The 56,418-nt window shown below is 72.0% G+C and carries 52 protein-coding genes (2 of these 52 only partly in view); 26 read left to right on the top strand and 26 right to left on the bottom strand.

The features are described 5' to 3' along the window. Positions 1 to 1,801, bottom strand: partial view of an AMP-dependent synthetase/ligase gene (locus tag ACFQVC_RS09935; protein ID WP_381829034.1) — the 5' portion only. The gene continues 98 nt to the left of window position 1, outside the view; the window shows 1,801 of its 1,899 coding nt (coding positions 1-1,801); the start codon lies at positions 1,799 to 1,801; the stop codon falls past the left edge of the window. A 253-nt stretch (positions 1,802 to 2,054) separates the two neighbouring features. On the opposite strand from ACFQVC_RS09935, the gene ACFQVC_RS09930 reads away from it, so the two are divergent. Beyond that, entirely contained in the window at positions 2,055 to 3,146 is a 1,092-nt protein-coding gene (locus tag ACFQVC_RS09930; RefSeq protein ID WP_381829032.1) for an acyltransferase family protein, read from the top strand. 51 nt (positions 3,147 to 3,197) lie between these two features. Here the strand turns inward: ACFQVC_RS09930 and ACFQVC_RS09925 are convergent, their stop codons facing one another. Continuing rightward, the gene (locus tag ACFQVC_RS09925; protein WP_381829030.1) at positions 3,198 to 6,476 is read right to left on the bottom strand and encodes an acetyl-CoA carboxylase family protein; all 3,279 of its coding nucleotides are present in this window, start codon (positions 6,474 to 6,476) and stop codon (positions 3,198 to 3,200) included. 94 nt (positions 6,477 to 6,570) lie between these two features. Here ACFQVC_RS09925 and ACFQVC_RS09920 point away from each other — a divergent pair, with 94 nt between their 5' ends. Together ACFQVC_RS09920 and ACFQVC_RS09915 are read left to right on the top strand one after the other, a co-directional pair. After that, positions 6,571 to 7,197, top strand: coding sequence for a TetR/AcrR family transcriptional regulator (locus tag ACFQVC_RS09920; RefSeq protein WP_381829028.1), 627 nt, complete (start codon positions 6,571 to 6,573; stop codon positions 7,195 to 7,197). An 89-nt stretch (positions 7,198 to 7,286) separates the two neighbouring features. Beyond that, positions 7,287 to 9,104 (top strand): AMP-binding protein, encoded by a 1,818-nt coding sequence (locus tag ACFQVC_RS09915; RefSeq protein ID WP_381829026.1) that lies wholly within the window; start codon positions 7,287 to 7,289, stop codon positions 9,102 to 9,104. On the opposite strand, the gene ACFQVC_RS09910 is transcribed toward ACFQVC_RS09915, so the two are convergent. The 3 genes from ACFQVC_RS09910 to ACFQVC_RS09900 form a co-directional block, all read right to left on the bottom strand. After that, positions 9,052 to 9,780, bottom strand: coding sequence for an HAD family hydrolase (locus tag ACFQVC_RS09910; RefSeq protein WP_381829536.1), 729 nt, complete (start codon positions 9,778 to 9,780; stop codon positions 9,052 to 9,054). The genes ACFQVC_RS09915 and ACFQVC_RS09910 overlap by 53 nt on opposite strands. A gap of 73 nt (positions 9,781 to 9,853) precedes the next feature. Further along, complete coding sequence (locus tag ACFQVC_RS09905; RefSeq protein ID WP_381829024.1) at positions 9,854 to 10,171, bottom strand: DUF6191 domain-containing protein; 318 nt, start codon at positions 10,169 to 10,171, stop codon at positions 9,854 to 9,856. Between the two features lie 40 nt (positions 10,172 to 10,211). After that, positions 10,212 to 10,700, bottom strand: a complete 489-nt coding sequence (locus ACFQVC_RS09900; protein WP_381829022.1) for an Lrp/AsnC family transcriptional regulator — start codon at positions 10,698 to 10,700, stop codon at positions 10,212 to 10,214. A gap of 222 nt (positions 10,701 to 10,922) precedes the next feature. Between ACFQVC_RS09900 and ACFQVC_RS09895 the strand changes: the two genes are divergently transcribed. The 3 genes from ACFQVC_RS09895 to ACFQVC_RS09885 all read left to right on the top strand — a co-directional run bounded on the left by ACFQVC_RS09895 (position 10,923) and on the right by ACFQVC_RS09885 (position 14,265). Further along, on the top strand, positions 10,923 to 12,416 hold the full coding sequence (locus ACFQVC_RS09895; protein WP_381829020.1) for an FUSC family protein: 1,494 nt from the start codon (positions 10,923 to 10,925) through the stop codon (positions 12,414 to 12,416). Between the two features lie 209 nt (positions 12,417 to 12,625). Beyond that, a complete protein-coding gene (locus tag ACFQVC_RS09890; RefSeq protein ID WP_381829018.1) occupies positions 12,626 to 13,147 on the top strand; it encodes a nitric oxide synthase oxygenase in 522 nt (173 codons plus the stop codon). Positions 13,148 to 13,200: 53 nt separating this feature from the next. Continuing rightward, positions 13,201 to 14,265 (top strand): lactonase family protein, encoded by a 1,065-nt coding sequence (locus ACFQVC_RS09885; RefSeq protein WP_381829016.1) that lies wholly within the window; start codon positions 13,201 to 13,203, stop codon positions 14,263 to 14,265. Between the two features lie 176 nt (positions 14,266 to 14,441). Here ACFQVC_RS09885 and ACFQVC_RS09880 read toward each other — a convergent pair whose 3' ends face one another. The 5 genes from ACFQVC_RS09880 to mmuM form a co-directional block, all read right to left on the bottom strand. Further along, positions 14,442 to 15,365 carry a sirohydrochlorin chelatase gene (locus ACFQVC_RS09880; protein WP_381829014.1) on the bottom strand — a complete coding sequence of 308 codons (924 nt, stop codon included), beginning with the start codon at positions 15,363 to 15,365 and terminating at the stop codon, positions 14,442 to 14,444. Positions 15,366 to 15,533: 168 nt separating this feature from the next. Then, positions 15,534 to 16,667, bottom strand: coding sequence for an N-acetylglucosamine kinase (locus ACFQVC_RS09875; RefSeq protein ID WP_381829534.1), 1,134 nt, complete (start codon positions 16,665 to 16,667; stop codon positions 15,534 to 15,536). Continuing rightward, positions 16,652 to 17,329: a uracil-DNA glycosylase gene (locus ACFQVC_RS09870; protein ID WP_381829012.1), complete on the bottom strand. Its 678-nt coding sequence runs from the start codon at positions 17,327 to 17,329 to the stop codon at positions 16,652 to 16,654. The genes ACFQVC_RS09875 and ACFQVC_RS09870 overlap by 16 nt, the downstream gene beginning before the upstream one ends. 70 nt (positions 17,330 to 17,399) lie before the next feature. Further along, positions 17,400 to 18,557, bottom strand: a complete 1,158-nt coding sequence (locus ACFQVC_RS09865) for a WD40/YVTN/BNR-like repeat-containing protein (protein WP_381829010.1) — start codon at positions 18,555 to 18,557, stop codon at positions 17,400 to 17,402. 63 nt (positions 18,558 to 18,620) lie between these two features. Beyond that, a complete protein-coding gene (gene mmuM / locus ACFQVC_RS09860) occupies positions 18,621 to 19,514 on the bottom strand; it encodes a homocysteine S-methyltransferase (RefSeq protein ID WP_381829532.1) in 894 nt (297 codons plus the stop codon). Positions 19,515 to 19,705: 191 nt separating this feature from the next. Here mmuM and aroQ point away from each other — a divergent pair, with 191 nt between their 5' ends. Then, positions 19,706 to 20,164: a type II 3-dehydroquinate dehydratase gene (aroQ, locus tag ACFQVC_RS09855; RefSeq protein ID WP_381829008.1), complete on the top strand. Its 459-nt coding sequence runs from the start codon at positions 19,706 to 19,708 to the stop codon at positions 20,162 to 20,164. Positions 20,165 to 20,178: 14 nt separating this feature from the next. On the opposite strand, the gene ACFQVC_RS09850 is transcribed toward aroQ, so the two are convergent. After that, positions 20,179 to 20,610: a nuclear transport factor 2 family protein gene (locus ACFQVC_RS09850; protein WP_381829006.1), complete on the bottom strand. Its 432-nt coding sequence runs from the start codon at positions 20,608 to 20,610 to the stop codon at positions 20,179 to 20,181. A gap of 795 nt (positions 20,611 to 21,405) precedes the next feature. Continuing rightward, positions 21,406 to 22,488 (bottom strand): NADH:flavin oxidoreductase/NADH oxidase, encoded by a 1,083-nt coding sequence (locus tag ACFQVC_RS09845; protein ID WP_381829004.1) that lies wholly within the window; start codon positions 22,486 to 22,488, stop codon positions 21,406 to 21,408. A 183-nt stretch (positions 22,489 to 22,671) separates the two neighbouring features. Here ACFQVC_RS09845 and ACFQVC_RS09840 point away from each other — a divergent pair, with 183 nt between their 5' ends. Next, the gene (locus tag ACFQVC_RS09840; RefSeq protein WP_381829002.1) at positions 22,672 to 23,061 is read left to right on the top strand and encodes an ArsR/SmtB family transcription factor; all 390 of its coding nucleotides are present in this window, start codon (positions 22,672 to 22,674) and stop codon (positions 23,059 to 23,061) included. On the opposite strand, the gene ACFQVC_RS09835 is transcribed toward ACFQVC_RS09840, so the two are convergent. The 3 genes from ACFQVC_RS09835 to ACFQVC_RS09825 form a co-directional block, all read right to left on the bottom strand. Beyond that, positions 22,981 to 24,459, bottom strand: coding sequence for a nucleobase:cation symporter-2 family protein (locus ACFQVC_RS09835; protein WP_381829000.1), 1,479 nt, complete (start codon positions 24,457 to 24,459; stop codon positions 22,981 to 22,983). The two genes, ACFQVC_RS09840 and ACFQVC_RS09835, sit on opposite strands and share 81 nt — an antisense overlap. 114 nt (positions 24,460 to 24,573) lie before the next feature. Next, on the bottom strand, positions 24,574 to 25,620 hold the full coding sequence (locus ACFQVC_RS09830; RefSeq protein WP_381828998.1) for an alpha/beta fold hydrolase: 1,047 nt from the start codon (positions 25,618 to 25,620) through the stop codon (positions 24,574 to 24,576). 202 nt (positions 25,621 to 25,822) lie between these two features. After that, positions 25,823 to 27,184 (bottom strand): FAD-dependent oxidoreductase, encoded by a 1,362-nt coding sequence (locus tag ACFQVC_RS09825; protein WP_381828996.1) that lies wholly within the window; start codon positions 27,182 to 27,184, stop codon positions 25,823 to 25,825. Positions 27,185 to 27,468: 284 nt separating this feature from the next. Between ACFQVC_RS09825 and ACFQVC_RS09820 the strand changes: the two genes are divergently transcribed. Continuing rightward, positions 27,469 to 28,044, top strand: coding sequence for a DUF6214 family protein (locus ACFQVC_RS09820; protein WP_381828995.1), 576 nt, complete (start codon positions 27,469 to 27,471; stop codon positions 28,042 to 28,044). 153 nt (positions 28,045 to 28,197) lie between these two features. On the opposite strand, the gene ACFQVC_RS09815 is transcribed toward ACFQVC_RS09820, so the two are convergent. Continuing rightward, positions 28,198 to 28,890: a DUF305 domain-containing protein gene (locus ACFQVC_RS09815; protein ID WP_381828993.1), complete on the bottom strand. Its 693-nt coding sequence runs from the start codon at positions 28,888 to 28,890 to the stop codon at positions 28,198 to 28,200. A gap of 177 nt (positions 28,891 to 29,067) precedes the next feature. Between ACFQVC_RS09815 and ACFQVC_RS09810 the strand changes: the two genes are divergently transcribed. Further along, positions 29,068 to 30,567 carry an LVIVD repeat-containing protein gene (locus tag ACFQVC_RS09810; RefSeq protein ID WP_381828991.1) on the top strand — a complete coding sequence of 500 codons (1,500 nt, stop codon included), beginning with the start codon at positions 29,068 to 29,070 and terminating at the stop codon, positions 30,565 to 30,567. A gap of 22 nt (positions 30,568 to 30,589) precedes the next feature. Here ACFQVC_RS09810 and ACFQVC_RS09805 read toward each other — a convergent pair whose 3' ends face one another. Then, positions 30,590 to 31,228: a TetR/AcrR family transcriptional regulator gene (locus tag ACFQVC_RS09805; RefSeq protein WP_381828989.1), complete on the bottom strand. Its 639-nt coding sequence runs from the start codon at positions 31,226 to 31,228 to the stop codon at positions 30,590 to 30,592. Between the two features lie 379 nt (positions 31,229 to 31,607). Between ACFQVC_RS09805 and ACFQVC_RS09800 the strand changes: the two genes are divergently transcribed. Continuing rightward, the gene (locus ACFQVC_RS09800; protein ID WP_381828987.1) at positions 31,608 to 32,087 is read left to right on the top strand and encodes a hypothetical protein; all 480 of its coding nucleotides are present in this window, start codon (positions 31,608 to 31,610) and stop codon (positions 32,085 to 32,087) included. Positions 32,088 to 32,194: 107 nt separating this feature from the next. Here the strand turns inward: ACFQVC_RS09800 and ACFQVC_RS09795 are convergent, their stop codons facing one another. After that, positions 32,195 to 32,665 (bottom strand): VOC family protein, encoded by a 471-nt coding sequence (locus ACFQVC_RS09795; RefSeq protein WP_381828985.1) that lies wholly within the window; start codon positions 32,663 to 32,665, stop codon positions 32,195 to 32,197. A gap of 31 nt (positions 32,666 to 32,696) precedes the next feature. Then, positions 32,697 to 33,287, bottom strand: a complete 591-nt coding sequence (locus tag ACFQVC_RS09790) for a Type-2Aa cytolytic delta-endotoxin (protein WP_381828983.1) — start codon at positions 33,285 to 33,287, stop codon at positions 32,697 to 32,699. Positions 33,288 to 33,424: 137 nt separating this feature from the next. On the opposite strand from ACFQVC_RS09790, the gene cpt reads away from it, so the two are divergent. Next, positions 33,425 to 33,958: a chloramphenicol phosphotransferase CPT gene (cpt, locus tag ACFQVC_RS09785; RefSeq protein ID WP_381828981.1), complete on the top strand. Its 534-nt coding sequence runs from the start codon at positions 33,425 to 33,427 to the stop codon at positions 33,956 to 33,958. A 31-nt stretch (positions 33,959 to 33,989) separates the two neighbouring features. Here cpt and ACFQVC_RS09780 read toward each other — a convergent pair whose 3' ends face one another. Continuing rightward, positions 33,990 to 34,538, bottom strand: coding sequence for a hypothetical protein (locus ACFQVC_RS09780; RefSeq protein WP_381828979.1), 549 nt, complete (start codon positions 34,536 to 34,538; stop codon positions 33,990 to 33,992). A gap of 163 nt (positions 34,539 to 34,701) precedes the next feature. Beyond that, complete coding sequence (locus ACFQVC_RS09775; RefSeq protein ID WP_381828977.1) at positions 34,702 to 34,962, bottom strand: phosphopantetheine-binding protein; 261 nt, start codon at positions 34,960 to 34,962, stop codon at positions 34,702 to 34,704. Positions 34,963 to 35,206: 244 nt separating this feature from the next. On the opposite strand from ACFQVC_RS09775, the gene ACFQVC_RS09770 reads away from it, so the two are divergent. The 12 genes from ACFQVC_RS09770 to ACFQVC_RS09715 all read left to right on the top strand — a co-directional run bounded on the left by ACFQVC_RS09770 (position 35,207) and on the right by ACFQVC_RS09715 (position 48,052). Beyond that, positions 35,207 to 35,446, top strand: a complete 240-nt coding sequence (locus ACFQVC_RS09770) for a hypothetical protein (protein WP_381828975.1) — start codon at positions 35,207 to 35,209, stop codon at positions 35,444 to 35,446. A gap of 50 nt (positions 35,447 to 35,496) precedes the next feature. Beyond that, a complete protein-coding gene (locus ACFQVC_RS09765; RefSeq protein WP_381828973.1) occupies positions 35,497 to 36,258 on the top strand; it encodes a tyrosine-protein phosphatase in 762 nt (253 codons plus the stop codon). After that, positions 36,255 to 37,616 carry a B12-binding domain-containing radical SAM protein gene (locus ACFQVC_RS09760; RefSeq protein ID WP_381828971.1) on the top strand — a complete coding sequence of 454 codons (1,362 nt, stop codon included), beginning with the start codon at positions 36,255 to 36,257 and terminating at the stop codon, positions 37,614 to 37,616. Before ACFQVC_RS09765 ends, ACFQVC_RS09760 begins: the two co-directional genes overlap by 4 nt. After that, on the top strand, positions 37,613 to 38,707 hold the full coding sequence (locus ACFQVC_RS09755; protein ID WP_381828969.1) for an aminotransferase class I/II-fold pyridoxal phosphate-dependent enzyme: 1,095 nt from the start codon (positions 37,613 to 37,615) through the stop codon (positions 38,705 to 38,707). Before ACFQVC_RS09760 ends, ACFQVC_RS09755 begins: the two co-directional genes overlap by 4 nt. A 17-nt stretch (positions 38,708 to 38,724) precedes the next feature. Beyond that, positions 38,725 to 40,605: a hypothetical protein gene (locus ACFQVC_RS09750; RefSeq protein WP_381828967.1), complete on the top strand. Its 1,881-nt coding sequence runs from the start codon at positions 38,725 to 38,727 to the stop codon at positions 40,603 to 40,605. Then, positions 40,602 to 41,273, top strand: a complete 672-nt coding sequence (locus ACFQVC_RS09745) for a 2OG-Fe(II) oxygenase (protein ID WP_381828965.1) — start codon at positions 40,602 to 40,604, stop codon at positions 41,271 to 41,273. Before ACFQVC_RS09750 ends, ACFQVC_RS09745 begins: the two co-directional genes overlap by 4 nt. After that, positions 41,270 to 41,860, top strand: a complete 591-nt coding sequence (locus ACFQVC_RS09740; protein ID WP_381828963.1) for a P-loop NTPase family protein — start codon at positions 41,270 to 41,272, stop codon at positions 41,858 to 41,860. Before ACFQVC_RS09745 ends, ACFQVC_RS09740 begins: the two co-directional genes overlap by 4 nt. Further along, entirely contained in the window at positions 41,853 to 42,650 is a 798-nt protein-coding gene (locus ACFQVC_RS09735) for an HAD family hydrolase (protein ID WP_381828961.1), read from the top strand. Before ACFQVC_RS09740 ends, ACFQVC_RS09735 begins: the two co-directional genes overlap by 8 nt. After that, positions 42,647 to 44,041, top strand: a complete 1,395-nt coding sequence (locus ACFQVC_RS09730; RefSeq protein ID WP_381828959.1) for a hypothetical protein — start codon at positions 42,647 to 42,649, stop codon at positions 44,039 to 44,041. The genes ACFQVC_RS09735 and ACFQVC_RS09730 overlap by 4 nt, the downstream gene beginning before the upstream one ends. Before the next feature lie 15 nt (positions 44,042 to 44,056). Continuing rightward, positions 44,057 to 44,788 (top strand): 2OG-Fe(II) oxygenase, encoded by a 732-nt coding sequence (locus tag ACFQVC_RS09725; RefSeq protein WP_381828957.1) that lies wholly within the window; start codon positions 44,057 to 44,059, stop codon positions 44,786 to 44,788. Between the two features lie 5 nt (positions 44,789 to 44,793). Then, a complete protein-coding gene (locus ACFQVC_RS09720) occupies positions 44,794 to 46,056 on the top strand; it encodes an MFS transporter (protein WP_381828955.1) in 1,263 nt (420 codons plus the stop codon). A 136-nt stretch (positions 46,057 to 46,192) separates the two neighbouring features. Beyond that, complete coding sequence (locus ACFQVC_RS09715) at positions 46,193 to 48,052, top strand: alpha-L-fucosidase (protein WP_381828953.1); 1,860 nt, start codon at positions 46,193 to 46,195, stop codon at positions 48,050 to 48,052. A gap of 60 nt (positions 48,053 to 48,112) precedes the next feature. Here the strand turns inward: ACFQVC_RS09715 and ACFQVC_RS09710 are convergent, their stop codons facing one another. Further along, a complete protein-coding gene (locus tag ACFQVC_RS09710) occupies positions 48,113 to 48,685 on the bottom strand; it encodes a TetR/AcrR family transcriptional regulator (protein ID WP_381828951.1) in 573 nt (190 codons plus the stop codon). A 194-nt stretch (positions 48,686 to 48,879) separates the two neighbouring features. Between ACFQVC_RS09710 and ACFQVC_RS09705 the strand changes: the two genes are divergently transcribed. Further along, the gene (locus ACFQVC_RS09705) at positions 48,880 to 50,316 is read left to right on the top strand and encodes an amidase (RefSeq protein WP_381829530.1); all 1,437 of its coding nucleotides are present in this window, start codon (positions 48,880 to 48,882) and stop codon (positions 50,314 to 50,316) included. A 9-nt stretch (positions 50,317 to 50,325) separates the two neighbouring features. On the opposite strand, the gene ACFQVC_RS09700 is transcribed toward ACFQVC_RS09705, so the two are convergent. After that, entirely contained in the window at positions 50,326 to 51,468 is a 1,143-nt protein-coding gene (locus tag ACFQVC_RS09700) for an MFS transporter (protein WP_381829528.1), read from the bottom strand. Between the two features lie 150 nt (positions 51,469 to 51,618). On the opposite strand from ACFQVC_RS09700, the gene ACFQVC_RS09695 reads away from it, so the two are divergent. Next, positions 51,619 to 52,365: an AraC family transcriptional regulator gene (locus tag ACFQVC_RS09695; RefSeq protein WP_381828949.1), complete on the top strand. Its 747-nt coding sequence runs from the start codon at positions 51,619 to 51,621 to the stop codon at positions 52,363 to 52,365. A gap of 25 nt (positions 52,366 to 52,390) precedes the next feature. On the opposite strand, the gene ACFQVC_RS09690 is transcribed toward ACFQVC_RS09695, so the two are convergent. The 3 genes in view from ACFQVC_RS09690 to ACFQVC_RS09680 are tightly spaced (at most 9 nt apart) and all read right to left on the bottom strand, a layout consistent with a single transcriptional unit that may run on beyond the window. Further along, positions 52,391 to 53,029 (bottom strand): LysE family translocator, encoded by a 639-nt coding sequence (locus ACFQVC_RS09690; RefSeq protein ID WP_381828947.1) that lies wholly within the window; start codon positions 53,027 to 53,029, stop codon positions 52,391 to 52,393. 9 nt (positions 53,030 to 53,038) lie between these two features. Next, positions 53,039 to 54,391: a hypothetical protein gene (locus tag ACFQVC_RS09685; RefSeq protein WP_381828945.1), complete on the bottom strand. Its 1,353-nt coding sequence runs from the start codon at positions 54,389 to 54,391 to the stop codon at positions 53,039 to 53,041. Next, positions 54,381 to 56,418: the 3' portion of a hypothetical protein gene (locus ACFQVC_RS09680; RefSeq protein WP_381828943.1), read on the bottom strand. The gene runs 335 nt beyond the window's last position; the window shows 2,038 of its 2,373 coding nt (coding positions 336-2,373); its start codon lies beyond the right edge, outside the window; its stop codon occupies positions 54,381 to 54,383. The genes ACFQVC_RS09685 and ACFQVC_RS09680 overlap by 11 nt, the downstream gene beginning before the upstream one ends.

The raw sequence follows: 56,418 nt of genomic DNA, 5'->3' as shown, positions 1-56,418 counted from the left end.
TGAAGTCCTGCGCCAGAACGGTGAATTCACGGATCGACTCGGCGCGTGAGACCAGGCGGTTGGCGTCGTCAACGGCGCGCCGCAGCGTCTCGCGCAGCTCCGGGTCGTGGACCAGCTGTTCGAGCGGCAGGTCTTCCTTGTGCTTCATCCTCCGCCAGTGCGCGATGCCGTCCGGATCGAGGGTGAGCAGCGCCGTGATGTAGGGGCGGCTCTCGCCGACGACCAGGCACTGCCCGATCAGCGGGTGCGCGCGCAGCCAGTCCTCCAGCGGGCCGGGCGCCATGTTCTTGCCCGAGGAGGTGACGATGATGTCCTTCTTGCGCCCGGTGATGGTCAAGTGGCCCTCGTCGTCGAGCGATCCGATGTCGCCGGTGGCGAACCACTCGTCGGGGGATGCGGGGATCACCGTGCAGTTCGGCCCGTCCCAGTAGCCGTAGAACACCTGGCCGCCGCTGAGCAGCACCTCGCCGTCGTCGGCGATCCGGATCCGGGTGCCGGGCAGCGGCCAGCCGACCGTGCCGAAGCGGGGGCGCAGCGGCGGGGTGACCGTGGCCGCCGCGGTGGTCTCCGTCAGGCCGTACCCCTCGAAGACGGCGATGCCCGCGCCCGCGTAGAAGGCCGCGAGGCGTCGCCCGAGCCGGGAGCCGCCGCAGATCGCGTACCGCACCCTGCCGCCGAGCGCGGCCCGGATCCGGCGGTAGACGAGCAGGTCGTACAGCTGCCTGGCGGCCCGCAGCCAAAGGGCGGGGCCGCGGCCGCCGTTGAGGGCGCGCTCCAGGGCGAGGCCGTAGCGCTCGGCGATCCGCGCGGCCCGGTCGAAGGATGAGGCGCGCCCCATCTGCTCGGCGGTGGCCCGGCCGGTGTGGAAGACCTTCTCCAGGACATACGGGATGACGAGCAGGAACGTGGGCCTGAACCCGTCGAGATCCGCGAGGAGTTCCTCGGTCTTGATGCTCGTGCCGTGCCCGAGCCGTACCCGCGCCCGCAGACAGCCCACCGCCACCATCCGTCCGAACACATGCGACAGCGGCAGGAACAGCAGGGTCGACGCGGGTTCCTTGGAGACCGACTTGAACACCGGGTAGAGCAGTTCGATGGCGTTGTCGACCTCGGCCAGGAAGTTGCCGTGCGTCAGCACACAGCCCTTGGGGCGGCCCGTGGTGCCCGAGGTGTACATGAGCGTGGCGATGTGCTTGGGGGCGAGCTCGGTGCGGCGCTCGTGCACCTGGTGCGCGGGGATGTCCCGGCCCTCGTCCATGAGTTCGTCGATGAAGCCGCGCTCCAGGGTCCACACCCGCCCCAGGTCGGGAAGCCGGTCCCGCTCCAGATCGACGGAGGCCGCCTGCGCCTCCGTCTCCACGAGCAGCGCGACGGCCGCCGAGTCCTGCAGGATCCAGCGGGTCTGGTACGCCGAAGAGGTCGGGTACACGGGCACGGTGACCAGGCCCACGGCCCACGCGGCGAAGTCGAAGAGCGTCCACTCGTAGCGCGTGCTCATCATGATCGCGACCCGGTCGCCGGTCTTCAGGCCCTTGGCGATCAACCCCCGTGCCACGGCGAGCACTTCGGCGGCGAAGGCCTCCGCGCTGACGTCCCGCCAGGTGCCGTCGGGCCGCTTGCGGCTGAGCACGAACTCGTGCGGCGCGTCGCGCGCGTTGTCGAAGGGGATGTCCGCGAGCGAGCCCCACGCGGCGGGCGGCACGAGATGAGGGACGCCGGCCTCGCGCACGGTGCCGTCGACGGTGGCCTTCTCCGGCTCGACGGGCGGCGGCGTGTCGGCGGTGGGCCGGAGATGGCGCATGCTCACAGGCGTCCTCCGATGGTGACGGCGGCCGCACGGCCGCGATCAAGCTGCGGCCCGGAGCATCCCGCTCGGCAGGGGAGTTGGCAAGAGGGACGGCAGCGTTCACCAGGGCGGCATCGACCAAAATGGGCATGGGCAAGCCCCAGCCGATGTGGCCGTACGCAGACCGGCCGGATCCGGGCAGGGACTGAGGCGGCCCCGTCTCGTTCACAGAGGGAAAGGATCAAGAACCACAGGAAGCAGCCGTACGGTGACCCTCTCCGCGCCCCTTGCCCCACTGCGCCGCCATCTCACCCAGACCCGGCCGCATCCGCCGTCAGGAAGCGCCTCCTCAGGACGCGACCCCTTCTTCGACAACGCCAAGTTCCTGCTCGTCGTGCTGGTGGTCATCGGCCACAACTGGGCCGCTCTCGTACGGGACATGGAGACCGTCAAGGCCGCCTACGCCGTCGTCTACCTCTTCCACATGCCGGCGTTCATCCTCCTCTGTGGGCTCTTCTCGCGCGGCTTCACCGGCAGCGCCGAACAGATCAGGACACTGATCGCCCGCGTCCTCGTGCCCTATCTGGTCTTCACCGTCGCCTACAAGGCCTGCTACGCCCTGGTCTCCGGCGCGTCCTTCACCCTCACGCCCACCGAACCGACGTATCTGCTCTGGTTCCTGATCGCGCTGTTCCTGTGGCGGCTCACCGTGCCCGTGTGGCAGGCGGTGCGCTTTCCCGTCGCCGTCTCCGTGGCCCTCTCGCTCGCCGCGGGCCTGACCGGCATGGGCTACGACCTGGCGCTGCCGCGCGTGCTGATGTTCCTGCCGTGGTTCGTCCTCGGCCTGCAGCTGCGGCCCGAGCACTTTCTGCGGATCCGCACCCGCGCGATGCGCCGCTGGGCGCCGTGCGTGCTGCTCGGGACCGTCGCCGTGGCCTATGTCCTCGCGCCGCACATCAACGCCAACTGGCTGTACATGCGCGCCAACCACGCCGAACTGCACACCGGTTCCCTCGCCTACGTCGCGATGCGGCTCGCGCTCTTCGGGGTCTCCGCCGCCCTGATCGTGGCGTTCTTCGCGCTCGTGCCCGGCCGCCGCACCGCCTTCACCGCGCTCGGCGCGGCCACCATGTTCCCGTTTCTGGTGCACGGACTGCTGGTACAGGCGGGCAAGGCGTACGGCGTATACGAGCTGCTCGCCCGTCTCGGTGCCACCGCGGCCGTGCTCCTGGCGCTGCTCAGCGTCGCGGTGACGCTGGTCCTTTCCAGTGCGCCGGTTCGCCGTGTCCTGCGCCCCGTCGTCGAGCCCCGCTTCCCGCGCAGCCTCACACCCACGACGCGCGCCGCCGGCGACAGCTGAGCCAGGCGAGCCCCGAGTTCCGCGCCCCCAGGCTCCAGGCCGGGGTCGCTCTCACCACGTATCGACGAAACCCCGGCGCGGACCCTCGCCGCGAGGCTCGGCCCGCCATCCGTCCAGGGCGGCGAGGATCCAGCGCCGGGAGTCCGCCGGGTCGATCACCGCGTCGATCTCCAGGGCCGCCGCGGCGTTGACCGCCTTGCCGTGCTCGTACAGCTCGGCGACCCGCTCCTGGAAGGCGCGTTCCCGCTCCTCGGGATCGGTGAGGGCCGCGAGCTCCTTGCGGTAGCCGAGCCGTACCGCGCCCTCCAGGCCCATACCTCCCAGCTCGCCGCTCGGCCAGGCGGCCGTGGCCAGGGGCGCCCGGGTGGAGCCGCCGAGCATCGCCATCGCGCCCAGGCCGTACGCCTTGCGCAGGATCAGGCCGATCACGGGCACGTTCAGATTCGCGCCGGCGACGAAGAGCCGGGCGAAGTGGCGTACCGTCGCGGTGCGTTCGGCGTCAGGGCCGACCATGAACCCCGGGGTGTCGCACAGCGAGAGCACCGGCAGGCCGAACGCGTCGCACAGCTGCAGAAAGCGCGCCGCCTTGTCCGCCGCGTCCCGGTCGAGCGCGCCGCCCAAGTGGGCCGGGTTGTTGGCGAGCAGCCCGAGCGGCCGGCCCTCGACCCGCACCAGCGCCGTGACCACACCGGTGCCGAAGCCGCGGCGCAGCTCCAGGACCGAGTCATGGTCGGCAAGGCCCGTGACCGCGGCGCGGATGTCGTACACACGCCGCCGGTTCTCCGGCACCACATGCCGCAGGAGCCGCTCGTCCGGCGCCTCCCAACTGCCCTGCTCCCCTTGGAAGTACGACAGATAGCGCCGGGCCAGGCGCACCGCGTCGGCCTCGTCGGCCGCCGCGATGTCCACCACGCCGTTGGGCACCTGCACCGCCATCGGGCCCACGTCCTGCGGCCGGTGCACACCGAGCCCGCCGCCCTCGATCATCGCGGGGCCGCCCATACCGATCGATGCCTCCGGCGTGGCGATGACCACGTCACAGCAGCCGAGCAGCGCCGCGTTACCGGCGAAGCAGCGGCCGCTCGCGATGCCGACCAGGGGCACCAGACCGCTGAGCCGACCCATCTGATGGAACGTCATCACATTGAGCCCCGCGATGGAGGTGGTGTCCGTGTCGCCAGGACGGCCGCCACCGCCCTCCGCGAACAGCACCACGGGCAGCCGTCGTTCCTCGGCCAGATGCAGCATCCGGTCCGTCTTGCGGTGGTTCTGCAGCCCCTGGGTGCCCGCGAGCACGGTGTAGTCGTACGACATGGCCACGCACGGGGCGCCGTCGATCCGCCCGGTGCCGGTGACCATGCCGTCCGCGGGCGTGGAGACGATCAGGTCCTCCAGGGAGCGGCGACGGCGCTGCGCGGCGATCGCCAGGGCGCCGAACTCCGTGAAACTGCCCTCGTCGCACAGATCCTGGATGTTCTCGCGGGCCGTACGGCGGCCGATGGCGTGCCGCTTGGCGACGGCGTCGGGGCGCTGCTCGTCCAGGCCGACGGCGTGCCGCCGCAACGCCTCCGCCAGGTCGGGGCGGATGATGCCGGGATCGGTGTCCGGCTCGCCGCCCTCGTCCGTGGCGGAGTCCGCGATCACGTCGAGTACGGCCAGAGGTTCCGCCTCGGTGACGGTCTCGCCCACGCGCGCGTGCAGGGCGATGACGGTGCCGGCCGCGTCGGCGCGCACGACATGCTCCATCTTCATCGCCTCCAGGACCAGGAGCTGCTGTCCGGCGCGCACCTCTTCGCCCGGGGCGACGTCGACCGTGACGACGGTGCCGGTCATGGGTGCGGTGACCGTGCCGTTCCCGTGCGGGGTGACTGTCCCGTTCCCGTGCGGGGTGACCGCGCCGTTCTCGTGCGAGGCGACCGCACCCGACCCGCCGCCCGGGGGCACGGTGTCGTCGGCGGCCGCGAGGAGCTCGCCCAGATGCGCCCCGACAAAACCTGTGCCGACCCCGCCCGCGATGAACGCGGGATGGTCAAGAACCGCACGCAGCAAGGGAATCGAGGTCCGCACCCCCTCCACGGTGAACTCGCCGAGCGCCCGTCGCGCCCGTGCGCAGGCCGCCGCGAAGCCGCCGCCCGGTACCTGCGCGACGACCTTGGCGAGCAGCGAGTCGTAGCGCACCCCCACCACATCGCCCGTACGGGCCGCCGTGTCCACCCGCACGCCGGGCCCCGTGGGGACTTCGAACCGCGACAGGGTGCCCGACGAAGGGGTGACGGTGCCGTCTGGCAGCGCGGACTCGGCGTTGACCCGCGCCTGGACCGCGAAGCCGCGAGGACGCGGCGGGGGAGCGGACAGACCTACGTCGCCGAGGGATTCCCCGGCCGCCAGGCGCAGTTGGACCTGCACCAGGTCCACGCCGGTGACCTCCTCGGTCACCGTGTGCTCGACCTGGAGCCGCGGATTGGCCTCGATGAAGTGGAACTCCTCGCCCCTGACGAGGAATTCGAAGGTGCCGAGCCCGCCGTAGCGGGTGGCGCGGGCCATCCGCAGGGCGCACTCCAGGAGCCGGTCCAGGGCCGCGGCCGGGAGATCGGGAGCCGGGGCGATCTCGATGAGCTTCTGGTGGCGGCGCTGCACACTGCAGTCCCGCTCCCACAGATGCGTGACGGCGCCGGTGCCGTCCCCGGCGATCTGCACCTCGATGTGCCGGGCACCGTCGAGCAGCCGCTCGACGTACAACTCGCCGCGCCCGAAGCCCTGCAGCGCCTCCGAGCGGCAGCGCTCCCACGCCCCGGCCAGCTCGTCCGCACCGCGTACGGCCCGCATGCCGCGGCCGCCGCCACCCGCGACCGCCTTCACCATCACCGCGGCGTCCGGGCCGAGCCCGGCGAGGAACTGAGCGGCTTCGGCCAGGGTCGTGGGCCCGTCGGTGCCCGCCACGACCGGCACGCCGAGGTCCACGGCGAGAGCGCGGGCACGCGCCTTGTCGCCGAACAGAGCGAGGACCTCCGGCGCGGGCCCCACGAACCGCACCCCGGCGTCCTCGCACCGCGCGGCGAAGCCGGCGTCCTCGCTGAGGAAGCCGTAGCCGGGGTGCAGCAGGGAGCACCCGGTGCGGCGCGCGGCGGCAAGGACGGCTTCGCCGTCGAGATGGGCCGCAGGGCCCGTACCCGCCAACGCCACTGCGTCATCCGCCAGTTGGGCATGGCGCGCGGCCGCCTCGTCCTCGGCGTGGACCGCGACCGTGCGAAGACCCGCCTCGGCGGCGGCGCGTACGATCCGGACGGCGATCTCGCCCCGGTTGGCGACGAGTACGGCGGCAGACCCCATGAACCCAACCCCTCCAGCACTCACGTCCCGGGCGGACCCGCCCCGGCGCCGCCATGCTCATTGACATTGACATCAACGTCAATATGCTCGCCGCGTGGCACGCACTCACAAGGCCTGGGCGACCCGTACCGCCCGCGACCGCAGCGACACCCCCGCCCGCGGCCGCCTCCTCGACGCGGCCGAGACCGTCTTCGCGCGGCGCGGCTACGGCCCCGCGACCATCGCCGACATCACCGCGCAGGCCGAGGTGTCGCGGGCCAGCTTCTACGTCTACTTCGCCTCCAAGGAGGAGGTGTTCCGGGTGCTCGCGGCCCGCGTACGCGACGCGTTCCTCGCCGCGCAGGACGTGCCCGGAGTCGACCTCGACGACGCCCACGCCGTCGCCGAGGCCTCGACGGCCGCGTTCATCGCCGCCTACGCCGAGCATCTGCCGCTGCTGCGCCTGGTGGAACAGCAGGCGCAGGCCGACACCGAAGTGGCCGCGCTGTGGCAGGAGATCCAGGAGCGTCCGGTACGCCGGCACGCCCGCTACATCCGCCGCCTCGCCGCGGAGGGCCGGGCCGCACCGGTCGCAGAACCGCTCGCCGTGGCGCGTGCGGTCGGCGGCATGTCGGTCCAGTTCGCCCGGCTTACGGCCGGGCGGCCGAGTGCGTACAGCAAGGCCGTACGCGACGTGACGGTCATGTATCTCCATCTGCTGGGAGTCGCCCCGCACCGCTGAACCGCTCCGGGCCGCCCGCATCAGCCCGTCGTCCGTCGAACGCCGTCCGTTGACCCCGACCGTCGTCCGCCGTCCGAAGGAGACGCACTGTGCCCCCTGTGCATGGCGAGAATCTCGCCGTCGCGTACGAGAAGCACCTCGGCGACCTGCGCGCCCGCCAGGCAGCGGCGCGGCGTGGCCGGCAGCGCGGCACGGTCGTGCACGCCGCGGGCGAGCTTCCGGTCGCCGGATACGTGCGGCACTGGGCGCGGCTCACCCCGGACAAGCCCGCTGTGGTGTTCGCGGGGTCCACCACGACGTACCGCCAACTCGACGCGTACACCGACCGGTTGGCGGGCTGGCTTGCGGCCCGAGGAGTGCGGCCCGGCGACCGGGTCGCCGTCCATCTGCCCAACTCCGCGCACTTCGTGGTCGCCATGCTCGCCGTGCTGCGGCTGGGAGCCGTGCACGTTCCGGTGAACCCGATGTTCCGTGCCGCCGAACTCCGTCACGAACTGGCCGACTCGGGCGCGGAGACGGTCATCGCGGCCGAGCCGCTGCTGCCGCTGCTCGACGAGGTGCGGGCGGAGACCGCGGTACGCAGGGTTCTGCCGGTCAGCCCGGAAGGCATCGGCCCGGAAGGCATCGGCCCGGAGGGTGGGGGAGAGGCCTGGCGAACAGCCCTCGCCCACGCGCCGCTCGGCCGGATCGCCGACGACCTGGACGCACTCGCCGCCCTCAACTACACCGGCGGCACCACCGGCCTCCCGAAAGGCTGCGAGCACACCCAGCGCCACATGATCTACACGGCCACAGCCATCGACAACGGCCGCACGCTCGCGCCGGGCGGTGACGGGGCTCCCACACCCGGCGAGGGCAGGGCTCCCGCACCCGGCGAGGGCAGGGCTCCCGCACCCGGCGAAGGCGCGGCTCCCGCATCGAGCGACGGCGGCATCGTCTCTCTCTGCTACCTGCCCGTGTTCTGGATAGCCGGCGAGAACCTCGGCATCCTCGCGCCGCTGGTCTCCGGCGGCACCAGTGTCCTGCTCGCCCGCTGGGACCCGGAGAAAGCCCTGCACGCGATCGAGCAGCATGCCGTTACCACCATGGCCGGCACCGTGGAGAACTACCTCGAACTCCTCGACCTGCTCGGCCGCCCCGACTGCGCCCACCGCGACCTGAGCAGCCTCACCGCCCCGCTGACCGTCTCCTTCATCCGCAAGCTCAGCCCTCAACTGCGCGACCGCTGGCGGGAGTCGACGCACCCTGGCAGCGTGCTGCGCGAGGCCTCGTACGGCATGACCGAGACCCACACCAGCGACACCAACACGCTCGGCTTCCAGGACGGCGACCGGGATCTGTCCCCCGACTCGACGTTCTGCGGACTGCCCGTGCCCGGCACCGACATCCTCGTCGCGGACTTCGCCACCGGCGCGCCCCTGCCGCTCGGCGAACCCGGCGAGATCCTCGTCCGCGGACCGTCCGTCCTCACCCGCTACTGGCGTGCGCCCGAGGCCACCGCCACCGCCCTGCGCGGCGGCTGGCTGCACACCGGTGACATCGGCCGTCTCGACGAGGACGGCTGTCTGCACTACCTCGGCCGCGACAAGGACATGATCAAGGTCAAGGGCATGAGCGTCTTCCCCGCCGAAGTGGAGACGCTGCTCGCCCGGCACCCTGAGGTCCTCGCCGCCGCCGTGGTCGCCGTCGACGACCCGGAAACGGGCCAGCGGCCCTACGCGTATGTGCGCACCCGACCCGGCTCGGCGCTCACCGCCGACGAGCTGCGGAACTGGGCGGCCGCCACTATGGCGACGTACAAAGTGCCCGTCGTGGAACTCCTCGACGACCTGCCGCTCACCGCCACCGGAAAGATCAGGAAGACGGAGCTGTCCGCACGAGCCAGTCGTACGCGGCCCGCGCCGTGAACTCGTCCTGGCCGCCGGGGAAGAGGAGCCCCGCGGTCGCGAACGCCGGATCGTCCGCGCTCGCCGCCACATACGGAATCGCGACGCACCGCATGCCCGCCTTGTGCGCGGCGACCGCGCCCGGCGCGGCGTCCTCCATGACGACACAGTCGGCCGGCCGCACACCGAGCCGGCGGGCCGCTTCGAGAAAGACATCCGGCTCCGGCTTGCCGTGCTCCACCTCCTCGGCGGAGACGACGGTGGTCAGCAGTGCGTCGAGCCCGGTGCCCCGCAGGATCGCGGTGATCGCCGCGCGCGAGGAACCGGAGGCCACGGCCATCGGCACCCCTGCCGCGTGCAGCAACTCCACGAAGGCCCGCATCTCGGGGTACGCGTGCGTCTCGGCGGCGGCCAGCTCCAGATAGCGCCGGTTCTTCTCGGCGAGCAGTTCCTCGAGGGGCGCCGTAAGGCCGTACTTCTCGCGCCACAGGGCCAGCGTCTCTGCGGTGGAGATGCCCACGTACTCCTCATGGTCGGACCAGCTGAAGTCCGGGACGCCGTGCCGGGCGAGCAGCTGCCGCCCGGCCTCGAAGTAGTTCGGTTCGCTGTCCACCAGCGTGCCGTCCAGATCGAAGACGACGGAGGTGCGGGCGAGAGGGTGGGGGGCGCCGTGCGGGCCGCTGCTCGAGGTGCTCATGCTGCTCATGCCTTCAAGCATGCCAAGAGGCAGATCATTGCGACTGCCGCCGGTCCCTACGGCCCCTCGGTCGCTACGGCGTTCCGGGCAGCCGGACCACGGCCGTACCGCCGTCCAGATCCACGCTGGTCCGGTGCGGCGGCGCACCGTCCTCCTCGTCGTCGCGCTGCAGCAGCGCCGACTGCCGCTCCTTGAGCTCGTTCTGCTTGCCCGGCGAGAAGCTCGCGTGGAGCTGCTCGAAGCCGGTCGCGGAGATCTGCCCCTGCCGTGCGCTGTTGCGCCACGGCAGCACCCCGGCCCGTCCCGCCCGCATCAGCAGCTGGTCGGCGAAGGCCACGAGGGTCAGCAGGATGACCAGGCCCGGCAGGGTCATGAAGACGACGAACTCCATGTGCCGAGTATCCAGGGCCGCGCCGCACGCCGGGAAGGGGCTAGGGGGCGGGACGGGCGGGGGCCGTGCGGTCGACCGAGTCGAGCAGGCCCGTCATCCGGTACGGAACCCGCTCACGCAGGGCCACTTCCGTGCGGGTCCTGACCACCCCGGGCAGCTGGATGAGCTGCTGGATCACATCTTCGAGGTGGGCGTTGTCGCGGGCCGCGACCCGGGTCAGGAGATCGCCGCCGCCGGTGATCGAGAAGGCCTCGATGATCTCGGGCACGGAGGCCAGGGCGTCCCCCAGCTCGTCCAGATGTCCTTGCGTGACCTCGACGTGCACGAAGGCCAGGACGGGGTGGCCGAGAGCCGCGGGGGAGAGGGTCGGCCCGGTGCCGGTGATCACCCCGTCCCGCTCGAGGCGGTCGAGCCTGGCCTGCAGCGTGCCGCGGGCGACCCCCAGCACGCGCGCGTACTCCCGCACGCTGGTCCGCGGCTGCTCCAGGAGCAACCGGAGGATCTTGGTGTCGAGTGCGTCCACCGCCATGGTCCGTTGGCCTCCCGTACGCCTGCGATATTCGCGTACGACTGTACCAATGGCCCAGTCAGGTAGGAGCCGGTTGAGCCAGTGACCTTGCTGATGCTTTCCTTATGGCATCGATGGCGCTGCGGGTAGGACCCGTGGCGCCTTTGCCATGTCGGATGCCGGCACGCGCGCGGGAGCGCGGGTGCCCGGTCGAGCAGGGGGTGGACCGCGGTAGTGAAGCGGATGTTCGTGGCACCGGATCCAGGTCGAGTACGGCTGCGGACCTCACTGCGGGCCGTGCTCGGAGTCGGCCTCGCGGTGGCCGCCGCCGAGTGCGCCGGGTTCTCCCTGACCGCGTCCATCTCCGGCGGCCTCGCGGCGCTGCTCGCGCTGTTCACCGTCGGCGACGCCACCGTGCGCCGCCAGGCCGTCACGACACTGCTGCTGCCCGTCGCCGGGTTCCCGGTGCTCGCCGTCGCGGCCGCCCTGCACGGACTTCCGCTGCTGCGCGACACCGCCTTCGTCGCGGTCGTCTTCTGCGGTGTCTACGCCCGGCGCTGGGGACCGCGCGGCCACGCGCTCGGCATCTTCGCCTTCATGATGTTCTTCGTCACCCAGTTCCTGCACGCCGTACCCGCGCAGCTCCCCGAGCTGTACGCGGCCGTGGGCCTGGCGATCGCCGCGTCCTGTGCGGTGCGGTTCGGAGTGTGGTGCATCGAACGGCGCACCCCGCCCGCCGTACCGCCGGCGCCGCTCGCGGGGCTCGGTCTGCGCCGCCCGTCCACACGGCAGGCGTTCCAGGCGGCCGCGGCCTGCGCCTTCGCGGTGGCCGTCGGCCAGATCGTCTCCGGCGACCGCTGGTACTGGGCCGTCGGCACCGCCTGGTGGATCTTCGTCAACACCGCCTCGCGCGGCGAGACCCTGGTCCGTGGCTTCCGCCGGGTCGTCGGCACCGTCGTCGGTATCGCCGCCGGGCTCCTCATCGCCGTACCGCTGCACGGTGCGCCCGCGCCCACGGCCGCCCTGGTCGCGGTCTGCGTCTTCGGCATCTTCTACACAGCGGCGCCCTCCTACTCCTGGATGATGTTCTTCGTCACGGTCATGGCGGGACTGCTCTACGGCCTCCTGGGCGTCCTTCACCCGGGCCTGCTCGCCCTGCGCTTCGCGGAGACCGCGATCGGCGCGCTCGGCGCGGCCCTCGCCGTCACGCTGATCCTGCCGATCACCACCCACACCGCCACCGACGCCTGGATCGCGCGCGCCCTGCGCCGGGTGCACAGCTGCACCTCGCTCGCCGCCGCCCGGCTCGCGGGCGACGCCGCCGCCGATCCCGCGCCGCACGCCGCCGAACTCGAAGCGCTCCTGGCCCGGGTACGGATGGCGCTCGCCCCGCTCGTGCACCCGCTCAACCCGCAGCGCGCCCGCAAGGCCCGCGCCCGGCAGATCCTCGCCCTGCTCGACGACTGCGCGCGCGAGGTGCGCGGCCTCATCTCGGTCGCCGCCGACCCGGACGCCTCCCACGACGCCCGCCTCGCGGCGGCCTGCTGGCGCGTCGAGGCCGCCGTGCAGGCACTCACGTCACGGGACGTGGCACCGCCCTCGCGGTCCGCACGCCCGGCGCCCGCCGCCGAAACCGCCGGCCCCGCGGACGGTCGCGCACTCGCCCACCTGCACGGCCTGGAACAGGCCCTCGTGCAGTTGGCGGCCCCGCTGCAGGGTTCGGCGCGGACGTCCTGAGCGGCGGCTCGTACGGAATCAGGACCCATACGGAATCAGGACCCATACGGAATCAGGACCCGTACGCAACGCGACACCGTCCTGACCAGGCCGCTATACAACTCCCGTACGGATGAGGCACATTCACGGGGCACATACAGGGTGGATCAGGCCACTGGGCGGGTAGTCACAGGCACACACGGGAGGCACGGACCGTGCGGGAGCGGTCCGTGGCCCGCAGCCGCCTGGAGGTGTCCGCCGTGGGCGAGTTCCAGTGCCGAAGCCACCGGACCCCGACCCACGACAGCCCGTCCGCAGAGGAGCGCCACGAACGGGCCACCACAACTCCGGGCGAACGGTGCCCTGCGGGCCATCAGGAATCAGCCTCCCTGTGGCGGGAAGCCGCCGAGTTCCTCGCCCAGTTCCACCGCGAGGAACTCGACGGCACCGACCCCGCGCCCCGCGTCGCGCAGGTCCACGACGAGATCAACGCGACCGGAACCTACCGCCACACCACACGTGAACTCGCCTTCGGCGCCCGCGTCGCCTGGCGCAACGCCACCCGCTGCATCGGCCTCGCCCACCTGGACCGAGAGGAGCGCAACGGCCGCCAGGTGAGCGCCGAGTTGTCCTGGATCGTGCCGCCGGTGTCCGGGGCGGCCACCGGTGTCTTCCACCGCACGTACGACCCGACGGAGCGCCGGCCCGCCTATGTGCACCACACCGAGGACCGACCACCCCTGCTGGTCTAGACCTACTGCTACCGTCGAGCCCGCAAACTGCCGCCGCCGGAAGGGGTTTTCACGTGGGCAGCGCCCGGGCGTACATCGGTTCGTTCACGTCGGCGGGAGGCCATGGCATCCGCACCGCGGAAGTCGATCCCCGGACGGGGGCCCTGACCCCGCTGGGTGCCACGGACGTCCTCGCCGACCCGTCGTATCTCGCGCTCGCCCCCTCGGGAGAGACGCTCTACGCGGTGAGCGAGACGGACGAGGGAGCGGTCGCGGCCTTCTCCGTGCGCGGCGGCAGCGGTGGTGGGGCACCGGAGCTCCTCGCCCCGCCCGTGCCCGTCGGCGGCGCGGGCCCCACCCATCTCGCTCTCGCCGCGGGCCGGGTCCTGACCGCCAACTACGGCTCGGGCAGCGTCTCCTGGCTGCCCCTGGGCCCCGCCGGTGCCCTCGCCCCGGGCGGCGGCGTGCTGCGGCACGAGGGCTCGGGCCCCGACACCGCCCGCCAGGATGGGCCGCACGCCCACCAGGTCCTGGCCGACCCGAGCGGGCGCTGGGTGCTGAGCGTGGACCTCGGCACCGACTCGGTTCGGGTCTGCGCCCCGGCGGCGGACGGACTGCGGCTGCACCGAGAGGTGGCGCTACGGCCGGGCAGCGGACCACGGCACCTGGCGTTCCATCCGCGCGGCGACCTCGCGTACGTCATGAACGAGCTGTCGCCGACCCTGACGGTTTGCCGCTGGGACGCCGCAGAGGGACGGCTCGAACCGCTCGGCGAGACCCCCGTCCTGTCCGGCACACCGGCCGGTGACGCCTACCCCTCCGAAGCCGTCGTCGCCCCGGACGGCCGCTTCGTGTGGACGGCGACACGGGGCGAGGACGTGATCTCCGTACTCGCGGCGGATACGGGAGCGGCAACGGCCTCGGAGACGGACGGTACGCGGCTGCGGCTCGTCGCCACGGTGCCGTGTGGCGGCCACTGGCCGCGCGACCTGGCCCTGCACCCCTCGGGCCGCTTCCTGTACGCGGCCAACGAGCGCTCCGGCGACGTCACCTGGTTCACCCTCGATCCGGACACGGGCATGCCGCGACGGGGCGGCTCGATCGAGGCACCGGCGGCTTCGTGCGTGGTGTTCGGCTGAGCGGCGCCGCTGGGTTCCCCGGGGGCGCCCATAGCGAAGGGCCCGCCGGTGACCCGCTTGGGGAAGTCCAGTGCGGCTCCCCGTGCCCCACAGGGGCGCGGGGAACTGCGCGACCAGCCACGACGCACCCGCCGATGCTGTCATACCGAACTTCCCGCGGAGCGCTCAGCGCACTCTCAGTGAGTCTGGGCGCCCAGTGCCTGCGGCGGCGTGATGCCGAGCGCCGTCGTGTACTTCGACAGGGCCAGCTTGCCGATCGCCGGGTATGCGCCGAGCGCCTCGGCGTACGCGCAGCCCGCGTCACGGGCGGCGCTGTCGAGCAGCCCGTCGGCGATCTCGGGGCCGATCAGATGCGGCGCGAGCGCCAGCTGCGCGGAACCCGACGAGCGCAGCTGCTCGGCGGTGGCCGCGATGGCTCCGTCCTGGTCGAGCGCGGCGGCCATCACCGGCACGGCGAGACGCGCGGCGAGCAGCATGCCGGTGATACCGGCCGCCTGCACCGCCTCCTCACCGCCTATGGTCGCCAGGATGATGCCGTCCGCGGCGGTCGCCACCGTGAAGAGGCGGGCCCGGTCGGCGCGGGCGAGCCCGGCCTCGGAGAGGCGCACATGCAGCGCCTCGGCGAGCAGCGGGTGCGGCCCGAGGACATCGGTCAGCTCGGCGGCGGCGCGGCTGTCCATCACGGACTGCCGGATCTGCCGCATCAGCGAGTTGTCGGGACCGGCGAGCAGCGGCACCACCACGGCCACCGGGCCGTCGGGCTCGGCCACCTCCTGGCCCGCCGCGCGCGCCTGCTCATAGCGGGCGACACGCAGCTCGGCCGCGTTCACGAGGACGGCCTGCAGCGTCGGGTACTCGGCGTTGTCCCCGTCGAGGTAGCCGATTCTGGCGTCGAGGCCCGGCAGCTCGGAACGGGCGATGCTGATGACCTCTTCGGCGAGGCTGCGGATCGCGGGTGAGGGCGCCCCCGGCACGGCGAGAACCAGTGCGGGAGCTCCCTCGGGAGCCACCGCGGGTTCCGGGCGGCGGTGCCGGCCGGGCTGGCGGGGTCGCGGCATTCGTACGGGCAGGCCGTTTGCGGGCCCAGTGGGGGAGCTCATGGCGCCGCATGCTACTGGTTTACCCGGTTCCCCTGTTCGGGCAGGTGGCAGCTGAGTGGTATCCGTCCGCTTTTATCCGTTCAGTTACGAATTCCTCAACTGTCGGGATCGATACGGCCGGCGGTGCGAGCCGATGCCGCGACGATCACCACCGCACGCGCGAGTGGATCACCGACGGCCGTCACTGTCCGGGAGGTGCAGCAGGCGGTTGTCGTGCGGGAGCCGCAGCGTGTCGTCGGCCAGTGCCGCGGCGATCGCGAGGGCGCCGTCGAGCGGGTCGCCGACGGCCGATACCGCTCGCACCGTGGGCAGTTGCCGGGCGAGCTCTTCCTTCAGGGGTACGAGAAGGGGGTCGCCCATCTTGAACAGGCCTCCGGTGAGGGCCACTTCGCACGCGGTGCCGGCAGGGCACACCGCGGCCGCCGCTTCCGCGATCCGCGCCCCGGCGTCGCGCAGGATGCCCGCCGCGACCGGGTCGTGGCCCGCGCACTCGCCCACGGCGGGGGCGAAGGAGGCCAGGGCCGCGGGCCGGTCGGTCCGCGGATAGAGCTTGCCCGGCAGCTCGGTCACCGGGCCGCCGAACACCTCCTCGGCCCGGGCCAGGAGCACCGGCGAACCTCCGCGCCGGCCGTCGTGCGCCCGCATCGCCGCCTCCAGGCCCGCGCGCCCGATCCAGGCGCCGCCGCCGCAGTCGCCGAGCAGATGGCCCCAGCCGTCCGCCCGCCGCCACTCCCGCAGATCGGTGCCGAGTGCGATCATTCCGGTGCCCGCCGCGACCACTGCCCCGGGCCGCTGGCCGAGCGCTCCCGCGTACGCCGTCACACCATCGGCCGCGAGTGCGAGGCGCCGCACGCCGAACGCCTCGTCGAGCGCGCCCGGCAGCCGGGCGCGCAGATCGCCGCCGAGGGTCGCCATGCCCGCCGCGCCCACGGCCACCGCGACCACCGCGCCGCTGCCCGCCGCCTCCAGCAACTCTCCTGCCATCGGCGCCAGTTGGTCCATCAGATGCCCGGCGTCGATCCCGTCGGGCCCGGTCCGCACCGGCTCACGCGAACTCACGCTCCCGGCCGTACGCGAACCGCCCGGCGCACCGGCGAACGGCTCCTGCTCGGCAGGCACTTGCTCGTCAGGCACTTTCTCGTCGGGCGCTCGCCGGTCAGACGCTTGCCCGGCAGGCACGCGCCCGGCGGTGGGCGGCGCGTGCACGGAGGAACCCGCGGGCGCGGGCGCGAGGGCCACCCGCAGTCCCGAGCCGCCGGAGTCGACTCCGAGCACCCAGGAGTGCGTCACGGCAGCCGCCAGTCCACCGGCTCCGCGCCCTGCCGGGCAAGCAGTTCATTGGCCCGGCTGAAGGGACGCGAGCCGAAGAACCCGCGGTCCGCCGACATGGGCGAGGGATGTGAGGACTCCACCGACGGCAAGTCACCCAGAAGGGGACGCAGATTGCGGGCGTCACGGCCCCACAGGATGGACACCAGCGGGCGGCCCCGCGCGGCCAGGGCGCGGATGGCCTGCTCGGTGACCTCTTCCCAGCCCTTGCCGCGGTGCGCGGCGGGGCGCCGCGGCGCCGTGGTGAGTGCTCGGTTGAGCAGCAGCACCCCCTGCTTCGTCCACGGGGTCAGATCGCCGTTGCCCGGCTGCGGCAGGCCCAGGTCCGAGCCCAGCTCGCGGTAGATGTTGATCAGGCTTCCCGGCAGCGGCCGCACCTCCGGCGCCACCGAGAAGCTCAGGCCCACCGCGTGCCCCGGTGTGGGGTACGGGTCCTGCCCGACGATCAGCACCTTCACCTCGTCGAAGGGCTGCTGGAAAGCGCGCAGCACATTCGGTCCGGCCGGCAGATAGGTGCGCCCGGCGGCGATCTCCGCGCGCAGGAAGTCGCCCATCGCGGCGATCCGTTCGGCCACCGGCTCCAACGCCTGTGCCCAGCCTGGTTCGACGATTTCTTTCAACGGTCGTGCAGCCACGGGCGTCACCCTACTGCCGTAACGGCCCCGCCCATCAACCGATGGGCGCCCCGCCCTCCCTCTGCCCGCCTCAGCCGATCACCGCCGCCCGTACACACAGCACGTCCGGCAGATGGGAGGCGAGGAGCTGCCAGCTCTCGCCGTCGTCCGCGCTCGCGTACACCTCGCCGTTGCGATTGCCGAAGTACACGCCGGCCGGGTTCGCGTCGTCCGTGGACATGGCGTCCCGCAGCACCGTGCCGTAGTGCTCGCCCTCCGGCAGGCCGCGCGACAGGGGCTCCCAGCTCTTGCCCGCGTCCTGTGTGCGGTAGACCCGGCATCTGCGCCCTGCGGGCACGCGGTCCGCGTCGGCGGTGATCGGGAATACATAGGCCGTGTCCGCGCGGTGCGGGTGGGCGGCCACGGCGAAGCCGAAGTCCGAGGGCAGGCCCTCGCCGATGTCCGTCCACTGGGCGCCCGAGTCGTCGCTGCGGAACACGCCCCAGTGGTTCTGCAGATACAGCCGGTCCGGGTCCACCGCGTCCCGCGCGACCTTGTGCACGCACTGTCCGAACTCGGGGTTCGGATCCGGCAGGAACACCGCGGAGACACCGGAGTTGGACGGGGCCCAGCTGGCACCGCCGTCCAGGGTGCGGAAGACACCGGCGGTGGAGACGGCCACCGTCACCGCGTTCGCGTCGCGGGCGTCGGTGAGGATGGTGTGCAGCCCCTCACCGCCGCCGCCCGGCTCCCACTTGGAGCGGGTCGGGTGCTCCCACAGGGGCCGGACGAGCGCGAAGCTCTCGCCGCGGTCCGCCGAGCGGTACAGCGCGGCGGGTTCCGTGCCCGCGTACACCACATCGGGTTCGGCCGCCGAGGGGTGCAGCTGCCACACCCGCTCCAGCGAGGCCCCGGTGTCCTTGGGGAACTTGACGGCCGGCTTCGCGGGCTCGGTCCAGGTGGCGCCGAAGTCGTCCGAGTGGAAGACCGACGGGCCCCAGTGGGCGCTGTCGCCGCCGACCAGGAGCCGGGGCGGGTCGGTGCGGGTGTCGATCGCGATCGAGTACACCGCCTGGGCGTTGAAATGTGGCCCGTCGAACTCCCAGACGCCCTTTCGCCTGCGGCCGATGAACAGGCCCTTGCGCGTTCCTACGGTGAGAAGAACCTCGTTGGCCGGCATGCCGACCACCTCCCGTGCATGTCGGTTGACCTCGTTGTCCACGACATGCCTCAGTCTGCACCCGACCACTGACAATGGCCCCGAAACCGCCCGGACCTGGGGTTTCCCGGCAACAACAGCCGAAACCGCGGCTCAGCCCGCCGCGGACACCCGCTCCGCGATCGCGGTGATCTCCGCCGGGCCCACCCGGCAGCAGCCGCCGACGAGGCGCGCCCCGTCGCGCACCCAGCCCTGGACGCGCTGCGCGCTGAAGCTCCCGGGGCCGCACCAGTCCCGTGCCGCGGCGTCCCAGCGCTCACCGCTGTTGGGGTAGACGACCACGGGCTTGCCGGTCACCCGCGCGGCGAGCGCCACAGCGGCGTCGGCGTCCTGTGGTGTACAGCAGTTGACCCCCACCGCGAACACCTCGTCGCTCGCGCCGGCCAGGGCGAACGCCTCCTCCAGCGGCTGCCCCGCCCGGGTCCGTGTCCCGTCCACGCTGTACGACAGCCAGGCGGGCACGCCAAGGCCGCGCACCGCGCGCAGCAGTGCCCGTGCCTCATCGGTGTCCGGGACCGTCTCCAGGGCGAGGACGTCGGGGCCGGCCGCTGCCAGCGTCTCGAGCCGGGGCCGATGGAAGCGTTCGAGCTCGGCGACGCTCAGGCCGTAGCGCCCGCGGTACTCCGAGCCGTCCGCCAGCATCGCGCCGTAGGGCCCGGCGGACGCGGCCACCCACAGGGGGCGGCGCACCCCGGCGGCCCGGGCCCGCCGTGCCGCTGCACGTCCCAACCGCACGCTCGCGTGCAGCAGTTCCGTGGTGCGCGCGGCGTCAATGCCGTGACGGGCGAAGCCCTCGTACGTCGCCTGATAACTCGCCGTGATCGCCATGCTCGCGCCCGCTTCGAAGTAGGCGAGATGGGCCGCCTCGACGGCCTCGGGACAGTCGGTGAGCAGCCGCGCCGACCACAGCGCGTCGCTCAGGTCGTGCCCGGCGGCCTCGAGCTGATTGGACATCCCGCCGTCGAGGACGACCGGCGCCGAGGCCATCGCTTCGGGCAGCGGCGGTGACACGGGCGACGGGGCGGGTGGCGGTACGGCGCGGTCCGTGGACGCCTCGGGTCGGCTCATACGTCGACGCTAACGCGCGCGGGTCCGGCGGGCGGTCGCCGTGGGGCCTGACGCAGTGCTGTGCGCGGCCCTTCGCCGTGCCCCGCGATCACCCGCCGTACGCTGTGCCCATGGCTTCCGTACTGATCCTCAACGGCCCCAACCTCAATCTGCTCGGCACCCGCGAGCCCGGCATCTACGGCGCGCAGACGCTCAAGGACGTCGAGGCCCTGTGCCAGGACACCGCCGCCGGGCTCGGCCTGAGCGCGGACTGCCGTCAGTCCAACCACGAGGGCCAGCTCCTCGACTGGATCCACGAGGCGGGCCGGGAGCAGGCCGAGGGCCGGCTGATCGGTGCCGTCCTCAACGCCGGTGCCTACACGCACACTTCCGTCGCCCTGCACGACGCGATCAAGGGCACGGGGCTGCGGGTGATCGAGGTGCACATCTCCAACGTGCACGCCCGTGAGCCCTTCCGCCATCACTCGTATCTGTCCCCGGCGGCGGCGGGCATCGTGGTCGGCTTCGGTACGGAGGGCTACCGCCTCGCCATCGAGGGCCTGCACCGGCTGGCCACGACGGAGAGCTGAGCCGGCGCCGCGGCTCAACTCCCCGCGGAGAGCCGTACCCCGCACCGGGGCCCGGGTACATCCGTGGGGGGAGCGGGGCCCACGCGCGTCATCAGGAGCAGCCAGCCGTCGGGGCCGCCCTGGATCCAGGTGCGGGTGCACAGGACCCGTGCGTGGAAGGGGAGTTCGCAGGAAGCGCCCCGGGCGGTCAGCACCCTGCGGGTGATGCCGGTGCGGCCGCTGACGGTGGCGATGGTCTCTTCGGCGACGATCCGGTCCACCGTGAGCTCGCCCGAGCGAAGGCCGCCGATCTCCTCACCGCGCCCCAGGCTGCGGCCGTCCGGCCTTATGGCTACGAAGTTCGGATGCAGGATTCGTTCGAGCGCGTCCGCGTCACCGGCCTGGACGGCCGATCCGAGCCGCCGCTCCGCCTCGATCAGGGCCTCGGCGGGGAACAAGTCGTCCATCGCCCAGATCGTACGTGTCCGCAGGGCCCTGCGGGAGACCGTGCCGACGCCATGCTGAACGCCGTCCGGACCGGTTGTGCGGCCCTGCGGACCCGCACCCCGGAGGCGCTGACCTGGGCACACACCGAAAGCCCCCGAACCGCACGCCCCCCGGCCGCTCCGGCGCCGCCGCCGAGGGCGTGCCGGATGGGATGACCGGATCGGATGACCGGGACGATCGGCCCCTGCCACAAGGACCAGACAGCCGGGGCCAGATCACCCGGGCCCGGGGCACTTGACCCGAGCAGACCGCCCGGGTCAAGTGCCCCGGGCGGACCACCAGGGTCAAGTGCCCCCGAGCGGGCCGCACCGGGCCGGACCGTCCTGGGTCAGGTCGCCCGGCTCCGGATCGTCCCGGTCAGGTCGCCCGGCCCGGCCCCGCCGGTCGTGCCGCCGTGTCAGGTCACCCCGATCGGGGTGCTGGGGCAGCTGCCCCTGTCAGGCCGCCGCCGGGCCGGATCGCCCCGATCTGACCGCCACGGTCAGGCCGACAGAGGCGCGATCGACTTGCCGGGACTGACCTGCCCGGACTGACCTGCCCGGACTGACCTGCCCGGACTGACCTGCCCGGACTGACCTGCCCGGACGGGCACGCCCAGGCAGGACCGGACCGCGACCGAACCGTCAGGAACAAATCCCGTCAGGAACAAATCCCGTCAGGGCCGGGCCCCAGGACCGTGAGGACCGGACCCCCAGGACCCGCAGGACCGGACCCGCAGGACCGGACGGCAGGGCGCGCACGCCCCACCGTCAGGATCAGATCGCCCAGGCGTACTGGTTCGGTGTCTTGATCTCCGCGTCGAGCTCGCGGGCCGCGCGCAGGGGCCAGGACGGGTCGCGCAGGAGTTCACGGCCCAGGAGCACCGCGTCGGCCTCGCCGTTGGCGAGGATCTTCGCGGCCTGCTGCGTGTCGGTGATCAACCCGACGGCGGCGACCGGGAGTTCGGTCTCCTTCTTGACGCGCGCGGCGAACGGCACCTGGTAGCCGGGGCCGACGGTCATCTTGACGCCGTGGGCGTTTCCGCCGGTGGAGACGTCGAGCAGATCGACGCCGTGCTCCTTGAGCAGCCGGGCGAAGCGCACGGTGTCGTCGGCGGTCCAGCCGCCCTCGTCCAGCCAGTCGGTGGCCGAGATACGGAAGAACAGCGGCTTGTCCTCGGGCCATACCGCCCGTACGGCGTCGACGACTTCGAGCGCGAAGCGGGTGCGGTTCTCGAAGGAGCCGCCGTATGCGTCGGTGCGCTTGTTGGAGTGCGGGGAGAGGAACTCGCTGATCAGGTAGCCGTGGGCGCCATGGATCTCGACGACCTCGAACCCGGCGGCGAGCGCACGTCGCGCCGCGTCCGCGAACTGGCCGACGGTGTCCTTTATCTGATCGACGGTCAGCTCCTGCGGCACGGGGTGGTCCTCGCGGAACGGCACCGGGCTCGGCGCCACCGGCTGCCAGCCGTGCTCGTCGGCGCCGACCGGGCCGCCGCGGTTCTTCCAGGGGCGGTCGGTGGAGGCCTTGCGGCCGGCGTGTGCGATCTGGATGCCGGGCACCGTGCCCTGCGCCTTCAGGAAGTCCACGATCCGGCGGAAGGCCTCGACCTGTGTGTCGTTCCAGATGCCGAGGTCGGCGGGGCTGATCCGGCCCTCGGGAGTGACGGCGGTCGCCTCGACCAGGACGAGTCCGGCGCCGCCGGTCGCGCGGGCGGCGTAGTGAGCGAAGTGCCAGTCGTTCGCCACACCGGCGTTCGGACCGAAGACCTCCGCGGAGTACTGGCACATGGGCGCCATCCACACGCGGTTCGGGATGGTCAGCGACCGGAGGGTGTAGGGCTCGAACAGTGCACTCACAGCGGACTCCATTCATGGGCTCGGCCCGGCCCGACCGCTCGGGGCGGGCCGTTTCGCTTAGTACGATACCCACCGTACTACGAGACCTGTCAAACTACGAAAGGTCTCGTACAATGAGGGAGCGAAGCCCCGTGGAGCCGTGACCAGCGGATGAGCCTCCCGGGACGAGGAAGTGGAGCCGCCGTGACCACCGCGACGAACACCGAACGCAGCGCGAGCAGCAAGCGTGAGCCGAGCAGTAAGCGTGAACTGGAGCACCCCGCGGGGGAGGAGATCCGCCTCGAGGGCGTGCTGCATGCGCTGTCCGACCCGATGAGGATGCGTATCGTGCGCGAACTCGCCGTGTCCACAGATGAGTTGGCCTGCTCCTACTTCGAGCTTCCGGTCACGAAGTCCACGACGACGCACCACTTCCGGGTGCTGCGCGAGAGCGGAGTGATCCGGCAGTGCTACCGCGGCACGGCCAAGATGAGCGGTCTGCGCCGCGAGGAGCTAGATGCGCTCTTCCCCGGTCTGCTCGACAGCGTCCTCGACGCGGCCGCGCGGGAGGCGGACCGGCTCGGAGAGGGCTGATTCGTCACTGTCACCTTCACTGCCGTCACCTTTACCGCCGCCACCGACAGCCCCTGCACCCGCCCGAGGCGTCAACTCCCGCCTGCCGCGCACCAGATGGTTGAACAGCAGATTGAGTACGATCGCGGTGACGCAGCCGGCGCTGATCCCGCTGTCCATCACCGTCTGGAACCAGTCGGGGAACTTCGCGTAGATCTCGGGCACGCCCACCGGCAGCATGCCGACCGCCACCGACACCGCCACCACCGTCAGGTTGTGGTTGTCCCTGAAGTCCACCGTCGCGAGGGTGCGAAGGCCGCTGGCCGCGACGGTGCCGAACATCACCAGGCCGGCGCCGCCGAGCACCGGCGCCGGGATCGCCGCGACCACCGCGCCCAGCTTGGGCAGAAGGCCGAGCAGGACGAGGATGCCGCCCGCGGCCGCGACCACCCAGCGGCTGCGGACCCGGGTCATGCCGACGAGCCCCACGTTCTGCGCGAACGCCGTGTAGGGGAAGGTGTTGAAGACCCCGCCGAGCACGGTCGACAGACCGTCGGCCCGCAGCCCGTCGGCGAGCGATCGCGGCCCGACCTTCCGCCCGGTCAGCTCTCCGACCGCGATCATGTCGCCGGTTGTCTCCGTCATGATGACCAGGGCGACGACGAGCATGGAGATCACCGCGGCGGCCTCGAACGTCGGTGCCCCGAAGTGGAACGGCGTGCTGATCCCGATCCAGTCCGCGCCCCGTACACCGCCGAAGTCCGTGAACCCGAGCGGTATCGCGACAGCGGTGCCCGCCACGATGCCGACGAGCACGGCGATCCGGCTCAGGAACGCGGGCGCGAAGCGCTGCACGGCGAGCACCACCACGAGTACGAGTGCGGCGAGGCCGAGGTTCCTCGGCGCCCCGAAGTCCGGGGCGCCCGCGCCGCCCGCCGCCCAGTTGCCGGCCACGGGCAGCAGTGAGACGCCGATGATCAGGATCACGGTTCCGGTCACCAGCGGCGGGAAGAACCGCAGCAGCCGCCCGAAGACGGGAGCGAGCAGCACCATGGCAAGGCCCGAGACGATCACCGCTCCGTAGATCGCGGGCAGCCCGCCGCCCTCCGTACCGATCAGGACCATCGGCGAGACGGCCGCGAACGTACAGCCCTGCATGATCGGCAGCCGGACACCGAACCGCCAGAAGCCCACACACTGGATCAGTGTGGCGAGCCCGCAGACCAGCAGATCGGCGGTGATCAGATACGCGAGGTCGGCCGGCGGCAGTTTCATCGCCCCGCCGACGATCAGCGGCACCGCCACGGCGCCCGCGTACATCGCGAGCACATGCTGCAGGCCGAAGGCGCCCAACTGCGCAACGGGAGGCACCTCGTCGACCGGATGCCGGGCGGGCTCGTGAGGTGGGGCGGATGCCATGGGCACTCCTTGCGCAAGTGGGTTCCGGGACAGGACGAGACCGTAAGCGCCTTGCACATTCTGTTGATTACGCCGTTGTTGCCGCGCTGTTGCCGGCCGCCTGAGCCGCCGACGTCACGAGCCCGGCAGGTCGAGCCCCTTCAGCCAGTCGGTGAGGATGGCGTTCACCTCGTGCGGCCGTTCTTGTTGTACCCAGTGCCCGCAGCCCTCGATGAGGTGGGACGCGGCGAGGTTCGGGAGGGTCTGAGGGAAGGCCTCGACGGCGTCGGCGAGCCAGGCGACGGAGGCGTCCTGGGCGCCTGCCAGGAACAGCGACGGCTGGGTGACCGGCGCGCCGTCCCAGGGGGCGAGGTCCTCCCAGTCACGGTCCGCGTTGCGGTAGCGGTGCAGGGCGCCGGTGAATCCGGTGCGCTCGAACTCGCCCGCGCACACGTCGAGTTCGGCCTCCGAGAGCCAGGAGGGCAGCGGGCCGCGGGGGAAGCGGTCGGCCATCCGCGCACCGTGCGGCACGAAGAACAGACTGTGCTCACCCGATGTGTCCATGGTGTCCGCCGAGAGCCCTGCGTAGAACCCGGCGAGCCAGCCGCGCACATCCGCCTCGATCTCGGCCTCGGCCCGGCCCGGCTCCTGGAAGTACTGGACGTAGAACTCCTCGTCCCCGCCGATCCGCGCGAAGACCTCCGAGGGCCGTACTCCGCCGCGCGGCGAGTAGGGCACACCGAGGAGGGCCACGACGGCGCACACGTCAGGGCGTACCAGAGCGGTGTTCGCGGCGATGGTCGCGCCCCAGTCGTGCCCCACGAACACCGCGGACTCCTCACCCAGGGCCCGCACCACGGCTGCCAGGTCCTCGACGAGCTCCAGCATCCGGTACGCCGACACGTCCTGCGGCTTCGACGAACGGCCGTAGCCGCGTACGTCGACGGCGATCGCGCGGTAGCCCGCCGCGGCGAGAGCCGGGAGCTGGTGGCGCCACGAATGCCAGGTCTCGGGAAAGCCGTGCACCAGCATCACCAGCGGTCCCGAGCCCTGCTCCACGAGGTGGATCCGGCCACCGGGCACACCGACCAGACGGTGGCGCGGTCCGGCCGAACCGGCCTGTGGCGTCGTACCGGACTGCGGTGTCGCGCCGGGCTGTGACGTCGTCTCGGGCTGTGACATGGAAGCTCCCATCGGCGTGCGGTGACTTCGGCAACTGCACACCGATCATCGGCGCAGCCGGCAGTCCACGCCCAGGAGACTTGCCGCACCGGCAAAACGGGATGGCGCCCGGGAAAGCGCCGTGCGTCGATAGAGCTCCGCTTCAGCCGGTGAAGCACCGCTTCAGCCGGTCAAGCTCCGCTTCAGCCGGTGAAGCTCCGCGTCAGTCGGCCGGTGTCACCTCGCCCGCGGAGCGGGCCGCCGCGAGCAGGCCGTCCCAGTCCGGGATCTTCACCTGGCCGCGCCCCAGGGATGCGCCGAGGGCCGTCTCGGCGCGTTCGATGGACTGCCAGCCGGTCCACTCGACAGGGCACACACCGCTTGCGCGCAAGGCGTCGAGAGGGTCGTCACGACGGTCCCGCACGAGTGAAGGGGCGTCGTCGAGAAGGGAGTTGACGGTCTCCTTCGCGCAGGGGCGGTTGGTTCCGATCACTCCGGTGGGGCCCCGCTTGATCCAGCCTGCGACATACTCGCCGGGCGCCACGGCGTCCTCGCGCAGCACGCGTCCCGCGGTGTGCGGCACGGTGCCTGACGCGGCGTCGAACGGCAGCCCGTCCAGGGGTACGCCCCGGTAGCCGACCGAGCGCAGCACCAACTGGGCCTCGATGTCCTCGAACTGGCCCGTGCCGCGCACCCCGCCCTGCCCGTCGGGCAGGGTCCGCTCGAAGCGCACCGCGCCGACCCGGCCGGACTCGGCGAGGATCTCGACGGGGCGCAGGAAGAACCGCAGGCGCATCCGGCGGGCACAGCTGCGGGCCGGGAGTTCGGTCCAGGCGCGGAGCACCTCCACATTGCGGCGGTTGGCCGCGGGCAGCGACGAAGGGTCGCCATAGGCCGGATCGAGCGCCAACTCGGCCGGATCCACGAGGGCTTCGGCATCGCCGAGCGTCGCCAGTTCGCGCAGCTCCTTGGTGGTGAACTTGGCCTGCGACGGGCCGCGCCTGCCCACCATGTGCACATCGCGCACCCCGCTGCTGCCCAGCGCGTCGAGGGCGGCCTGCGGCATGTCGGTCGGCCTGAGCTCATCGGCGCCGCGCGCCAGGATGCGGGTCACATCGACCGCGACGTTCCCCACGCCGATCACCACGGCCGAGCGGACATCCTGCAGAAAGCCGTCCTCGGTGGCGTCCGGGTGCGCGCTGTACCAGGAGACGAACTCCGTCGCGGACCAGCTCCCCGGCAGATCCTCGCCCGGGATGCCGAGGTGGCGGTCGGTCGCGGCGCCCACGCAGTACACGACGGCGTCGTACAGATCGAGGAGCCGGGCCGGCGGGAGGCCGCCCGCGCCCACTTCGACGCCGCCGAGGAAACGTACGCGCGGATCCGCGAGTACCGTCCGCAGATTGTTCTGCAGCGACTTGATCTTTTCGTGGTCGGGGGCGACGCCGTAGCGGACCAGGCCGTACGGGCACGGCAACCGATCGAGTACATCGACTCTGACCTGCGGGACCCGTTCCTGCGTGACCAGTGACTGGGCGGCGTAGACCCCGCTCGGTCCTGATCCGACAACGGCGACATGAAGCACGGTGGGGCTCCTTCCGCGGGATGAGTCCAGCATCGCACCGGTGTGCGCATACGGGGAGAGGTCCTGCCCGCCCCGCCGTCCGCCGGACTCCTGGCCCCACGGGCGGGCTGCGCCGTCGGGGTGCCTCCTCATCTGATCGTGTGTGTGCCATTGATCGCGTGCGTGCCATGAATGACCGTACGTGATCACACAGCTACGGTTCCGCTGTGCGGGAGAGTTCTTATAGCTATGACGCTGATCACTATCGACCGAATGCTGAGGGGCGAGCTAATGGCGCGGTCACTGTGTGGCCACAGTGGGAACTGCAGGGCCACGGCAGCGCCTCCACCGGCCACCTCGCCGCGGGCCGTGCGGAGCTCGGCCGGATCGAGGAGATCCCGTACGCGGACTATCTGCCGCCCTGGTTCAACGTCCGGCTCACCTTTGACGACGGCGCCAGGATCGACGTACTCGCCGTGGTGTCCGAAGGCGGCATCGCCATCGAGGACATGAGGGCGCAGCCGCCGCTCTCCCTGGACGGATTCGCGGCCCTCGCGGACTGGCTGGAGGGCCCGTTGCGCGATGCCTGCCGGGTCGTGGCCGAACAGCACGCGGGTGGCTGCGACCCGGTCAGGGCCGAGTGCTGCGGACACGAGTACGTGGACGAGCCGTCCGCCCGGCACCGGGCCAGGCCGTCGTGGCCGCGCGGCGGCGCCGGACGGCGGATCGTCGCCGACGCCTACCGGGCCGCGCAGGAGGAGGGGCGGGACCCCGTGCTCGCGGTGATGTGCGCGACCGGCCGCAGCCGCCGCAAGTCGCTCAAGCTGATCGCGGCTGCGCGGGACGCGGGATATCTGGCGCCGCGTCACAACCGCCGCTGAGCGCCCTCGTCGGGCGGGCGCGGACGCTGCGGCCCGGTGCTCACCGACGGCTAGGCACGCCGCCACGACATGCGGTTACGTCCTGCGGTTACGACATGCCGCCACGACCTGCGGTTACGACATGCCGCCACGACCTGCGGCTAGGGCCTGCGGTTACGACATCCCGCGCATCCGGTTGATCTCGCTGGTCTGCTGGGCGATCACGTCGTTGGCCATCTCCTCGATGAGGATGTTGTTGCCCTCGGAGAGGACTTCGGTGGCCATGGTGACGGCGCCGTTGTGGTGCGTGATCATCAGCTTCAGGAACAGCTCGTCGAAGGCCTTGCCCTCGGCCGCGCGCAGCGTCTTGAGCTGGGCGGCGGTCGCCATGCCGGGCATCGGCGCATCGCTGTGGCCGTGCTCGTGCCCGCCCGAGCCGCCGTCCTCCTCGGCCTTCTCCTTGCCGCCGTTGTTCTTGATCCAGCCCTTCATGGCGTCGATCTCCGGGCCCTGACCCGCCTTGATGCGCTCGGCGAGCCGCTTGACCCGAGTGGACTCGGCGCGATCCGGGGCGAGTTCGGTCATGGTGAGCGCCTGTGCGTGGTGCTCGATCATCATCTGGGCGTAGGTGAAGTCGGCCGAGTTGGGGGTGTCGTCATCGTGCTTCTTGGCGGCTTCCTCGGGGGAGAGCTTCTTCGCCTCCTCACCCGGCTTTCCGGGGGCGATGACCGAGGGGCCGGCCTGTTTGCCGCCCTTGTTCTGCGCGTCGTCGCCCGATGAGTCGCAGCCCGTCAGGGCAAACGCGAGGACCACCGCGACCGCGGCGGTGACGGAGCGGGCAGAGAGGGGTCCCCGGCGGTTCGGCACAACTGCCTCCTGTGGCGCACGTGATGGCGGATGACAGGTTCTAGCACGCTTCCGTACGGCAATGATCAAAAACTTCGATTACAAGTACGTTGCCATCTGTTGAGATGGGCATGTCGAGCACGATACTGCCGGTGTCCGTGAACCGTTCAATCCTGAACGGCGACTAGGGAGGACGCAGTGACCCTGTTGAACGAACCCCGAGCACGGCTCAGACGCTTGGGCGTCCTGGCCGCGACCGCCGGGCTCGTCGCCACTCTCCTGACCGCAGGCCAGGCCGGCGCGACGCCCGACCCCGGCGACGCGCCGACGTCCCGCGAGGTATCCAAGAGCGAGCAGGCCGACGCGGAGGCGGCGATACGCAGCGGCGAGATACCCGCGCCGAACGAGATCGTCCACTCCGACAACATCGAGCACCTCGGGAACATCCCCAAGGACGCGCTGCCGGGCACGAATTCGGACCTTGCCTTCCAGGGCAGGTACGCCTTCGCCGGCAACTACGACGGCTTCCGGATCTTCGACATCAGCAACCCGAAGGCACCGAAGACCGTCGCCCAGGTCCTGTGTCCGGGCTCGCAGAACGACATCTCGGTCTCCGGGAATCTGCTGTTCCTGTCCACCGACTCCTCGCGCAGCGACAGCTCCTGCAGCAGCACCACCCAGCCCGCGACGGAGAAGTCCTCGTGGGAGGGCATGAAGGTCTTCGACATCAGCGACAAGGCGAACCCGAAGTATGTCGCCGCCGTCGAGACCGCCTGCGGCTCGCACACCCACACGCTGGTGCCCGAGCGGAAGAACGTCTACGTGTACGTCTCCTCGTACTCGCCCAACGCGACGTTCCCCGACTGCCAGCCGCCGCACGACGGCATCTCCGTCATCAAGGTGCCGCGCAAGGCTCCCGAGAAGGCGGCGGTCGTCGGCTTCCCGGTGCTCTTCCCCGGTGAAGGACCCGACGGCGGCGGCAACCCGGGCGGGCCCACCAACCCGGGTGTCTCCAAGACCACCGGCTGCCACGACATCACCGTGCTGCCCTCCAAGGACCTCGCGGCGGGCGCCTGCATGGGTGACGGCATCCTCTTCGACATCGAGAACCCCGAAGAGCCGAAGGTCATCGACCAGGTCCAGGACAATGTGAACTTCGCGTTCTGGCACTCGGCGAGCTTCAACCAGAAGGCCAACAAGGTCGTCTTCACCGATGAGCTCGGCGGCGGCGGCGCGGCCACCTGCAACGAGGCCACCGGGCCCAACCGCGGTGCCGACGGCATCTACGAGATCAAGGGCAAGGGTGACGACCGCAAGCTGGTCTTCAAGAGCTACTTCAAGATCCCGCGCCACCAGGCGGACACCGAGAACTGCGTCGCCCACAACGGCTCGCTGATCCCGGTCAAGGGCAAGGACATCATGGTCCAGGCCTGGTACCAGGGCGGTGTCTCCGTCTGGGACTTCACCGACTCGGCCAAGCCCAAGGAGATCGCGTACTTCGAGCGTGGCCCGCTGTCCACGGACGCCCTGGTGGGCGGCGGTTCCTGGTCGGCGTACTACTACAACGGCTACATCTACTCGAACGACATGGTCAAGGGCTTCGACGTCCTGAAGATCAATGACCGTCGTACGGATCCCGCGAAGAAGGTCCGTCTGCACGAGCTCAACGTCCAGACGCAGCCGGACTACTTCGACTAGTTCGCAGCCGGTCCCGGCCTGCTCAGCCGACGAGCACGGAACGCGTCCCGTCGGGCGGCTTCTCGCCCGGCGGGACGCCGAGCTCCCAGTCCAGGCCGAAGCGCTGGAACAACTCGGCCCGCAAGGTCGCCACCGGCATCGGCGCACCGGGGAGCAGCACCGCGAACACCGCGCCCATCAGCAGGGCCCGCAGCAGCGGATACTCCGAGTCCACGTCCTGTGCGCCATACCGCTGGACGGTGTCACGCAGCAGCTCCGCGAGGCGCTGCTGCTCGGGACACTGCCGGAAACCCTCGGCCTGCAATATCCCCGCCATGTGCGTACGCATCAGCACCGGCCGCTCCTGGGCGAGCCCCAGAATCGCGTCGATGGCCCGCGCGAGCCGTTCGTCACCCGCATCGGCCGCGGGCCGTGGCTCCCGCTCGAGTGCCGCCTCCAGGGTGCGGTGCATCAGCCGGTGCACGGCGGACTGAAGGAGCTGGCGCTTGCCGGGGAAGTAGTACGACACCAGGCCGCGAGCGGATCCGGCCAGATCGGCGATGTCACCGAGTGTCGTCGCCTCGTAGCCGCGCTCGCCCACCAAGGTGACCGTCGCGTCCAGTAGCCGCTCCCGGGAACGCCGCCGCAACTCCTCGTTGACCGCTGCGCTTCGGGGGGACATCCTGAAACTCCTGCGTTGACTGGCTCCCAGCCAACTATACTCAGCGCGTGCTGTTCAGGGCCTTCCGGGGCCCCGTTCAGGGCTGCCGTTCGCATTCGGGCGACGCGGGGGATCGTCCGAATGCGAACGGCGATTGCTGCCTCGATGCGCAACACCATCAGTATCAAAGCCCTGGCATAGATGGGTAGTTGCCTGCGGCAGTCAACTTGCGCGGTACGCCTCTCGTTGGATGATCCCAGCCGCGAGTGCCTCCCTGGTTTACGCACTGCCTCGCTGGGATGACACCGGGCTCATACGCCTGCCGGACGCGTCCGCAAGATGCAGCGAACTAGCTTCCTGTGCTGACCTCGACACGCGAGATCGCACAGGGGGGAACATCGTGAGAACCCTGCAGAAGGCGGCACTGGCTGCTGCCGCGGCACTCGTCGGCCTCAGCGCCGCAACCACGCCGGCCGGTGCGGCACCTGTCTCCACCGGCGGCGACCAGGCCGCGCCCATCATTTCCGAGGCCGGCCCCACCGGAGTGCCGACTGCGTCCTGCAGCCACCCCATCAAGCGATGGGGCTACTGGGGCTGCTACAAGGGCGGCCCTGCAACGGCATACGACATCGACTGGGACCGCAACGGGACCTGGGATCAGACCTTCGTGATCGCACCCAACCGGGAAATCTGGCATGTGTGGAAGGGCGCCGGCAGCTGGAAGGAGGTGCCTTACGGCCACGGATACGCCGATCACTTCCTGCAGTTCGATGCTCCCGGAGCCGGCGTCCGGTGCGTCGCAGTGTGGGCGGCGGGCCGCAACTACGTGAACGTCTTCGCCAAGACGTGGCTGGGGTGGCAAGGGGGACTCTGCTACTGAGAGCTCCGCGGGAAGTCCGGTATGCACCCGCGGATGCGTCGTGGCCGGTCGCGCAGTTGTCCGCGCCCCTTTGGGGTACGACGCGCACCGGACTTCCCCCGAGCCGCTCAGCCCGCGCTCGTGCCGGGTCCGCCGCCGTTCGCCGGTGATGTGCTGAAGTCCGGGATCGTCAGGGTGCCGTCTTCGGCCAGGGGGAAGCCGGGGTTGTGGGCCACTTCCCAGGCGTGGCCGTCCGGGTCGGTGAACACGCCCGAGTAGAAGCCGAGTTCCGAGGTGGCGCCCGCCTTGGTGATCCTGCCTCCGGCCCGCTCCGCGGTGCTGAGCAGGGCGTCGACCTCGGCTGCGGAGCGCACATTGTGGGCCAGGGCGATACCGCCGAAGCCCGTGCCTGGGCCGTCCGGGACGCCGCAGTCCGCGGCCAGTTTCCGCCGGCTCCACAGGACGAACCCGAGGCCGCCCGCCTGGAAGAAGACCGTCTCCTCGATCTCCTGCCCGCGCCAGCCGAGCGCTTCGTAGAAGGAGCGGGCGCGGGCCAGGTCGGTGACGCCCAGGGTGATCAGGCTGATGCGCTGTTCCATACGGCCACCGTAGACCCGTCGGCCACGCGGCTCAGCGCAGCGGCTGCCGTACGCACAGCGCGTCGAGCCGGATCGCGAACGGGGCCGTGTCCTCGACGGCGAGGGCGAGGACCGCGTCCCGGCCCAGACCCACCGTGACATGCACGGAGAACGCGATCACATACACGAACCCCTCGGTCTCCTCGTCCTGCAGCGCGAACAGCAGGTGGTAGTCGTACCCCGTGCTGTCGGCATCCGTGGCCGTGAACACCAGGTGCGGTGCGTCCTGTTGCTCGCCGAGGCCGACGAACACGCGGGTGAGCGCTTCCTCGGCCCGCTCCCAGAACGCCTCGTTGCCGAAGGGCCGTGTCAGGGCCTGGCGTACGGCCTCCTTGAGTGTGAGCACCATGACATGGGCGGGCGCCTGCTCCTGCAGGCCGAAGCCGGGGATGATCCGGACGATCGAACCGTCGGGGAGATCCTTCGCGGCCTGCTGCACGGGCCCGAAGCGGTAGGTCTGCGCCGAGGGGGCCAGCGCCTCCTGGAAGCGCGCCTCGATGTCCCGTACCTGGCCGAGGTGGTCCGGGCCCACCTCGACCAGCGTCTTGAATCCGGCCGTCGTGGCAACTGTCTGGTCCGTCATGTCCCCGCTCCCGCTCCCGCGCACTTCACAGTGGATCAATTTGCAGCGGACAGTATGCACTTGCGGCCGACAGGAGGGTGGGGCCGTCTCGTCTTGCGGTCGTGGCGGCCTGGTGCGGCACGTCCTACTGTGGCGTGGTGACGACTCGGATGATCATTCTCAACGGTGGTTCCAGCTCGGGGAAGTCCGGGATCGTACGGTGCCTGCAGGCCGTACTGCCGGACCCGTGGCTGGCGTTCGGGTGCGACTCGTTCGTCGACGCCCTGCCCGCGAAGATGCAGGCATCCGACGCGGGGATCGAGATCGCGCAGGACGGCGAGGTACGGATCGGGGCGGAGTTCCGGGCGCTGGAGGCGGCCTGGACGGAGGGTGTCGTCGCGATGGCCCGCGCGGGCGCCAGGATCATCGTCGACGATGTGTTCCTCGGCGGCGCCGCGTCCCAGGAGCGGTGGCGCAAGGCGCTCGGAGAACTCCCCGCCCTGTGGGTCGGCGTCCGGTGCGAGAGCGCGATCGCGGCGGGCCGCGAGCTCGCACGCGGAGACCGGGCCGAGGGCATGGCCGCGATGCAGGCGGAAGCCGTGCACGAGGGGATCCTCTACGACCTGGAAGTGGACACGTCGCACACCGAGTCCCTGGCGTGCGCGCGGACCATCGCCGCCCGCGTCGGCTGACGGCCGCGGCGGCGCACCGGGCCGCTGTCCGCTACAGGGCCACGGTCAGGGTGATCGGGCCCCCGACGGAGGTCAGCCCTTCCGGGGTCAGGCACGCGGTCAGATCGGAGTTCAGGAGCGCCTTGGTCTGCACGACCGTCGCTCCGGTGAACAGCCCTGATGTCACCGTGCCCGTCAGGACCAGGACCGTGATCCCGTTGGGCTTGACGTTGATCGCGCCGGTGCCCGTGACGACGCTGTGCCGCCCATTGCTCCAGTGGTAGGTCGTGGAATTGGAGACGCTGCCCGTGACGCAGCTCGCCGTACCGTGGCCGGCCCCGGAGAAGGACGCGCCGGCGATGCCGTTGCCACTGAGGTCCACGCACCCGGACACATTGCCGTTCGCCTCGAAAGCGACCTCGCGTGGCTCGTAGGTGAGGCCCGGGCTGTAGGTGCCGACCTGGCTGCCCATGGGACAGGTGATGTCGACCAGCGGAGCGGCTGAAGCGGGCCGTGCACCGGTCACGGAGACGGTGCCGAGCATCGCGAGAAGTGCTCCCAGGAACACCGGAATCCCGCGCAGATGATGACGCTTCATCATGCAACTCCCTTGGCTGTGTCGATAGTCGGGGGAGTCGTTGTCCTGGCTGTCCGCCCCGAAACGCCCGTGCTCCAGGTGTCCACCTCCGAGTGAACCGATACCGGCCAACCTTCTGTTCGGCCGTCCTTTCGCTAGGCCGTCCTTTCGCTCGGCCGGCTGCCGCTCAGCCGACCTGCTGCAGGTGCGCCGACGTCACGATGAACGCGTCGATCGTGCGCACCGACCGGAAGTGCTCCGGTTCCAGGACGAGTTCCTCGCGCCGCACGCCGTAGCCGTCACAGATCCACGAGATCAGCTTCAGCACGCCCAGGCTGTCGAGGACGCCGTGCTCCAGCAGGTCGAGGTCCGGGTCGAGTTCGGCCGCCGTGGTTCCCGGCAGAAACTCGGAGACGAGGAACTCCGTGATGGGCCCGGCGTGCTGCATATCGGATCTCCTAGGTAGACGCCGTCGGTTGTGCGGCTCCTGAATAGCATTGTGCACGCCTCCACTTGAGATTCGGTCCGGTCGTGAGAAAAGCGGTCCAGGGCCGGTTGAGTCCTCCTCGTATGGCGATGGAGTCGCCCGATGCCTTCTTGCCAGGGTGGCAGAGAGTTGTCAGTCTTCAATGCGGGCACCGCAAGTCTGCACATTCCCCTCTGGATAATCCCGTTGGAGAAGGAGGACATTTATGTCTGACCGAGCCGACATAAACGAGCAGCCGGACGGCTGGAACACCGAGATCGCCCAGGACGTCTCCGCGGACTGGGACACCGAGATCGCGCAGGACGTCTCCGCCGACTGGGACGCCGAGAACGACGCGATCATCGAGAACGACATCGCGCGTGACATCAACCCCGGCATGCGTGCGAACAACAACATCGCGAACAACAACATCGCGAACACCAACATCACGCGCGACACGGAGTGACCGGGAGCTGGGGCGCGGGGGCCGCTCGCGTCCCAGCGCTCGCGCACCTCGTGAACACCCGCGACATCGGCGGAATCCCGCTGCCCGGCGGTCGACTGCGTACGGCCGGCGGAATGGTGGTGCGCACGGCCGCTCTGAATTCCCGTATACCCGCGGTCATTTCTGATGCGGCGGGGGTGCGAGCCGTGCGGGCCGGGTACCGCGAACCGGTGCGGCGGATTCACTTCCTCGATCTGCGGTCGGCCTTGGAAATTCATTCGGCAGCGGAATTCGACGCCGTCGAGGAATTCCCGGCCGAAGTGGTCGTCCAGCGTATTCCGCTGACCGATCCGGCAATCCGGCGGCCGCAGCCCGCGCAGCGCGACGCCGAGTATTTCGCCCGGCAGTACCTCCGTATGATCCCGGCGGCGGGGCCGGTGCTCGACGCGCTGCTGCGTGCCGTGGCCGCCGCCGAAGGGCCCGTCGTCGTCGGCTGCCGCCTGGGCAAGGACCGTACCGGTCTCGTGGTGCTGCTCCTGCTGCGGCTGCTCGGCGTCGACGACCACGCCAACTGCCGGGAGTTCCGGCGCACGGGCGAGGACTTCACGGCACGGGCCGACTGGGTCGCCCGGTACGCGGCCGGGCGCGGCGAGCCCGCCGCCCAGGTCATGCGCCGGTGCGTGCTGCCGCCGAGCGTGCCCGCGCGCACCCTGCGCCATCTCGACCGGCACGCGCCGGGCCCCGCGGCCCTCGCACGACTCCTTGGCATCGACGCGGCCGTCCTGGAGCAGGCCCGCCCGCGGCTGACGGAACCGAAAGGGGAAGACACGTGAAGGTCCTGGTCCTCTGGCCGCCTCATGTGCCGAGCTACTTCAACGCCGGGCACCACATCAGCACGTTCCTGACAGCGGGCCATCTGCGCACCCTCGACGCGGTGGACAGTGTGCGCGCCATCGACGCGGGCGCGCTCAACTACACCTGGAAGGAGCTCGGCGACCTGCTCTTCCAGGAGCGGTTCGACGTCATCGCCGTCATCAACGACTTCGACAACGTCGACGACCTGCCCCGGCTCCTGAAGTACGTGCGCACACTCTCGCCCGGCACCAAGGTGGTCACCGCCGGGCGGCTCAGCGCGCAATCCCCGCTCTCCTTCCGCGAGTTCGACCTGGACGCGGTCGTCGTCGGCGGCGGTGACCCGGAGGCCGGCGTCGCCGCGTACGTCCGCCATCTCGCCGAACCGTCGGGCCCGCCGCCCGCCGGTGTCGCGCTGCGCGGCCAGGACCCCGCGCAGGCGCCCGCCGGGCTGTTCCTGCGGCCCGACGCATGGGTGCTGCCTGACGTCACCGAGATTCCGTACGAGGCCTACGAACGCCTCTACCAGCGGGACCAGAACAAGTTCTGCGGCATCCCACAGCGCCGCGAACTCGTCGTCCCGGCGGCGCGCGGCTGCCCGGTCAACTGCTCGTTCTGCGAAGTCCCCACCTTCCAGGGCCTGAAGGACCGCAGACTCACCGTCGAGCGCACCCTCGGCTACATCGAGGAGAGCTTCGCCCGGCACCCCTTCGAATACGTCGCCTTCTACGCACCCACCTTCACGCTCGACCGCAAGTGGACCGCGCACCTGTGCCGCGAACTCATCGCCCGCGGCAGCAAGTACCCCTGGAAGTGCGCCACCACCATCGCCCACCTCGGGGACGAGCTGCTCGACCTGATGGCCCGCTCCGGCTGTGTGCGCGTGAGCGTCGGCGTCGAGACCCTGGACCCGGCAGGGCACGACGCGCTGCCCCGTCTGAAGCGCCTTGAGCAGGAGCGCTACGAACGGCTCGCCGCGTCCTGCGCCCGCCTCGGCGTGGAGCTCAACTGCTTCGTCATCGTGGGCCTTCCCGGCACCACCGTCGCGGGCACCGCGCACACCGCCCACACCATCCGCGCCGCACAGGGACGCGTACGCCCCACCGTGTACTCGTCGATGGACCGGCTGCGCGCGGCCGCGAGCCCCGAGGAGGCCGCCGCGTTCAACCGGCAGCTCCTGCACCCCGACGACGTACCGGACGCGGAGACCGCACAGTCCCTGTACGGCCTCGTGTACGGGCGCGAGGACTGGGTCACGCCCGTCACGGAACGTGTCCCTCAGCGCGGCACAGATGCTGTTCCCGAGCGGAGCACCGAAAGCCTGGAGCGCGCCCGGTGACCGCCGCGCCCGCCCTCGAAGCTCTCCTGCCGCCGGGCGTCACCGTGCGCGAGCGGCGCGCCGCCGACCCCCGGACCAACCTCAGCTCCAACGAGCTGTACCACCCGCGGGCCGCGGGCCTCGTCGCGGAACTGATCGACGGCTTCGACCCGGCGACACTCGGCCACTACCCGGTGCAGGAACCCGCCGCCGAGGCGGCGGGCGCCCTGCTCGGCCTCGACCCGGCGCACCTGCTGCTCGCCGCGGGCTCCGACTCCGTCATCCGGCTGCTGCTCGCCTCCCTGCGCGGCCACTTCCCCGGCGGGATCCTGCTGCAGGAACCCAACTACGAGGCGTGGACACAGGCCGCCGAATCGCCGCACTGGCACATCGAACGCCGCGCAAGCCCCGACGCCACCGCCACCGGCTCGGTCGAGGCCGTGCAGCGCGCCGCGGCCACGGCGGCACCCGCCCTGGTCGTGGTCTCCTGGCCCAACGGACCCGCGGGCCACACCCCGCCCCTCGGACAGATCGCCGAACTGGCGGACCAGTGCGCCCGCAAGGGGCATCTCCTGATCGTCGACGGCTGCTACGCGGGCTTCGCGGGGAGCCCCCTCGATGTGGCCCGACTCGCGGGCGAACACTGCCTGGTGCTGCTCAGCTGGTCGAAGATGTTCGGCTTCGCGGGCGGCCGGCTCGCCGTCGCGGGCGGCGGCCCCGCGCTGATCCACCGGCTGCGCGCCGCACGGCAGGAGGACCACGTCGGCGTCCTCGCGCTGCACGCCCTGTCCCGCACCGCCCGCGTCTACGACCGGTTCACCGGCATCTGGCGGGACATCGCCCGCACCCGGGAGGCGATACGTCAGCGCCTCGGCGCCCACGGCATCGCGGTACCGCCCTCCGGCGGCAACTTCCTCCATGTGCCGCGGCCGACGGCCGCCGGCGCCGCCGAGCTGACGGCCGCGCTGTCCCGGGCCGGTTACCGCGTACGCGACATGGGCGCGACGACCGGGCTCGAACGGCATGTGCGGTTCACGGTGGCCCACGGCCCGCTCGGCGCGCACTTCCTGGACACCCTGGAGAGCGCGCTCACGGCAGGTGAGGCGGCATGACCCGGACCACGTCTCCCATGACCACGTCTCCCATGACCGGGGCCACGGACCGTGCGGCGGCGGCCGACGGCGGCCGACGGGCCGTCGCGGAGTGGTACGGCATCGGGGCGCCGGACGACGGCGGACATGACGCCCAGACGTCTTACGATGCCGTCACCGCCCCCTACCCCCTGCTCAGCCCCGTCACCGGGCCCGACGACACGAGTGCGCCCGACGACCTCAACGGCCTGTACCGGAACCTGAACTCGCGTACCGACGGCGTCCTCGGGCTCGGGCCTGAGGGTGTCCGCTTCACCCGGGCCAAGGGAAAGCGGCTCGGCGCCGTCGCATGGCCCCACGACACGCTCCTCGTGGACACCCTGCACGGCACCCGCATCGTCGACGGCGAGGAACGCGCCCTGGACGGAGCCGAGGTGCGGCACATCCTCACCGCGGGAGTGCGGCAGCTCGTGGTCGTCGCGCACGGCGACGGCGGCCATCTCGACCTCGGCGAACTGGTGGCCTGCGGCCTCTACACAGAGGTCGAGCTGGACCTCGCCACCGGCCTTCCCCTGGAGCGCGGCTGCCGCGCAGGCGCCGCCTGCAAACGCGCCCGGCGCCAGAGCGACGTCGTCCTGTGCTCGGACATCAGGGCGGGCACCGTGTACCTCGTCGCCTGCAAGGCGGGCAGCCTCGTCGACCCCGCCTTTCCGTCCACGACCAATGTGGCGGTCGGCTTCCTCGACGGATACGCCGCCACCGTCGTCGCGCCCGCGGGCAACGCCTCAGCGTCCCCGGCCATCACCCGCGGCCTGCACGTGCTGGCGCGGGGCGCCGCGCCCGCGCGGGTGCGGGAGTACCTGGACGACGTATCGGGACGGGGCCGGGTCCGCTACCGCCTCTTCGGCGCCCCTTCGGCGTCCGCCCCGTCTGCGCCCACGGTGACCGGGCCCGCCGCGGACCCCGAGACGCTGTCCGCCGACGGGACCACCGTCCGCAGAAGCCGTGAACTCCCGCCGGGGGAGCGGCACTTCGCCGTCCGGGTGCTGGACGACGTACCGCTGCGGCCCGGTGCCGACAGCGTCTACGGGCACCGGCACCACGTCCTGCCCGCCACCGCACCCGAGGCCACGCTGCGGATCGCGCCCGACTGGGGTCCGCGCCCCGCCGACCTGGACGCGCACCGCGCCGACCTGGACCGGATGCGGCTGCTGTACGGGCAGTTGAGCACCGCGCTCGTGGCGGTGCCGGGACACGAGCGGGCACTCGCGCTCGGCGAGCGGCTCGCGGATCTGCGCCGGCGCCACGAGGCCTCCCGTTTCACCGCCGTACGCAGGCTCGCCAACGGCGCCACGCACGGCCTCGTCACCCACCCCGGCGGCCCCGAGGCCACCCGGCAGCTCCTGGGTGCCTGGGCGGGCACGGTCGCGGAGACCCTCGAACTGCTCCTGGACCGCGCCGACCCCGGCGACCTGCTGACCTCCGCGATGTGGCGGGAACGGGAACGCACCGGTCACGAAGGGTGCGAGGTCTGCGGGCAGCGCCTGCACGTCACCGACTACCGCGATCTGCTCGGCGGTTCCGGGTACCAGCGGCACGACTGCCCGCACTGCGGCAACCGCCGGCTGACCCCCGACACCGGCCGCTCCTGTGTCACCTTCCGGCTCGTGCCGGGGCCGCGGCCCGCCCTTGAGGTCAACCCCGAGACGGAACACGGGAGGTGCCATGTGGTGTGGAAGGCCGCGTTCAAGAACAGCGCGGTGAGCCACCCGCCGCGCCGTGCCGAACTCGGCAGCACGCCCGAGCGGCTGCCGCTGCCGGTCCCGGACGACCTGACCGACCAGATGCACACCCTCAAGGCCGCCGTGGTCAGCGGATCCGAGGTGTGGGTGTGGCGGACACGATGGAGGGTGCGGTGACGACACCTCTGCGCCCGGCCGGTTCGGCAGTGTTGGTGCGCCCTGAGCCCACACAACTGCATCAACTGCCCTTCCCGCACGCGGTGTTCGACCCCGGGGCCCTGCTCGCGCCCGCGACCGCCGCCCGGCTCGCCGCCACCTTCCCGGCCGGGCTGCTGCGCACCGCCACCACGGCAGGCCAAGAGCGCCGCAGCGACAAGACGTACGCCGTGAACGCCTTCACGCTCCACCACCACGGCCGCACCGCGCCCGAAGCGGACCGCCTGGACGACAGCTGGCGACGGCTCACCGGCGAACTCGCCGCGCCGGACTACGGCCGCCGTATCTGCAAGCTGCTCGGACTGCCCGACGCGGACATCACCGTGGAGCTGCGTCTCACCGAGTATGTGCGCGGCGGCTGGATGTCCCGGCACACCGACAGGCCCGACAAGGCGTTCTCGCAGAACATCTACCTGTGCCCCGGGTGGCGGCCGCAGTGGGGCGGCGGCCTCGGGCTGTACGCGGAGCCCCGACAAGCCCTGCCGGTACGGACGTTCACGCCCGGTGGCGGCAACTCCCTGGCCTTCGCCCGCTCCGACGACTCCTGGCACGAGGTGTTCCCGGTGACCGCGCAGGCCCGTGCCCCGCGCCGCGCGCTGCTCGTCCACGCCTACTGGGGCAGGCCGTGATGGAGGCGGTGGAGAAGGGCGGGCTGAGGATCGTCGTCGCGGGGCCGCCCGGAGCGGGCAAGACCCGGCTCGCCGTGCGGCTCGCCGCCCGCACCGGACTGCCGCTGTACGACCTGGACGACCTGTACTGGGGCCCCGGCTGGAGCAGCCCCGGGCCCGGGGAGTGGCAGATCCGGCAGCAGTCGGTCACCGGCACGGACCGCTGGATCATCGCCGGGAACTTCCAGGCCACCCTCGACGTGCGACTGCGCCGCGCCACCCACCTGGTCGTCCTCGACCCCGGGCCCGCCGTATGCCTGGCGCGGCTGGTCCGCAGGACGCTCGGCATCTATCTGGGGCACGTCGACGCGCTGCCTCAACACCTGCGCGCCGACGGGCGGTTCAGCGCCGGGCGGGGCTTTCGCGGCATCGCCCGTACCGCGTCGAGGTACCGGCGCGTCGAACTGCCGGCCACGCGCCGCCTCGCCGCCGGGCACGGAGTGCGGGTCCTGTACGCGGGTGGCCGCACCGCGGACGCCGCGGGGATCGCCGCCCGGCTCCAGGGGGAGTCCGCCGCCCACTTCCAGGGAGGAGCAGCCGATGGCTGACCCGCTGATCCGCAAACCGGTGCACGCCGTGGCCTTCGACTTCTTCGGCACGCTGGGGCACTGGCAGCCCGGCACCGTCGGCAGCCCCGCGCAGGCCCTGTACGCCGCCGCCGAGAACCGCGAGCGGCTCGACACCCGGCACCTGGTCGACCTGGTCGAAGGCCTCAACGGCAGCGCCCAGTTCGACACGGAGCCGAGCCCCGACGAGTACGCCGCGTGGGAGACGCGCACCTGGCGTGCGGCGGCCGACTACGCCGGGGTGCCCGTCACCCCGCAACTCCTCGACGAACTGCGCGAGATCATCACGCGGCGCAGTCTCGTGCTGTACCCCGATGTGCTCCCGGCCCTCGAAGCGCTGCACGAACTCGGCATCCCCTGGGTGCTGTGCTCCAACGCCTCACCGGATGTCGAGGGCAAGCTGCGCACCCTGCTGCCCGCGGCCCTGGCGCCGCGGGCCTGCGCGGTGTCCTGCCGGGTCGGCGCGCGCAAACCGCACCCGCGCATCTTCGCCGCTGCGCTGCGGCAGCTGCGTCCCTACGACGCCGGACAGGTCCTGTTCGTCGGCGACCGCGTCGACTGCGACGTGGCAGGACCGGCCGCAGCGGGCTTCCAGACCGCGTTCCTGGACCGCACGGCACAGCTGTCCGACGCCCCGCCGTCCGGCGCCACGGTGTCCGGCGCCCCGCCGTCCGGCGCCACGGTGTCCGGCGCCACGGTGCCGGGTCATCCGCACACCCCCGTATGGCGGGATCTGCAGCCGCTCGCCGCCACCTTGAAGGAGCTGTCATGAGCGTGGACGCCCTGCCCAGACCGGCCGCCCCGCACGACACCGGTGTACTGACGGTGCGCGGCGGCGTACCCGTCGACGGCACCGTGTCGGTCTCCGGCTTCAAGCATGTGCAGGTCCTCGCCGTCGCGTACGCCATCGGGGCCGGGCGCCGCACCGTGCTCACCAACGTGCCCGACATCCTGGAGACCCGCACCTATCTGCGGCTGCTGCCCCAACTCGGCATCAGCACCACGCAGATGGGATCCAGCCTGCTGCTGGACCCCGGCACCGGCACCGGAAGCCGCATGCGCGCGGGGCAGACACTTCCGGAGTCGGCGGCCGCCATCCACGGCAGCCTCTACCTGCTGCCCGCGCTCCTCGCGGCCCAAGGCCGCGTCGGCTTCTCCGCGTTCGGCGGCTGCCCCATCGGCGGCGGCTCGGACGGCGGCAGGCCCTGGCGGCACATCGTGCGTGTACTCGAGCACTTCGGGGCACGCTACGACGAACGCCGCCGCGAACTGACGCTCGGTCACCAAGGCTTCCAGGCTGGGGAACTCGACCTGGCCCTGTTCGCCGACGACCCGCGCAACCTCACCGGGCCCGAGTACTCCGGAGCCACCAAGGCCGCCCTGCTCGCCGCCGCGTTCGCCGACGGAACCACGGTCCTGCACCGCCCCTACCAGAAGGCCGAGGCCCGTGCCCTGCTCGACCTCATTGCGGCCGACGGCGCCACCGTGACCCGCACCGGCACCAGCGTGGAGATCACCCCGCGGCCGGCGGGGCGCTCCGCCGTGCTCACCTACGATCTGCCGCCCGACCTGCTCGAAGTGGTCACCTGGGCCACCATCGCGGCCGTCACCGGCGGCACCGTCCACCTGGCCAACGTGACACCGCGGACCATCGAGCACGGCCTCGGCCCCGAGTACGCCCTGTGGCGCCGGGCGGGCCTCACGTTCACCCCGGAGGCCTCGGGCGTGACCGTCGCGGGCCCCGATCACGGGGCGTTCGCGCCGCTGCCCGAGATACGGGTCGACCCCGCCTCCGTCTACAGCGACTCCCAGCCGCTGTTCGCCGTCCTCGCCACCCGCTGCCCCGGGCCGACCCGCATCGTCGACGGCGTCTGGTCGGGCCGCTACCACTACCTCGACGGCCTCACCGCGCTCGGCGCCGACGCCCGCCGTGTCCCCGACGGCATCGCCATCGGCCGCTCCGGGCTGCACGCGCCCGCCGCGGGCGCCCATGTCCACGCCACCGATCTGCGCTGCGCCGCCGCACTGGTCGTCGCGGCCCTCGCGAGCAGCGGCGGCGCGGTGCACATCTCCGGCGCCCGCCACCTGGAGCGGGGCTACGACCGGCTGCCCGCGAAGCTCGAAGCGTGCCGCGCAGGCAGCGCGCTCCAGGCCGCCCTCTGACCCGGGGACCGCCCCATGCCCACCATGGACACCGACGCCCAGCACTCCGACACGCTGTACACCGACGTCCAGCACACCGACACGCCGTACACCGAGGCCCCGGGCGCCGACGCCCCGCCCACCGACACGCTGCACGCTCCGCTCCTCGACGGGCTCGCCAACACCCGTCTGCGCAGCGCCCCTTGGCGGTACGCCTGGCTCGACCGGGCCGTCGCGCCCGCGTTCGCCGCCGGCCTGGCCGCCGCCTTCCCGTCCGACCGGCTCGACCGGCTCGACCGCAGCGAACGGCGTACCGGGGACAAGACATACCGCCTCGGCACCCACGGCATCGATCTCGGTGACCGGGCGCAGTGGCCCGGCGGGCCCTGGCCGCAGCTGCTCGCGACCCTCGCCTGCCCGGCGTACACCACCGCCGTGGCCCGTCTCACCGGGGTCGATCTCTCCGGGGCGCGCCTTGCCGTCAGCCTGTGGGAGTACGGGAGCGGTGACTGGCTCGCCCCGCACGTGGACAAGGCCGACAAGCTCGTCACGCAGATCCTCTATCTGAGCGCCGGGTGGACCGAGGAGCACGGCGGGCGGCTGCTCGTGCTCGACGGCCCGGACACCGCGCGCACCGTCGCCGCGCACGCCCCCTTGCCGGGCAGCAGTGCGGTACTCGTCAGATCGCGGACGTCCTGGCACGCCGTGGAGAGCCCGGCGTCCGCGGCTCCGCCCCGCCGTTCGCTGACCGCGACGTTCCTGCGGTGAGCGGCATGCACAAGACGGTTTCCGACGCCGTGACCACGCCAACAGGGCGGCAGGGCAAGGCGTTTCACCTGCTGTGGGCCGGCGAGACCGTTTCCCTGTTCGGTACGCAGATCACTCTCGTCGCCCTGCCCCTGACCGCCGTGCTCGTGCTCGGCGCGTCGGGCCCGCAGATGGGCCTGATCACCGCCGCCGGGTGGCTGCCGGTGGTGCTGCTCGGTCTGATCGCCGGCGCCTGGTCGGACCGGCGCGACCAGCGCCGCACCATGATCTTCTGCAATGTCTGCCGGGCCGTCCTGATCGGGGCGGTCCCGCTGCTCTCTTCGCTCGGTCTGCTCACCGTGCCGGTACTGCTCGGGCTGGCCTTCGTCACCGGCTGTTTCAGTGTGTTCTTCGACGTGGCGTATCAGACCCTCGTGCCGCTGACGGTGGGCTCCGACGGCCTGGCGCGGGCCAACAGCCGCCTGGAGATGAGCCGTTCGTTCGCCCAGCTGCTCGGGCCCACCGCCGCGGGCTTTCTCGTCGTGCAGTTCTCCGCGCCCGGGGCCCTGGCCGTGGACGCGGCGAGCTTCGCGGTGTCGGCGGCCTGCATCCTCGCCCTCACGCCACTGTCCCTGCGGCAGAAGGTGTCAACGCCCGCGCCCGGCAGGGGTGTTCGCGGTCTGCGCGCCGATCTCGCCGAGGGGCTGCGCTTCGTCGTCGGCCACCGGCCCATCCTCCTGGTGATCGTCGCGGGCGCGGCGGCCAATCTGTTCACGGCGGGCCTGATGGCCCTGCACGTGCTGTTCGCCGCCCGCGATCTGCAGCTGTCGCCGCGGGTGATCGGGGTGTGCCTGGCGGCGGAAGGGGCGGCGGCACTGATCGGCTCGGCGCTCACGGCCCGGGTGATCCGCCGCTGGGGCGAGCCGAGGACTGTGCTCGCCGGACTCGCGCTGCTCACCTGCGGCGGCTTCATCCTGGCCGCCACCACGCCTGCCTGGTCCTGGGCGGGCTTCGCGGCGGCCCAGTTCGCCTTCGGCTTCAGCTCCCCGCTGATCAACATCGCGCTGGTGACGCTCCGTCAGCGACTCACTCCCGAAGGGGTGCTCGGCCGGGTCAACGCCGTGGCCCGCGTGGGCATCATGTCCAGCCTGCCCATCGGCTCCGCCCTCGCCGGCGCCGCGTCCGGGCTCCTCACCAACCAGGGCGCCCTGGGTGTGTGCGCCGTGGGCCTCGCGGTGGTCCTGGCGGTGGCGGCCAGGCCCCTGCTCGGAGTGGGGCGCGCGGGGTGAGACGGGTGCGGAAACATCGGAGCGATCTGGGGGAGTGGGCTCAACTCGGCCGGAACTGAGGCCAGTTGCAGGCGTTGACATCGGATGTCTGCGGTTCTACGGTCCCCAGCGATCCGACGAACTCAGGAGCCGCCCCATGCGCACACCCCACGGCCGCACCAGGCGAAGAGTCACCGCACTGACCCTGCTCCTCGCGTCCGCCCTCGCCGCCGCCGTCCTGCCCACGGCCTCCGCCGCACCCCGGCCCGGACCGTCCGCGGCGGGACCCGGACCGTCTACGGCAGGACCCGGCACCGACTACGCCACCGACGACCCCTTCTCGGCCGACCGCACCAGCTGGTTCCGCAAGGACCGCTTCGGCATGTTCATCCACTTCGGCGCCTACTCCAACCTGGAGGGCGAGTACACCAGGCCCGACGGGACCGTGTGCCGGGACGCCGAGTGGATCCAGCGCCAGTGCGACATCCCGAAGGACGCGTACGAGAAACAGGCCGCCACCTTCAACCCGGCCGACTTCGACGCGAAGGCCGTGGTCAAGGCGGCCAAGGACGCCGGGATGCGGTACATCGTCATCACCTCCAAGCATCACGAGGGCTATGCGATGTGGCCGACGAAGGTCAACTCCTGGAATCTGCGCGACCATTCGGCCTTCGACAAGAACCGCGACATCCTCGCCGAGCTCAAGAAGGCTTCCGACGAGGCGGGCATCAAACTCGGCTTCTACTACTCGATCTGGGACTGGCACGACCCCGACTTCCCCGACCCGGCCACCTTCCCCAAGTACGAGAAGCGGATGTACGCCCAGCTCAAGGAGCTGATCGACACCTACGACCCGGCGCTGCTCTGGTTCGACGGCGAATGGGCCACCGACAAGCCGAACAACCCCTGGACGGCCAGGGACGGCGAACGCCTCGAGGCGTATCTGCGCGGCCTCGACCCCGGACTCGTCATCAACAACCGGGTCGGCAAGCGCCGTGTCGTCGACGGCGACTACGGCACCCCCGAGCAGGAGATCCCCGGCGCTCCGGTCGACGGCCAGCTGTGGGAGTCGTGCATGACCCTCAACGGGCACTGGGGGTACGCGCGTTACGACCAGGACTGGAAGTCCGGCACCACCCTCGTGCGCAATCTGCTCTCCACCACGTCCCGCAGCGGCAACTATCTCCTCAACGTCGGCCCTGACGCCCGCGGCCGCATCCCGGCGCCCTCCGTGGAGCGCCTGAAGGAGATGGGCACCTGGCTGCGCACCGCCGGGCAGGGCGAGGCCGTGCACGGCGCCGGCTTCGGCGGCCTCGTCGAGGAGCCGCAGTGGGGCACGGTCAGCCGCAAGGGCGACAAGCTGTACGCAGCCGTCACCCAGTGGCCCGCGGCCGGCTCGGCCCTGCACCTGAAGGCGCGCACGGACTTCACGGTGAAGTCGGCGCGGGTGCTCGGCTCCGGCCAGCGGGTCGAGGTCACCAAGTCCGGTGACGGCTACGACCTCAAGCCGTCTGGTACCGCCACCAACCCCACCGCCACCGTCATCGAGCTGACCGTGGACCCGGGCCCGACCGCACCCGCGGGCCGGGGCACGGGCCTCAAGCAGGAGATCTTCGACACCCCCGAACTCTCCGGCAGCCCGAAGGTCACCCGCACCGACCCGAGCGTCAACCACTCCTGGAAGTTCACCGGTTCACCGGACCCGGACATCGCGTCCGACGGCTTCGGAATCCGCTGGACCGGCGCCGTCGAGCCGCGCCGCAGCGAGACGTACACCCTGTCGACGGTCTCCGACGACAAGGTGCGCGTCTGGATCGACGGCACGCTGGTCATCGACGCGTGGTCGCCGCACGAGCCCCGTATCGACAAGGCCCAGGTGAACCTCAAGGCCGGCACCCGGCACTCGATCAGGATCGAGTACGCGGAGCAGACCGGCGAGGCCCATATGAAACTGCTGTGGTCGAGCCCGGGACAGGAGCAACAGGTCGTCCCGCGCGAGCAGTTGTACCCGAGGTAGCCCGCGGCTGCGGGGTGCTGAGGGCCGGGCGGCCGGGAGCCGCCCGGCCCGCCCCGACGCCTACTCGGCCCCGAGCCCCTTCACATAGGCGTCGAGGACCCTCCCGGCCTCGGCGCGGTCGAGCTGGCCGAGCAGCGTCTGGACGGTGAGGCCGTCCGCGAGGGCCAGGAGCGTGCGCGCCTCGCGTCCGGCGCGGGCGGCTGGGGCGCCGGTGGCGGCGCGGATGAGCCGGGTCAGCAGGGCGTGCGCCTGCGGGTAGGCGCCCTTGAGGATCGTCGCCAGATGCGGGGTGACGGCCGCGCGGGCCACGAAGGCCAGCCAGACCTGCGCCTCGGGACGCCGGCCGGTGTCGATCAGCGCCACGTCGTGCGCGGCGCGGGACAGGGCGGCGGCCGGGGAGTCCTCATCGGCGGTGCGCACCCGGGCGGCGAACTCCTCGCTGACGTGCGTGAGCGCGACCACCAGCATTTCGTCCTTGGTGCGGAAGCAGCGCTGCACCGCCCCCATGGACACACCGGCCCGCTCGGCCACGTCGCGCAGGGTGACCCCCTCGAGCCCGCGCTCGTCGGCGAGCCGGCAGACGGCCTCGACGACCTGCCGGCGCCGCTCGTCGTAGTCCACCTGTCGCGGCATGTGCGGTTCATCCTCCGTCGGCTCGGTCCGTGCCCCTGCGGGTGCGGATTCCCGTGCGGTCCCTGGGCGGAAATTTTTCCGATGCGTGCGTATCGGAAAGCAGTCTACAATCTTTTCCGATGCAAGCGCATCAGAACGTGGACGTCCGGCCGGAGAACGGCACAGGCGGACCGGACAGGAAGGTCGTACGACACATGGACACGGGCACCGGCGCCGACACCGGCACCGAACTCTGGAAGCACACCGCCGCCGAACTCGCGGCGGCCGTCGCGGGCGGCGAGGTCAGCGCCCTTGAGGTCACCGAGAGCCATCTCGCGCGGATCGCCGAGGTCAACCCCGCGGTGAACGCCGTGACCCGGCTGCTCGCCGACCGCGCCCGCGAGGACGCCGCCGCGCTCGACCGGCGGCTGGCGGCGGGGGAGCGCCTCGGGCCGCTCGCCGGAGTGCCGTTCACGGTGAAGGAGAACATCGGCATCGGGGGCGTACCCACCACGCACGGCATCGCACGGTTCAAGGACCTGGCGCCCGCCGTGGACGCACCGCCGGTGGCCCGCCTTCGCGCGGCCGGCGCGATCCCGGTCGGGCACAGCAACATGCCCGATCTGACCCTCGGCGGGATGCATCCGCGCAGCGAGCTGTTCGGCGAGACCGCCAACCCATGGCACTCAGGGCGCACCCCGGGCGGCACGAGCGGCGGCGACGGCGCCGCGGTCGCCTCCGGTATGGTGCCCCTCGGCCTGGGCAACGACTCGGGCGGCTCGGTCCGTATCCCGGCCGCCTTCTGCGGTATCGCCGGCCTCAAGCCCAGTTTCGGGCGCTTCCCCGCCGACCACCGCCTCGGCCCCGAAGATCCGACCCTCGCCTCCCAGCTCATCCCGGTCGACGGCCCGTTGGCGCGCACGGTCGGTGATCTGCGGCTCGCGTACGAGGCGCTGGCGGGCCCCGACCCGCGCGACCCGCGCGCCGTACCCGTGCCGCTGTACGGGCCCGCGCCCGAGGGCCCGCTCAAGGTCGCCCTGGTGGCCGACCCCGGCGGCCAGGGCGTACACGCCGATGTGCGGGCGGCACTCGCGGCGGCGGCGGACGCGCTGCAGGACGCCGGGTACGAAGTGGAGGAAGTGCCCGACGTGCCGCGCCTGGCCGAGACCGTCGAGGCGTACGGGCGGATGATCCACACCGAGTTCTCGCTCGTGTGGCCCGCCATCAGCCGGATCATCCCCGAGTCGAGCCGTTCGTACATCGAGATGTCCATGGAGCGGGCCGCGCCCGCCGAACTGCCCGAGTATCTGCGGCTGACCGGAGTGCGCCTGAGCATCCAGCGCGCCTGGGCGGAGTTTCTTGGCCGCTACCCGCTGCTGCTCGGCCCGGTGTTCACCGAGCCGCCGGTCGAACCCGGCCTGGAATCCGCGCACTTGGAGGGGCACGAGCGGGTGACCCGTGCCATGCGGCTGTGCTCGGCCACCAGCTTCGCGGGTCTGCCCGCGGTCGCGGTGCCCGGAGCCGTCGTCGGAGGACTGCCGCAGGGGGTGCAACTGGTGGCCTCCGCCTACCGGGAGGACCTGTGCCTGGACGCCGCCGCGGCCGTCGAGCGCAGGGTGGGGGTGCTGACGCCGGTGCAGCCGCGCTCGTAGGGGCGGGCCTCAGCGGCTTCCCTGCGCACAAGGGAGCTGCCCGGGGTCCTTGAGCGTACGCAGCAGCAGCAAGGCCACCGCGGGCAGCGCGATCAGCGGGAGCAGGGCGGTGCGCAGGGAAGTGGCGTCGGCCAGGGCGCCGATGAGCGGGGTGGCGAGACCGCCGACGCTGACCGCGAGACCCAGGGTGACGCCGCTCGCGGTGCCCACGCGGCGCGGCAGATAGTCCTGGCCGAGGGTGATGTGCAGGGAGAAGGGCACATACAGGCCGGCCGACGTGAGGGCGACGAACACGTAAAGCGCGGGGCCGGGCACCAGGACGACCCCGGCCACGGCGAGGACGGTCAGGGCGTAGGAGCGGCGCACGACCGCGACGCGGCCGAAGCGGGACGCGAGCCGCCCGCCCGCCACCGTGCCCGCCGCGCCGCCGAGGTAGAGCACGAACAGCGCGGCCGTACCGGCGAGTTCACCGCCTCCGGTGCGCCCGCTCGCGTACAGGGAGATGAACGCGCCGAGGCCGACGAAGACGACCGAGCGGCAGACGACGGCCCCGGACAGTCTGATGAAGGACGCCCAGTCGTCAACTCCCGCGGGCCTGTCCGGCCGGGAGCCGGAGGTGGCGGCGCCGCTACGTGCGATGCCGCGTACCGCCCCCGCACACAGGACCGCGCCCGCGAGGGCGGGGACGGCCAGGAGCGGCGACGCGCCCAGGCCGCCGGTGGCGACGACAGCGGAGACGAGGAGCGGCGCGGCGGCGAAACCGACGTTGCCGCCCAGGGAGAACCAGCCCATCGCCGTATGACTGCCGCGGCTCGCGCTGCGCGCCGCGCGGGCGGCCTCCGGGTGGTACGCGGCCACGCCGATCCCCGACAGCGCCACGACCGCGAGAGTCAGGGCGTAGGAGCCGCCGACCCCGGCGGCGGCCACCCCGGCGCCGCCCGCAAGCGTGCTCACCGGGAGCAGCCAGGGCATCGCCCACTTGTCGGTGAGCGCCCCGAACAGGGGCTGCACGACGGAGGACAGCAGCGATGCGGCGAGGACGAGACCCGAGGCGGCGGCGTAGGAGTAGGCGCGCTCGGCGACGAAGTACGGGACCAGGGCGGCCACCGCGCCCTGGTACACGTCCACGCACGCGTGGCTCAGCGAAAGCAGGGTGAGCGGCCGCGGACGTCTTCCGGGCGGGCCGCCCGAACTCCCTTCGTCCGAGCGCCGATTGCGTTCCTTGTACGAGATCTGGTCGTCGGTCACCGCCTCATCGTGGCCGCGACCCGCGCTGGCGCGCTTCCGATAAAGTGCCAATCCATGCCGGATATCCGCCACACTCCCGAGGCGCCCACACGCAGCCAGGTCCTCGCCTCCGGGGAGCGCATCGACGCACACCGCCACGACGACCACCAGATCGTCTACGCGGGCTCGGGCGTGCTCGCCGTCACCACGGAGTCCGGAACGTGGTTCGCACCCGGCAACCGCGCGATCTGGGTCCCCGCCGGCTGCGTCCACGCCCACCGGGCCCATGGCCGGATCGCGCTGCATCTGCTCGGCCTTCCCGCGGACACCAACCCGCTCGGCCTGTCCCAGCCCACCGTCCTTGCCGTGAGCCCGCTGCTGCGCGAACTGATCCTCGCCTGCACCCGCGAGCCCCACGACGAGAGCCCGGAAAGCCGTCGTCTGCGCGCGGTACTCCTCGACCGGCTGCGCGCCTCACCGCAGGAGCCCGTGCAGCTGCCCGTGCCTCGCGACCCGCGCCTCGCAGCCGTCTGCGATCTGCTGCGCCGCAACCCCGCGGACCCCCGCACGCTGGCCGGCTTCGCCGCGGCCGCGGGAGCAGGGGAGCGCACCCTCAGCCGGCTCTTCCGCGCCGAACTGGGCATGACGTTCCCCCAGTGGCGCACCCAGCTGCGGCTCTACCACGCGCTGCGCATGCTGGCCGACGACCTGCCGGTCACCACCGTCGCCCACCGCTGCGGCTGGGCGTCGACCAGCGCGTTCATCGATGTCTTCCGCCGCTCGTTCGGCTATACGCCGGGCACGCACAACCGCCGCCCCTGACCGGCAGGGCGAGAAGTCGAAGCGATCAGTCGGAGACCGCGAGCCGCACGCCGAGGCCGATCACCGCCGTGCCGGTGACACGGTCCATGAGGCGACGGGCTGACGGGCGCCGCAGCCAGCCGTGCAGGGCGTGGGCGAAGCCGATCAGGGCGGTCGACCAGACGAGCCCGAGCAGGACGTGGACGCAGGCCAGGAGCACACCCATGGCGAAGTGCGGGGCGCCGGCGGGGATGAACTGGGGCAGGACGGCGACGTAGAAGACGCCGACCTTGGGGTTGAGCAGATTGGTGAGCGTGCCCTGCCGCCAGCCGCCGAGCAGACCGTCACCTGCGGCGGGGTCCGAACTGCCGTCGTCCGGCCCGGGGTCGGTGCGGCGCAGCGTGTGCCACAGCATGCGGCCGCCGAGCCACAGCAGATACGCGGCACCCGCCCAGCGCAGGATGTCGTACGCCAGTTGCGAGGCGGTGAGCAGCGCCGTCAGGCCGAGCGAGGTGAGCGTGCCCCACAGCAGCGTGCCGGTCTGGATGCCGAGGACCACGCCCCAGGCGCGGCGGCGCCGGCCGAGCGCGGCGGTGCGCAGGACGAGCGCGGTGTCGATGCCGGGCGTGACGGTGAGCAGCCCCACGACGAGCGCGAAGGACCACAGGGCGGTGCCGAGTTCCATCCCGGCAGCCTATTCACGCGTCCTGCCGCGCGAGAAGTCACCCCTGGCCACCCGGCCCGCGAGGCCGTCACGGACCAGCGAGCCGTAGCCCGTCGCCGCCCAGACGCTGCGGTCGGCGGGGACCTCGAAGTACGGCACCTCGCGCCCTTCGTCGGTGCGGTCGGTGAGCACTTCGGGGGCGCGGCGGGCGCGTACCGCGGCCACGCATTCCGCGCAGCCCGCCACATCGAGCTGTCGGCGCCGGCCGAGGGGGCGCCAGCGAAGGCGGCGTACGGCACGGCCGTGCAGCGGGTTGAAGAAACACAGCGGATGGCCGGGACCGGCGGCGTCCGCGCCGCTCAGAGCGTCGCGGCCCTCGGCGACCAGGGCGAGCACCCCGGCCAGGTCCGCCACTCCACGGGCGCCGGCGAGCACCGTGTTCGCGGCGTCGTACGCGTCCAGGGCCCACAGCACTCGGGCCGTGCTCTCCTCCGACGCGTCGGCGGTCTCCGCCTCCTGCACCGCCTCGGACAGGGCGAGGATCTCGGCCTCGGCGCGGCGCCGCAGCTCCGCCTCGTCGGCCGCGCGTGCCGCGGCGTACACCGCCTGCGGCGAGGCGAAGGGGGCGCCGGGCGCACTCAGGGCACGGCCGCCGCGGCGACGGCGCCGGAGCGCGTAGCCGACCGCGCCGACCAGCAGCACCGCGCCGGTGCCCGCGCCCGCCGCAGGCCACGGGAAGCCGTCATCGGACGCAGCCGTGTCCCCGGCGCCGGAAGAGCCGCCGGACGAGCCGTCGGTCGAGCCGGGGCCGGGGTCGTTCAGATCGGCGGTGGCGTCCTCGTAGACCTTCTTGCCGTTGCCCTCGTCGACCAGTTCGACGGCCTTGGCGACCCGGGCCGCGAGCCCCGCGTCGTCCATCTCCTCCAAGTGGCCGACCGCGTTGACGGCGGCCGATGCCTGGTGCTTCTCGCCCGGCCACTCGTAGCCGCTGAGCCAGTCGCCCAGATCGCTCGTGGTGATCAGGACGAGGTCGTCGGCGCCGAGCCGGTCGTGCACGACCCGCGCCAGGACATCCGGGTCGCCGCCGAACGCGTCTCCCTTGACCAGCGGCACCAGGGCGACCTTGATGGGCAGTTCCGTCTTCTCGATCTGCCGGGTGAGCCGCTCCCGCTGCTGCGGCCGCACGGCTCCGGCGTACGACGGATCGACGTAGACCGGATCCTTGCGCAGTGCGTCCGCGATCTTCTGGCCGGGGCTGTCGGCCGCGGCGGCCGTACCGCAGGCCACGGTGAGCGGCCCCGCCACGGCCGCGGCGAAGGCGAGCACGGCGCCTGCGAGGCGCCGCCCGACGCCACTGGACAGCCGCCTGACATCACTGGACACCGGCGTACTCCTGTACCTGGCTGATCAGTCGGGGAATCCCGTCGCGCACCGCGGGCAGCGGCGCCGCCGCGTCCTCGTAGGGGATGCGTTCGCGTCCCGCGCCCGGCAGCGTCAGCCGCAGCGCGGCCGGGACCGGGGCCTGGTCCCGGATGGTGTTCAGGCAGCCGCCGCACATCGGCACCCGCCGGTTCACGCCTTCGGGGCGGCGCACCCGCCGTCTGCCGGTGGCCGCGCCGTGCAGCGGATTGACGTGGCAGCAGTTGTCGGCGACGCCCACCTCGTTCCGCTTCAGATAGGTGCGGCCCACCCGGGCGAGGACGATGGCGGTGGCCAGTTCGGCGGCCCCGGCGTCGTCGTCGACGCGCTGGTCGGAGTCGCGGTCCACGAGCAGCGTCGCGGCGTCCAGACAGTCCCACACCCGCAGCCGGACGGCGCCCTCGGGCGCGGCGGCGTCGAACTCGCCCGACAGGGCGTCGATTTCACTGCGTGCGGTACGCCGCAGATACGTCGCCGAAGGCGCCGCCGGTGCCTTGAAGCCGCCCTGCGCGGCTGGTCCGGAGGAGCCCGTGGTCGTGCGTCCGCGCAGGACGAGGCGCGTGAGACCCATCCCGGCCGCGGCCACGCCGAACAGCAGGAGCGCGCATACGGCGCCCACGAACAGGCCGGGCCAGAAGTCACCCGAGTACAGCGGCGCGAGCGTGCGTTCCGCGGCGGGGTCCTCGGGGGTGTCGGCCTCGTAGGGCGGCCCGCCGGCCTCCGTGGTCCTGGGCGCCTTGTCGAGGAAGGTCATCAGGCGGTCGAGCCGGTCGCCGAGGCGCAGATCGGAGCTGTCGTCGTCGAGGTTCTCGTAGGCGATGCCGTCCGGCAGGTCGAAGAGGTAATTGCCGTCCAGCTTGAGCCCGTAGTTGACGAGTTCGATGTCACCGCTGAGCGGGTCGGCAAGGACGTACACGCCGTCCTTGCCGAGCCGCTGGTGCAGATAGCGGGCGAGCACCATCTGCTCGCCGCCCGACTCGTCCTCGGTCAGCTGCGGCACGACGGCGATGAACACGTCGCCCGGCCCGAACTGCTGGGCGGCGCGGCGCAGTTCGGCGATGCGGCCCGCGGTGAGCTGCTGCGGGCTCTCGCCGTCGGTGTACACCGGGTCCTGGCGCAGACCGGCGGCGACGCGGTCGACGCGGGCCGTCATATCGGCTGGGGTGGGCGGGGGAGCGGCCTCGGACGTGGTCTGGTCGAAGACCTGCGGGGCCGCGACGCCGATGGCCACGGCGGCCACGACGGCGAGAACGGCCTCCAGGGGGCGGGGCATGAAACGGGGCAGGGCGGGATCCGCGGCGCCGGACGCCCCCGGCTTCTTGTTCCTGCCGCCCGCCTTGTTCGCTGCGCCCGCCTTGCCTGCCTTGCCTGTCTTGGCGGCCTTGCCGGTCTGTGGCGTCTCGCCGTGCCGCAGCCGGTGGCGCCGTCGTCGGAAGTACGGGCCGAGCAGCAGGATGAGCAGCGGGACGGTGGTCAGCGCGATACCGGTCACGAAGGACTGGTTGTCCCGGTCGGTGCTCGAGATATGCAGCTGCGCGGGCTCGTCGTCGCCGTCGCCGTACTTCTTGCGGGCCGCCTCCGCGCGTGCGGCGGCCGCCTTCTTGTCCAGGGCCAGGACCTCGGTGAACCGCTTGAACTGCAGGAGGGCGCCCGCGTCGTAGGGGAGTTCGTAGAGGGCGGTGGTCTGGGCGTCGTCCGCCGGGGCCTCCACGCCGAACGACATCGCCTCGTTCACGCCCAGGTGGTCGAGCGCGACATACACACCGTCACGGCCCAACTCGTCGTGGACGCTGCCGAGCAGCCCCTCGGCCGTGTTGGCCTCGCCCGGCAGCACCATGACGTAGAGGGGCACATCCGCACGCTTCGCGAGCCGCGCGAAGTCGGGGGCGAGGGAACGGGGCACCTCGCGGGGCAGTTGGTCGCTGATGTAGACGGGGTTCTCGCGGAGGCGCTGCGCGAGGTAGGCGGCTTGGGTGCGGCGGTCTTCGGGG

The organism is Streptomyces monticola (assembly GCF_042665355.1).
Taxonomy (GTDB): Bacteria; Actinomycetota; Actinomycetes; order Streptomycetales; family Streptomycetaceae; genus Streptomyces; species Streptomyces monticola.
Note: the sequence above shows the minus strand (reverse complement) of the source record. Positions and strands in the feature narration are given on the sequence as shown.

Excerpts from the sequence above, each read along its gene's own strand:
- ACFQVC_RS09725 (WP_381828957.1), top strand. The coding sequence starts at position 44,057 with ATGCCCACCATGGACACCGACGCCCAGCACTCCGACACGCTGTACACC.
- ACFQVC_RS09730 (WP_381828959.1), top strand. The coding sequence starts at position 42,647 with ATGAGCGTGGACGCCCTGCCCAGACCGGCCGCCCCGCACGACACCGGT.
- ACFQVC_RS09705 (WP_381829530.1), top strand. The coding sequence starts at position 48,880 with ATGGACACGGGCACCGGCGCCGACACCGGCACCGAACTCTGGAAGCAC.
- ACFQVC_RS09750 (WP_381828967.1), top strand. The coding sequence starts at position 38,725 with ATGACCACGTCTCCCATGACCGGGGCCACGGACCGTGCGGCGGCGGCC.
- ACFQVC_RS09710 (WP_381828951.1), bottom strand. The coding sequence starts at position 48,685 with ATGCCGCGACAGGTGGACTACGACGAGCGGCGCCGGCAGGTCGTCGAG.
- ACFQVC_RS09735 (WP_381828961.1), top strand. The coding sequence starts at position 41,853 with ATGGCTGACCCGCTGATCCGCAAACCGGTGCACGCCGTGGCCTTCGAC.
- ACFQVC_RS09900 (WP_381829022.1), bottom strand. The coding sequence starts at position 10,700 with ATGGCGGTGGACGCACTCGACACCAAGATCCTCCGGTTGCTCCTGGAG.
- ACFQVC_RS09910 (WP_381829536.1), bottom strand. The coding sequence starts at position 9,780 with ATGAGCACCTCGAGCAGCGGCCCGCACGGCGCCCCCCACCCTCTCGCC.
- ACFQVC_RS09715 (WP_381828953.1), top strand. The coding sequence starts at position 46,193 with ATGCGCACACCCCACGGCCGCACCAGGCGAAGAGTCACCGCACTGACC.
- ACFQVC_RS09780 (WP_381828979.1), bottom strand. The coding sequence starts at position 34,538 with ATGATGAAGCGTCATCATCTGCGCGGGATTCCGGTGTTCCTGGGAGCA.
- ACFQVC_RS09880 (WP_381829014.1), bottom strand. The coding sequence starts at position 15,365 with ATGAGCTCCCCCACTGGGCCCGCAAACGGCCTGCCCGTACGAATGCCG.
- ACFQVC_RS09895 (WP_381829020.1), top strand. The coding sequence starts at position 10,923 with ATGTTCGTGGCACCGGATCCAGGTCGAGTACGGCTGCGGACCTCACTG.
- ACFQVC_RS09830 (WP_381828998.1), bottom strand. The coding sequence starts at position 25,620 with ATGTCACAGCCCGAGACGACGTCACAGCCCGGCGCGACACCGCAGTCC.
- aroQ (WP_381829008.1), top strand. The coding sequence starts at position 19,706 with ATGGCTTCCGTACTGATCCTCAACGGCCCCAACCTCAATCTGCTCGGC.
- ACFQVC_RS09805 (WP_381828989.1), bottom strand. The coding sequence starts at position 31,228 with ATGTCCCCCCGAAGCGCAGCGGTCAACGAGGAGTTGCGGCGGCGTTCC.
- ACFQVC_RS09775 (WP_381828977.1), bottom strand. The coding sequence starts at position 34,962 with ATGCAGCACGCCGGGCCCATCACGGAGTTCCTCGTCTCCGAGTTTCTG.
- mmuM (WP_381829532.1), bottom strand. The coding sequence starts at position 19,514 with ATGGCCTCGGCGCCGGTCGTCCTCGACGGCGGGATGTCCAATCAGCTC.
- ACFQVC_RS09770 (WP_381828975.1), top strand. The coding sequence starts at position 35,207 with ATGTCTGACCGAGCCGACATAAACGAGCAGCCGGACGGCTGGAACACC.
- ACFQVC_RS09850 (WP_381829006.1), bottom strand. The coding sequence starts at position 20,610 with ATGGACGACTTGTTCCCCGCCGAGGCCCTGATCGAGGCGGAGCGGCGG.
- ACFQVC_RS09925 (WP_381829030.1), bottom strand. The coding sequence starts at position 6,476 with ATGGGGTCTGCCGCCGTACTCGTCGCCAACCGGGGCGAGATCGCCGTC.
- ACFQVC_RS09905 (WP_381829024.1), bottom strand. The coding sequence starts at position 10,171 with ATGGAGTTCGTCGTCTTCATGACCCTGCCGGGCCTGGTCATCCTGCTG.
- ACFQVC_RS09690 (WP_381828947.1), bottom strand. The coding sequence starts at position 53,029 with ATGGAACTCGGCACCGCCCTGTGGTCCTTCGCGCTCGTCGTGGGGCTG.
- ACFQVC_RS09790 (WP_381828983.1), bottom strand. The coding sequence starts at position 33,287 with ATGACGGACCAGACAGTTGCCACGACGGCCGGATTCAAGACGCTGGTC.
- ACFQVC_RS09795 (WP_381828985.1), bottom strand. The coding sequence starts at position 32,665 with ATGGAACAGCGCATCAGCCTGATCACCCTGGGCGTCACCGACCTGGCC.
- ACFQVC_RS09720 (WP_381828955.1), top strand. The coding sequence starts at position 44,794 with ATGCACAAGACGGTTTCCGACGCCGTGACCACGCCAACAGGGCGGCAG.
- ACFQVC_RS09835 (WP_381829000.1), bottom strand. The coding sequence starts at position 24,459 with ATGGCATCCGCCCCACCTCACGAGCCCGCCCGGCATCCGGTCGACGAG.
- ACFQVC_RS09695 (WP_381828949.1), top strand. The coding sequence starts at position 51,619 with ATGCCGGATATCCGCCACACTCCCGAGGCGCCCACACGCAGCCAGGTC.